This is a genomic window from Paenibacillus terrae, assembly GCF_005217525.1.
In the GTDB taxonomy this organism is placed as follows: Bacteria; Bacillota; Bacilli; order Paenibacillales; family Paenibacillaceae; genus Paenibacillus; species Paenibacillus terrae_C.
On sequence record NZ_PNXQ01000012.1, the window covers coordinates 214,412 to 272,082 of the forward strand.

52 protein-coding genes and 1 pseudogene are annotated in these 57,671 nt (G+C 45.8%); 43 read left to right on the plus strand and 10 right to left on the minus strand.

The window, feature by feature from the left end; translation table 11 throughout:
• The first annotated feature begins 123 nt into the window (after positions 1 to 123).
• From C1I60_RS11035 to C1I60_RS11055, 5 genes are all read left to right on the plus strand, one after another.
• Positions 124 to 873 (plus strand): metallophosphoesterase family protein, encoded by a 750-nt coding sequence (locus C1I60_RS11035; RefSeq protein WP_252361675.1) that lies wholly within the window; start codon positions 124 to 126, stop codon positions 871 to 873.
• Between the two features lie 125 nt (positions 874 to 998).
• Positions 999 to 1,655, plus strand: coding sequence for a hypothetical protein (locus tag C1I60_RS11040; protein ID WP_212734462.1), 657 nt, complete (start codon positions 999 to 1,001; stop codon positions 1,653 to 1,655).
• A gap of 406 nt (positions 1,656 to 2,061) precedes the next feature.
• Positions 2,062 to 2,325: a hypothetical protein gene (locus tag C1I60_RS25565; protein ID WP_252361676.1), complete on the plus strand. Its 264-nt coding sequence runs from the start codon at positions 2,062 to 2,064 to the stop codon at positions 2,323 to 2,325.
• A 240-nt stretch (positions 2,326 to 2,565) separates the two neighbouring features.
• Entirely contained in the window at positions 2,566 to 3,099 is a 534-nt protein-coding gene (locus tag C1I60_RS11050; RefSeq protein ID WP_137061759.1) for a YfiT family bacillithiol transferase, read from the plus strand.
• A 29-nt stretch (positions 3,100 to 3,128) separates the two neighbouring features.
• Complete coding sequence (locus tag C1I60_RS11055; protein ID WP_137061760.1) at positions 3,129 to 3,389, plus strand: hypothetical protein; 261 nt, start codon at positions 3,129 to 3,131, stop codon at positions 3,387 to 3,389.
• 370 nt (positions 3,390 to 3,759) lie between these two features.
• Here the strand turns inward: C1I60_RS11055 and C1I60_RS11060 are convergent, their stop codons facing one another.
• From C1I60_RS11060 to C1I60_RS11070, 3 genes are all read right to left on the minus strand, one after another.
• Positions 3,760 to 5,442, minus strand: coding sequence for a type 2 periplasmic-binding domain-containing protein (locus tag C1I60_RS11060; RefSeq protein WP_137061761.1), 1,683 nt, complete (start codon positions 5,440 to 5,442; stop codon positions 3,760 to 3,762).
• A gap of 105 nt (positions 5,443 to 5,547) precedes the next feature.
• Complete coding sequence (locus C1I60_RS11065) at positions 5,548 to 7,158, minus strand: response regulator transcription factor (RefSeq protein WP_137061762.1); 1,611 nt, start codon at positions 7,156 to 7,158, stop codon at positions 5,548 to 5,550.
• A 238-nt stretch (positions 7,159 to 7,396) separates the two neighbouring features.
• The gene (locus tag C1I60_RS11070) at positions 7,397 to 9,196 is read right to left on the minus strand and encodes a sensor histidine kinase (RefSeq protein WP_137061763.1); all 1,800 of its coding nucleotides are present in this window, start codon (positions 9,194 to 9,196) and stop codon (positions 7,397 to 7,399) included.
• 155 nt (positions 9,197 to 9,351) lie between these two features.
• On the opposite strand from C1I60_RS11070, the gene C1I60_RS11075 reads away from it, so the two are divergent.
• The 11 genes from C1I60_RS11075 to C1I60_RS11120 all read left to right on the plus strand — a co-directional run bounded on the left by C1I60_RS11075 (position 9,352) and on the right by C1I60_RS11120 (position 18,863).
• Positions 9,352 to 10,302, plus strand: a complete 951-nt coding sequence (locus C1I60_RS11075) for an ABC transporter permease (protein ID WP_137062246.1) — start codon at positions 9,352 to 9,354, stop codon at positions 10,300 to 10,302.
• A 16-nt stretch (positions 10,303 to 10,318) separates the two neighbouring features.
• Positions 10,319 to 11,191 (plus strand): carbohydrate ABC transporter permease, encoded by an 873-nt coding sequence (locus C1I60_RS11080; RefSeq protein WP_137061764.1) that lies wholly within the window; start codon positions 10,319 to 10,321, stop codon positions 11,189 to 11,191.
• A gap of 374 nt (positions 11,192 to 11,565) precedes the next feature.
• Entirely contained in the window at positions 11,566 to 12,183 is a 618-nt protein-coding gene (locus C1I60_RS11085) for a hypothetical protein (RefSeq protein WP_170970782.1), read from the plus strand.
• 240 nt (positions 12,184 to 12,423) lie between these two features.
• The gene (locus C1I60_RS11090) at positions 12,424 to 12,999 is read left to right on the plus strand and encodes a GNAT family N-acetyltransferase (protein ID WP_137061766.1); all 576 of its coding nucleotides are present in this window, start codon (positions 12,424 to 12,426) and stop codon (positions 12,997 to 12,999) included.
• Positions 13,000 to 13,191: 192 nt separating this feature from the next.
• Positions 13,192 to 13,989 carry an aminoglycoside phosphotransferase family protein gene (locus C1I60_RS11095; RefSeq protein ID WP_137061767.1) on the plus strand — a complete coding sequence of 266 codons (798 nt, stop codon included), beginning with the start codon at positions 13,192 to 13,194 and terminating at the stop codon, positions 13,987 to 13,989.
• A 246-nt stretch (positions 13,990 to 14,235) separates the two neighbouring features.
• Positions 14,236 to 15,033, plus strand: a complete 798-nt coding sequence (locus C1I60_RS11100; protein ID WP_137061768.1) for a hypothetical protein — start codon at positions 14,236 to 14,238, stop codon at positions 15,031 to 15,033.
• Between the two features lie 148 nt (positions 15,034 to 15,181).
• Positions 15,182 to 15,583, plus strand: coding sequence for a GNAT family N-acetyltransferase (locus tag C1I60_RS11105; protein WP_137061769.1), 402 nt, complete (start codon positions 15,182 to 15,184; stop codon positions 15,581 to 15,583).
• Positions 15,584 to 15,853: 270 nt separating this feature from the next.
• Positions 15,854 to 16,330, plus strand: coding sequence for a DUF6933 domain-containing protein (locus C1I60_RS11110; protein WP_137061770.1), 477 nt, complete (start codon positions 15,854 to 15,856; stop codon positions 16,328 to 16,330).
• The gene (locus C1I60_RS11115; protein ID WP_137061771.1) at positions 16,270 to 16,662 is read left to right on the plus strand and encodes a GNAT family N-acetyltransferase; all 393 of its coding nucleotides are present in this window, start codon (positions 16,270 to 16,272) and stop codon (positions 16,660 to 16,662) included. Before C1I60_RS11110 ends, C1I60_RS11115 begins: the two co-directional genes overlap by 61 nt.
• Before the next feature lie 317 nt (positions 16,663 to 16,979).
• Entirely contained in the window at positions 16,980 to 17,120 is a 141-nt protein-coding gene (locus C1I60_RS26435; RefSeq protein ID WP_434784392.1) for a DUF6979 family protein, read from the plus strand.
• Positions 17,121 to 17,663: 543 nt separating this feature from the next.
• Complete coding sequence (locus C1I60_RS11120; protein WP_137061772.1) at positions 17,664 to 18,863, plus strand: multidrug effflux MFS transporter; 1,200 nt, start codon at positions 17,664 to 17,666, stop codon at positions 18,861 to 18,863.
• A gap of 150 nt (positions 18,864 to 19,013) precedes the next feature.
• Here C1I60_RS11120 and C1I60_RS11125 read toward each other — a convergent pair whose 3' ends face one another.
• A complete protein-coding gene (locus tag C1I60_RS11125) occupies positions 19,014 to 19,733 on the minus strand; it encodes an SDR family NAD(P)-dependent oxidoreductase (protein WP_137061773.1) in 720 nt (239 codons plus the stop codon).
• Positions 19,734 to 20,291: 558 nt separating this feature from the next.
• Here C1I60_RS11125 and C1I60_RS25570 point away from each other — a divergent pair.
• The 3 genes and pseudogenes from C1I60_RS25570 to C1I60_RS11135 all read left to right on the plus strand — a co-directional run bounded on the left by C1I60_RS25570 (position 20,292) and on the right by C1I60_RS11135 (position 23,146).
• Positions 20,292 to 20,864, plus strand: coding sequence for a hypothetical protein (locus tag C1I60_RS25570; protein ID WP_252361677.1), 573 nt, complete (start codon positions 20,292 to 20,294; stop codon positions 20,862 to 20,864).
• Between the two features lie 4 nt (positions 20,865 to 20,868).
• Complete coding sequence (locus C1I60_RS11130) at positions 20,869 to 22,149, plus strand: AraC family transcriptional regulator (RefSeq protein ID WP_252361706.1); 1,281 nt, start codon at positions 20,869 to 20,871, stop codon at positions 22,147 to 22,149.
• 129 nt (positions 22,150 to 22,278) lie between these two features.
• Positions 22,279 to 23,146 (plus strand): annotated as a pseudogene (locus C1I60_RS11135) (NAD(P)/FAD-dependent oxidoreductase).
• Between the two features lie 81 nt (positions 23,147 to 23,227).
• On the opposite strand, the gene C1I60_RS11140 reads toward C1I60_RS11135, so the two are convergent.
• Together C1I60_RS11140 and C1I60_RS11145 are read right to left on the minus strand one after the other, a co-directional pair.
• Entirely contained in the window at positions 23,228 to 24,076 is an 849-nt protein-coding gene (locus C1I60_RS11140) for a sulfurtransferase (protein WP_137061774.1), read from the minus strand.
• A gap of 74 nt (positions 24,077 to 24,150) precedes the next feature.
• A complete protein-coding gene (locus C1I60_RS11145) occupies positions 24,151 to 25,095 on the minus strand; it encodes a DMT family transporter (protein WP_137061775.1) in 945 nt (314 codons plus the stop codon).
• Positions 25,096 to 25,302: 207 nt separating this feature from the next.
• On the opposite strand from C1I60_RS11145, the gene C1I60_RS11150 reads away from it, so the two are divergent.
• The 8 genes from C1I60_RS11150 (at position 25,303) to C1I60_RS11190 (ending at position 32,662) form a co-directional block, all read left to right on the plus strand.
• Positions 25,303 to 26,208, plus strand: coding sequence for a DUF8580 domain-containing lipoprotein (locus tag C1I60_RS11150; RefSeq protein ID WP_137061776.1), 906 nt, complete (start codon positions 25,303 to 25,305; stop codon positions 26,206 to 26,208).
• Between the two features lie 111 nt (positions 26,209 to 26,319).
• A complete protein-coding gene (gene dapD / locus C1I60_RS11155) occupies positions 26,320 to 27,033 on the plus strand; it encodes a 2,3,4,5-tetrahydropyridine-2,6-dicarboxylate N-acetyltransferase (protein ID WP_137061777.1) in 714 nt (237 codons plus the stop codon).
• Positions 27,034 to 27,219: 186 nt separating this feature from the next.
• Positions 27,220 to 28,359, plus strand: a complete 1,140-nt coding sequence (locus tag C1I60_RS11160) for an N-acetyldiaminopimelate deacetylase (RefSeq protein ID WP_137061778.1) — start codon at positions 27,220 to 27,222, stop codon at positions 28,357 to 28,359.
• A gap of 70 nt (positions 28,360 to 28,429) precedes the next feature.
• Entirely contained in the window at positions 28,430 to 29,539 is a 1,110-nt protein-coding gene (locus C1I60_RS11165) for an ABC transporter ATP-binding protein (RefSeq protein WP_137061779.1), read from the plus strand.
• A complete protein-coding gene (locus C1I60_RS11170) occupies positions 29,529 to 30,341 on the plus strand; it encodes an ABC transporter permease (protein WP_137061780.1) in 813 nt (270 codons plus the stop codon). The genes C1I60_RS11165 and C1I60_RS11170 overlap by 11 nt, the downstream gene beginning before the upstream one ends.
• Entirely contained in the window at positions 30,331 to 31,152 is an 822-nt protein-coding gene (locus C1I60_RS11175) for an ABC transporter permease (protein ID WP_025685655.1), read from the plus strand. The genes C1I60_RS11170 and C1I60_RS11175 overlap by 11 nt, the downstream gene beginning before the upstream one ends.
• The gene (locus C1I60_RS11180; RefSeq protein WP_137061781.1) at positions 31,149 to 32,222 is read left to right on the plus strand and encodes an ABC transporter substrate-binding protein; all 1,074 of its coding nucleotides are present in this window, start codon (positions 31,149 to 31,151) and stop codon (positions 32,220 to 32,222) included. Before C1I60_RS11175 ends, C1I60_RS11180 begins: the two co-directional genes overlap by 4 nt.
• Before the next feature lie 224 nt (positions 32,223 to 32,446).
• Positions 32,447 to 32,662, plus strand: coding sequence for a hypothetical protein (locus tag C1I60_RS11190; RefSeq protein ID WP_137061782.1), 216 nt, complete (start codon positions 32,447 to 32,449; stop codon positions 32,660 to 32,662).
• Positions 32,663 to 32,737: 75 nt separating this feature from the next.
• On the opposite strand, the gene C1I60_RS11195 is transcribed toward C1I60_RS11190, so the two are convergent.
• Positions 32,738 to 33,901: an aminotransferase A gene (locus C1I60_RS11195; RefSeq protein WP_137061783.1), complete on the minus strand. Its 1,164-nt coding sequence runs from the start codon at positions 33,899 to 33,901 to the stop codon at positions 32,738 to 32,740.
• A gap of 185 nt (positions 33,902 to 34,086) precedes the next feature.
• On the opposite strand from C1I60_RS11195, the gene C1I60_RS11200 reads away from it, so the two are divergent.
• From C1I60_RS11200 to C1I60_RS11250, 11 genes are all read left to right on the plus strand, one after another.
• Complete coding sequence (locus C1I60_RS11200; RefSeq protein WP_252361707.1) at positions 34,087 to 37,449, plus strand: DUF8508 domain-containing protein; 3,363 nt, start codon at positions 34,087 to 34,089, stop codon at positions 37,447 to 37,449.
• Between the two features lie 188 nt (positions 37,450 to 37,637).
• Positions 37,638 to 38,168, plus strand: a complete 531-nt coding sequence (locus C1I60_RS11205; RefSeq protein WP_137061785.1) for a GNAT family N-acetyltransferase — start codon at positions 37,638 to 37,640, stop codon at positions 38,166 to 38,168.
• 199 nt (positions 38,169 to 38,367) lie between these two features.
• Entirely contained in the window at positions 38,368 to 39,777 is a 1,410-nt protein-coding gene (aspA, locus tag C1I60_RS11210; RefSeq protein ID WP_137062247.1) for an aspartate ammonia-lyase, read from the plus strand.
• Positions 39,778 to 39,942: 165 nt separating this feature from the next.
• Positions 39,943 to 40,533 carry a restriction endonuclease gene (locus C1I60_RS11215; protein ID WP_137061786.1) on the plus strand — a complete coding sequence of 197 codons (591 nt, stop codon included), beginning with the start codon at positions 39,943 to 39,945 and terminating at the stop codon, positions 40,531 to 40,533.
• A 213-nt stretch (positions 40,534 to 40,746) separates the two neighbouring features.
• The gene (locus C1I60_RS11220; protein WP_137061787.1) at positions 40,747 to 41,751 is read left to right on the plus strand and encodes a BMP family lipoprotein; all 1,005 of its coding nucleotides are present in this window, start codon (positions 40,747 to 40,749) and stop codon (positions 41,749 to 41,751) included.
• A gap of 28 nt (positions 41,752 to 41,779) precedes the next feature.
• Positions 41,780 to 43,444, plus strand: a complete 1,665-nt coding sequence (locus C1I60_RS11225) for a methyl-accepting chemotaxis protein (RefSeq protein WP_137061788.1) — start codon at positions 41,780 to 41,782, stop codon at positions 43,442 to 43,444.
• 233 nt (positions 43,445 to 43,677) lie between these two features.
• On the plus strand, positions 43,678 to 46,107 hold the full coding sequence (locus C1I60_RS11230) for an AraC family transcriptional regulator (RefSeq protein ID WP_137061789.1): 2,430 nt from the start codon (positions 43,678 to 43,680) through the stop codon (positions 46,105 to 46,107).
• Positions 46,108 to 46,237: 130 nt separating this feature from the next.
• Positions 46,238 to 47,245, plus strand: coding sequence for a tripartite tricarboxylate transporter substrate binding protein (locus tag C1I60_RS11235; RefSeq protein ID WP_137061790.1), 1,008 nt, complete (start codon positions 46,238 to 46,240; stop codon positions 47,243 to 47,245).
• A 48-nt stretch (positions 47,246 to 47,293) separates the two neighbouring features.
• On the plus strand, positions 47,294 to 48,295 hold the full coding sequence (kdgT, locus tag C1I60_RS11240; protein ID WP_137061791.1) for a 2-keto-3-deoxygluconate transporter: 1,002 nt from the start codon (positions 47,294 to 47,296) through the stop codon (positions 48,293 to 48,295).
• A gap of 154 nt (positions 48,296 to 48,449) precedes the next feature.
• The gene (locus C1I60_RS11245) at positions 48,450 to 48,803 is read left to right on the plus strand and encodes a hypothetical protein (RefSeq protein WP_137061792.1); all 354 of its coding nucleotides are present in this window, start codon (positions 48,450 to 48,452) and stop codon (positions 48,801 to 48,803) included.
• Positions 48,804 to 48,943: 140 nt separating this feature from the next.
• On the plus strand, positions 48,944 to 49,216 hold the full coding sequence (locus C1I60_RS11250) for a hypothetical protein (protein ID WP_137061793.1): 273 nt from the start codon (positions 48,944 to 48,946) through the stop codon (positions 49,214 to 49,216).
• A 69-nt stretch (positions 49,217 to 49,285) separates the two neighbouring features.
• Here C1I60_RS11250 and C1I60_RS11255 read toward each other — a convergent pair whose 3' ends face one another.
• From C1I60_RS11255 to fdhF, 3 genes are read right to left on the minus strand one after another with little or no spacing between them, the layout of a single operon-like run.
• Positions 49,286 to 49,564: a hypothetical protein gene (locus tag C1I60_RS11255; protein ID WP_252361679.1), complete on the minus strand. Its 279-nt coding sequence runs from the start codon at positions 49,562 to 49,564 to the stop codon at positions 49,286 to 49,288.
• Between the two features lie 29 nt (positions 49,565 to 49,593).
• A complete protein-coding gene (locus C1I60_RS11260; protein WP_137061794.1) occupies positions 49,594 to 50,076 on the minus strand; it encodes a helical membrane plugin domain-containing protein in 483 nt (160 codons plus the stop codon).
• A gap of 14 nt (positions 50,077 to 50,090) precedes the next feature.
• Positions 50,091 to 53,033 (minus strand): formate dehydrogenase subunit alpha, encoded by a 2,943-nt coding sequence (fdhF, locus tag C1I60_RS11265; protein WP_137061795.1) that lies wholly within the window; start codon positions 53,031 to 53,033, stop codon positions 50,091 to 50,093.
• 593 nt (positions 53,034 to 53,626) lie between these two features.
• Between fdhF and moaA the strand changes: the two genes are divergently transcribed.
• From moaA to C1I60_RS11290, 5 genes are read left to right on the plus strand one after another with little or no spacing between them, the layout of a single operon-like run.
• The gene (gene moaA / locus C1I60_RS11270; protein ID WP_137061796.1) at positions 53,627 to 54,640 is read left to right on the plus strand and encodes a GTP 3',8-cyclase MoaA; all 1,014 of its coding nucleotides are present in this window, start codon (positions 53,627 to 53,629) and stop codon (positions 54,638 to 54,640) included.
• Between the two features lie 39 nt (positions 54,641 to 54,679).
• Positions 54,680 to 55,492 (plus strand): formate dehydrogenase accessory sulfurtransferase FdhD, encoded by an 813-nt coding sequence (fdhD, locus tag C1I60_RS11275; protein WP_137061797.1) that lies wholly within the window; start codon positions 54,680 to 54,682, stop codon positions 55,490 to 55,492.
• Between the two features lie 29 nt (positions 55,493 to 55,521).
• On the plus strand, positions 55,522 to 55,770 hold the full coding sequence (locus tag C1I60_RS11280; protein ID WP_137061798.1) for a MoaD/ThiS family protein: 249 nt from the start codon (positions 55,522 to 55,524) through the stop codon (positions 55,768 to 55,770).
• A 56-nt stretch (positions 55,771 to 55,826) separates the two neighbouring features.
• Positions 55,827 to 56,531 carry a molybdenum cofactor biosynthesis protein gene (locus tag C1I60_RS11285; RefSeq protein WP_137061799.1) on the plus strand — a complete coding sequence of 235 codons (705 nt, stop codon included), beginning with the start codon at positions 55,827 to 55,829 and terminating at the stop codon, positions 56,529 to 56,531.
• Positions 56,532 to 56,538: 7 nt separating this feature from the next.
• Positions 56,539 to 57,618: a thiazole biosynthesis adenylyltransferase ThiF gene (locus C1I60_RS11290; protein ID WP_434784397.1), complete on the plus strand. Its 1,080-nt coding sequence runs from the start codon at positions 56,539 to 56,541 to the stop codon at positions 57,616 to 57,618.
• The last annotated feature ends 53 nt before the right edge of the window (positions 57,619 to 57,671 follow it).

Consider the following 57,671-nt stretch of genomic DNA (forward strand, 5'->3'; position numbering starts at 1 on the left):
TTTCGAAGAAGTATTTCAGCAGACACATCCGACTTTGTCGGACGTCATGAATACAGAAACGTTATGAGAAATTATTGCCAGCAAAATCAAAGATAAATAATAATTTTTGAAGGAGAAGCCTAGATGAAGATTGCAATTCTAACTGATATTCATGGTAATTATCCGGCATTGAGTGCGGTATTCTCTGATATTGATTTCCGTGGAGATATCGAACATACATATTGTCTGGGTGATATGATTGGCATTGGCCCTAACTCCAACGAAGTGCTTGAAGAGATAATGAATCGAGAGGATGTAACGGCGGTTTCAGGTAATCATGAAGAAGCGGTTTTAAAACTACTGCAAGGGAAGGATACCTTGCCGGGTCATGAAATGATCGCTGAACATCATAAGTGGATAGGTAGGTATCTCAAAAAAGAAAATATCAAGTTTATAGAAGATCTCCCTCAAACATTAGATGTTGAAGTAGAAGGGCAAAAAATATTAATAACCCATTATCATATGAATAAAGAAGAAAGAGAAGTAATAGATGAGAACCCTTCAGGATTAGAATTAGACGCAAAGTATAAAGGCTCACCTTACAATCTCGTTTGTTTTGGTCATCATCATCCAATCCATTACTTCAAGACAGATCAAAGAGTTTATTTGAATCCTGGAGCTTTAGGTTGTAATGATCATGCGATTGCAAGATACGCGGTAGTAGAACTGCAAAAAAGAACAATGAGTATTCAACTTATAGGAACCACATATGACAATAAAGCATTTTTGGAGTCCTTTGAGCAGTTAAACGTTCCAGACAGAGAGTTTATGATAAAAGCTTTTCATGGGAACCAACTTGAGAGAGATTTCAAAGATGGAAATAACATCTCATAACATAATATTCAAAGCTGCGGTTCCTTACAGAACCTAGGTCTGCTTTCAGCAGACACATCCGACTACGTCGGACGTCATGAATACAAGAACGTTATATGAGATCCTAAGAAATGAGAGGTATAGAAATGAATATATCATTTAATTTTAATAACTTGAATAATGTTTATTCGGAATCTATCTTATCAGATGATAAAACATTAATCTTTGAAACCTACATTGGAAAAGGAAGATTCTTATTTATGATGTTTTTATCAGATGAAGATAAAGATTCAAAAGACAAATTGTTTATATATCTAAGAAATACCAACAAATTTACAAAGCCTGTGAAGGTATATGGTAACCATAGTAAAGGGAAGTTTGAAGTATATATAAAAGATGAGTTGAAAGAAGATCTGATAAAGGAACTGCGGTTAAATTCAAATTCAGGTTCTTTTGATTTTATGCGATTTCTTGAACAACTTAATAATAGTTTTCCTCAAACCATAAACCGTGACCACAAAATTGCTGAATTAAGAAAAAATAAAAGCATAATAAGTGAGTTAGGAGTAGTAGACGAAGCTGATAAAACAGTATTAAAGAATGAAGTGAGACTTCCTAAAAGCAAAAAGCCTCAAGATAAAACTTTAAGAAAATTATATATTTATACTGATGGAGCTGTTGAAGATATAACGGAGTTAATTCAATTGCTTAAGAAATTTAATATGACTGTGGCATGGACAACACAGGACAAAAAAAACAATGCCTCAAATGTAAAAGCATTACTTGGTAAGTTAAACTACTAAACGGACTTTATATAACATAATATTCACGCTGCGGACATTCGTCCTTGGTCCGGCATAGCCGGACACCCAGCATGCGCTGGGTCGTGAATACAGGAACGTTATCTGCAATTGCCAAAGACCATAAGAATTATTAGGAGGAATATGTTTTGACCACAATGTTCACAAAAGCAGTTGGAGTTGCTTTTATTGTTTTACAGTTCTAAGACTAACACCATTTATTAATGCTACTGGAAAGTGGTTATTATATGTCTCAATTGCAGCGTTCTTTCTTATACTATATGACTTATTAGAATTTATTATCGAAGGCATAATAGTAAAGAAAGGGATAAAGCTAAATAAAGTTTTAATAATTTTACGTTCTATTCTTCTTGTGTGTGCGGTGACGGCAATAATCGTTTTACCTAATTTGAAGATTGATATTTCTGTCAAACAAGTCAATGCTTTGAGTGATGTATTTACATTAGTTAGCTTAGGCCTTGCAATAATATTAATTGGGTTTAAATCCGAAAGAGCACAATCTTTTTCATTTAACAGAACAAAGAAAGTAAATAATGAAGTAAGAGAATTTCTCAATTCAATTGAAGGGCAAAGTATTATTAATGAACACATAGGTAAGAAATCAATAGAAAATACACAACAAATTAATAAATTGAATGCAGATGCAAAGTAGTGGAAACAGCAGAAAACAGCATATTCACGCTTCGGGCCATTTTTGTCCTCGGTCCGGCCGGAGTTAGAAGCTGATTCGGAGAGGTATTTCAGTAACTAGGAAGGCTATTCAGCCGAACACACCCGCACCACCTAACCGCATCGCGGCCTGCATCTTCGGTGTCTTAAGGTGGTGGAGCGTCGTGGATACAAGAACGTTATGTGCAATTACTGCAATTCTAAAGAAGAAAGGGGAAATACAATGGATCAAATCAAATATCCAATTGGTCAATTTCAACCCAAAAACAATCTTTCAAATGATGAAATAATAAATCTTATTAAACAAATTCCTGAACTAATTAAGCGATTAAATACATTGCTGATTGGTCTCGAACAATACCAATTGGAGACTCCGTATCGGCCGAACGGTTGGACAGTAAGACAGGTCATACATCACTTAGCTGATAATGATATGAATGCGTACCTGAGATTTAAAAGAGGATTAACTGAAAATAATCCATTAGCAAACACATATCGAGAAGATTCGTGGGGAGAATTAATTGATTACAAGAAGTTGCCCGTAGAGAATTCGCTATCACTTATTGAAATATTGCATCATCGCTTTTTAGTGTTGCTGAAAGAACTTAGTATAGAAGACTATAAACGGACTATACAAACCGAAGTATTAGGAATAATTACATTAGAGACAGCTATACAAAGATTTATTTGGCACAACAAACACCATGCATCGCAAATCGAAAACCTAATAAGAAGAGAGAAATGGAAAGACATATAAGAAAGAGGGTAATTGTAAGGAGTTCAAAGATGGCAGTAACAACGCATAACATAATATTCAAGCTGCAGTTCCTTTGGAGCCTGGGTCTGGGAGATGGATTTCGAAATTTAATTGATTATGGAGGATTTATTAAAGTGCCTTTCCTATCTTATACAAGCAATTTGTACGAGGATCAGGAAGGGTGGTTCACAACTGATATTCCATTTTCATTTTTACGTGCATTATTATTAAACTGCTATAACAAGGTTAGAATCGAATATGAGGAATTTATGAAAGGAAGATTATCCTGAGGGCATAGTTCATCACATAGCAACAGATTAAAGCTGCGTTTCCTTAGGCAGCCTAGGTTTAATGGAAGGATTTCGGAGCAGCATTATCGCTTCTATTCAATAACAATATGATCCCTGCATTAATTGAAGGTGGTGATGATAGAAGAGTTTGTAAAATTTCTACTAATACAAGTAAAAAGATTATACTTACAAGGATTACAGGATAGCATTCTGCTCGCGGTTTCCTTGCTGAGTCAGTCTATAGGGGCAGAAGGCGAAAGCGAAAGGCCGAATGCCCATCAAGCGTAGCGATCTTAAACTAAACCAAAGCAAGCCGAAACGACAAAAACACACGCTTCGGCTTTTTATATTTTTTTCTTATTTTTATCCCTTACTTCCCAGACACTGACTTGAACCAATCATTCACTTCTTGCGTAATCTGGTCACCGCCATTGGATTTCCAATTGGCTACAAATTGGTCAAAGGCATCGATCGGCAGCTTGCCGTAGATGATTTTGTTGAAGGTTTCCATTTCGGACTGGCGAAGCAGGTTCCATTTGGATACCATCGTTGGTGTCGCAGCACCGGTGAAGTAGTTTTGCTTGCGAATGTCTAATTGTGACATGACTACCTTGGCTGCGGCCCAGTTTTCGGGTTTGCGGAACTCGGCCATTTGTTTCTCATAAGGGGTTTCTGGCGTTTTCCCATCAGCCAGTTTAACGAGTGTCTTCATGTACAGATTCGGGATACGTGCCGGGCCAGTCAGGAAAGGGAACTCATTGGAGAAGTCTTTAATCTTTTTTTTATCACTGGTCGGTTGTCCGTCCACGATGTCCCAATCGTAGCCTTTGGCGAAGCCGTATTCATATTTACTGCCAGCGGCCGGGTTAGCCAGGTTATCGAGCAGATAGTTATAGTACAGGAAAATGGCTTCAGGATGCTTCGCGTCCTTGTTAATCATAATACTGGCGTTGACGCCGGCGTTCTGCCATTTCGTACCGATGAGTCCATCTGGACCTGTTGGGATTGGATAAGCTTTAATTTTCGCTCCAGGCACATTCTTCAACAGATCGGGGGCTGGCCAGTCTGGAATCCAGTTGGATCCGGGCAGAATACCTGCGGTGCCTTTCGTCCAGCTCTCCGCAGATTTACCTTCATCCCACAGGGCGGAGTCGGTATGAATATAGCCTTTTTCCATCCATTCACTAAGCTTCACGAGTGCCTGCTTTGCACCGGGATTAATGGAGCCGTACTCCAGATTGCCATGGGCGTCTTTGTTCCACTGCTCCTGGACCGTGCCGTATGCTCCGAATAACCAATCGAGTGAGCCCATCCAGGTGTTTGTATTATTTTTCAAGGAAATTGCGAGTGGAAAAACTTCATTAGGTGCTAAGCCATCCGGGTTCTCGTTCTTGAATTTATCCATGATATTTTCAAGATCCGCGATGGTTTTGGGAGCTTCCAGATTCAGCTTTTCCATCCAATCTTCTCTGAACCACAGCAGCGTGTCGTCATTATCTGTGTATTCTAGGATCGGCATATTGTATTTCTTGCCGTCCTTGGTGAAAGGGTACCATAGCTCCGGATGCGCTGCCGCGTGGTCTTTCAGAATTTTATTTGCATACTTGTCGAACAACTCATCGATGGCAATGAATTGACCGGAATCAATAAGTTGATTGGTCAATACCGCATTGGTGGGTACCGAAACGAAATCAGGCAGCTTCTCGCCAGAGGCAATGGCCAACTGAAGCTTTTGTTTGTATTGATCATCATTGGCTGGATACCAGGTATCTTTATGCTTCATGCCCAGCGTTTCCAGCATCCACCGATCGTGAACGTTATTTTCTTTGGTGTCCCCTTGAACGTATTTCTTCGGCATCAACACCGAACTGAACTCAATGGGTGGATCGTATTTCCCTTTTGCAAAAGCAGCTTCTGCTTCGGGTGAACCGACCGCCGCCAGCGTATTATCGTTCGTGGCATTCTCATTGGATGTTTCGCCACTGCTACAGGCTGTAATTGTGATAAGAGCGATGACCATGAGCAGCGACCACCATGCTTTGAATTTGATCATTCTTCAATCCCCCCTACGGTGTATGATCTTTACAAGTGTAACTGTATCAAGTCGGCGGGGATGGCATCTATATGAGTTTTTTAGTTTCGATAGGACTCTATCATGCTATTTATGATGGTCTCTGTACTCCTGGGGCGTGACCCCAAACTGGCGTTTGAACACCTTGATAAAATAAGCAGGGTCCATATATCCAATCTCCATGCTGATTTCATATACTTTTTTGGTGGTCATTTTCAGCTTGTGACAGGCACGATCCATGCGCAGGCGCGAGATATAATCACTTATGCCTTCACCAGTTTCAATCTTATAAATCTTGGACAAATGGGTCGGATGCAGATTGACATGGTCGGCCAGTACACGGAGGGAAACATCCAGATGCAGGTTTTTATCCGTAAAATCCTGAATCTTTCTCACATACTCGGAACGTATGTCTTTGATTTCGTTGGACGTGCCTTCCTTGAGTTTGCCGAGCACACTAAGCGACCATTTTCGCAGTTTACTGATGGTGGAGAAAGCTTTCCCGCTCTGCAGCCACTCCATATCGCTACCCATTAAGGTAGCCAGAGTAAGCCTATTTCGGTGTGCGAGATTGGTGAAAGAAGCCGTAATTAAAAAACCTGCCTCCATACAATGCTCCCACGATTCCGACCATTTCTCATCCAGTTCCTCACAGACGGCTACTATTTTTTCTTCTGCGGCATCCCATTGCCCGCTTTCCAACAGATGAATGAAAGAGGGCGGAGTATACAGGACATCCAGGGGGCCTTGCGCTGCGGGCGTTTCCACGTCACTGACCCGCATCACGAATTCGCGCTCATCTCCGACAATTTGCCGGAAATAAGCCGAGGCCTGCCGAAAGCGGTCATATAGCTGTTTTGGAAACGGGAACCACTCGGTGATGACGATGGAGAGGGAACCCTTCAGGAACTGCTTGACCTTAGACTGAAGCTGCACAGAAAGCTTCTCCAGTATAGTTTCTTTTCCAATGTCGGTATCGTTCTCTTTAAGTTGAAGCAGAAACACCAGATATCCATGTTCCTCCTTCACGCCCCAGACTTCCATAAACTCACCCATAATCTCTTCAGCCATATTGATGACTGCATATTCGATCAAGGTTTGATCGTTGTTGTCATAGTGCCTAAATTCTTCTTCCATGCGTACAAGCATTAACGCGTAATCTCCGGCGTGGAAGGGCAGATCGTAATTCGCAAGTTTCCGTTCCCATTCGCCGGCTGCGAATCGATGTCCCTGTAAGGCCTCAAGGAGCAGTCGACCACGTAAATGGGGCAGATTCTCCCGAAGGGTAAACTGGGTTCGTTTAAGTGAGCTTATGAGCTCCCATTCTGTGTTTAATTGATCAATAGCCTTTTGAACGGCGCCCATCAATTCATCGTCAGTCGGTGGTTTCAGCAAGTAATCAACGGCCTCGTACTGGATGGCTTTTTTGGCGAAATCGAATTCGGAATATCCGGATAAAAGAATACACTTTATTTTTTTGTCACGGACTCTGATCCGTTCGATCAGTTCAATCCCTGTCATTTCGGGCATCTGAATATCCGAGATCACAATATCAATGGGGTGCGTATCAATAATTTGTAGTGCTTCATGTGCTGAGTAAGCTTTATGCACATGTTCAATCCCCAGAGTGTGCCAGGGTTTGGTCATGGAAAGGTTATCTACCCAGTGTGCTTCATCGTCTACGATGATCATCTGCATCTTATTTGTCTCCTTGTTGGTTTGTGTATATAAGTTGAACGAATGATTTTACACGGAACCACTGCGCGGTCAGAACCATCTTCTGATCGCTGTTATCCCCAGATTTTTTGAATCCCTTACAAAAGGGGAAATCCGGGGATAAGCCTATGTTTCCGATGTAGCTTTCTTTCAGAAAGCTTTTTGGCGAACGCTTCGCTTCTCCAGATCTGCCCTCTCCGTTATCGTGTAAATGTTTAGTTCAACTTATATCGTTATGATTTTCTTCCTCTGTTGGAATCTCCCAGATGATCTCTGTTCGGAATCCGCCGAGCGGGGACGGCTTGAAAATAAGGCGTGACTGATTGCCGAACAGATGCATGATCCGCTGGTTCGTATTCCAGAGACCACAGCCCATTTCCCCCTGCAGCGGCTGCTGCATTTTACGATTCAGAGCTTCCAACTGATCCGGGCTCAGGCCGGGTCCGTCGTCATCAATGTAAATTTTGCAGAAACCGTCCGAGCTTCCCCCGCTAATTCGGATTTCACCAGATGAATATGACTTCGTTACACCGTGAATGACCGAATTTTCCACAATCGGTTGAAGCATTAAACGTGGAACAGACTGACTAAGCATATGCTCAGGGATATCGATATGATATTCAATTCTCCCATTGCGCAGCTTTTGGATATCCAAATAGTTGACGAGCAGCTTGATTTCTTCCTTCAAAGAAGACGTTTCTCGTTCCACTCGGGTGGTATAGCGATAGTACGCACTTAAGTTATAAGCCATAGAGATGACCGCTTCTTCATCCTTCATCTGGGCCATATTGATGATATAGCCAAGGCAGTTATACAGAAAATGGGGATTGATCTGCGCCTGCAGCTGCTTCAGCGTAGCTTCCCGGGCTCTGATCTTTTCATGAAATACATTCTCGATCAGATCTTGAATTTGATGAGACATATCATTAAATCGTTGAAACAGAAATGAGAACTCATTCTGATCCTTGCTATGCAGACGTACGGAGTAGTCTCCCCACTCCACACGCCGTAAGCCCTGAATCAGCTTTTTGATCGGATATTGAACGTTTCTGTACAGTAGTATTGAAGCGGAAATGCCCACAACAAATAGCAGAATCATAGAGAGATAGAACAGGTTCCGACTGAGTGAAATGGGTTGCAGGATCTGATAGAGTGGGACCACATCTACTAAATGCCAATCCAAATATGAAGACTTTACAGAACTGACCAGATAGTTCTTCCCATTCAGCTTCACGACATCCTGTGTAGTGTCCTCCAAGGAGTGAGTATCCAGATAACGAATGAGTTCTTCGGATAGCTGCTTCTCTGCACTGCGGTTCAGAATGGGCGAATTCCCTTTGTGATAAAAGAAGGGATCGCCTTGTCCACCTTTCTTATACGTATCCAGCATGTTCTGAATGTTCTCATAACTAAAGCTGGCTTCAATCACTAGGTTGCTTCCCGTCAATATCCCCGGCTGGGCCAAGGAATCGGTAAAGAACCAGTAAAAGGATTGAAGCTTCTCTTGAGATTCCGCACCATGATCACCATATGTCCATTGGCCACTCATATTTCTTTTTAGGTAATTCTCATCATAACCTGATGTTCTGTTGTAGTTGGCGATGACATCGTGGTTCTGCTGTGAATACACAGCATATCGGGTGGGCCATATATCGGTGACTCCGGATTGAAGCATCATCTTTTCCTGAATGACATATCGGGTCTGCATCTGGTCATAAAGATCATCCCACATGTTCAAACCATTGAATGCTCTGACATTGGGATCTCTAGAGAGAATAAGACTGAAATCCATCATCTGAGTAATGCGGGAATCGATCTGACTGGATAAAAAGGTGAGCTGTTTGGTATTGGATATTTGCAGCTCTTTGCTTACGACATCGTAGGTGACATTGTTAGAGTAGGTATACATGATAATAATGGGGATGAACAAAACCACGATTAAGCCGTTTATTTTGGCAAACAGACTAAACCGGGATCGAGCCGTTCCTTGGAATAATATAAAGCGCTTCCATATATTCATAAAAGCCTCCTTCAATCGATATTCCTAACAAAACCATATCCAGCCTAACAATGTTATATAGTCAGACCTGAGGAGTGCCTGATACTATTTATAGCAGAGATTCCCATTACACACAAAAACTTTTTTGGGAACAGGAGGGCGCTATGGAGGCTAATATGGAGGCTAACCGGGTGCCGCAGGCAAACAGTGGGAGCAAGCCGAATAGAAGAAAAAAGAAAGTCTATAAACAACCATGGATTCTCCACTTGATGGTGTTGCCGGCGGCCATTATGATTTTTATTTTTTCGTATATTCCGATGTCCGGGATTCTTATGGCATTTCAAGACTATAAACCTGCACTGGGTTTTTTTAATTCTGAATGGGTCGGACTAAAGCATTTCAGGTACATGTGGGAGAATGATTATTTCCTGCAAATTACGTGGAATACGCTGTTTTTTGCCTGTTCCAAAATGGTAATGAACCTGATTATTCCATTTATCTTCGCCTTATTGCTGAATGAGGTCAGGAAGATGGCGCTTAAAAGAACCATTCAAACGCTCGTGTATCTTCCGCACTTTTTGTCTTGGGTTACGCTATCAGGCATTCTGATCGATATTCTGGCCCAGACAGGGATCATCAATCAATTCCTTTCCTCTGTATTCGGCATCAAGCCGATTTTCTTCCTTGGGGATGGCAACTGGTTCCGCTTTACGATCATTGCAAGTGATGTCTGGAAGGAGTTTGGCTTCAACACGATCATTTTCCTGGCGGCACTGTCCGGTATTAATCCGTCACTCTATGAAGCGGCTGAAGTGGATGGGGCGGGGCGCTGGAAGCAGACGATGTATATTACCATCCCGGCGCTTATTCCGATTGGGATCGTGATCGCAACCCTGGCACTAGGCAATGTGCTCAATGCAAACTTCGATCAGATCTTTAACTTATATAGTCCATTAATCTATCAGCAAGCGGATATCATCGATACCTTTGTGTACAGGGAAGGTCTGCTTAGTGGGCAGTTCAGCTTCGCTACCGCCGTGAATTTATTTAAATCGGTTATTAGCTTAATCCTGATCGTGATCTCATACCGACTGGCCTACCGCTTCGCGGGGTACAGAATTTTCTAGAAAGGATGACGAGCCGATGTACCATAAAACGATTCCTTATCGAGTATTCAGCATATTCAATAATGTGTTCCTGACCATCCTTTCGCTGCTCTGCTTGCTGCCTTTATATCACTTGCTCATGGTATCTCTTAGCGCATCCGCACCTGCCAATGCTGGACTGGTTACGTTCTGGCCGATTGGTTTTACGCTTGAAGCCTATGCCAAGACGTTTGATAATGCCAATTTCCTCTCCTCCTTGTGGGTGTCTGTGGAGCGGACGGTACTTGGAACGGGACTTGCGTTAGTGGTAAATACGATTGCAGCGTATGCGCTCTCCAAGGAGGCGCGAGTCTTCCGTGCACGCAATGTTTACCTTTGGTATTTTGTCATCACCATGTTATTCAGCGGTGGTCTCATTCCGGGCTACATTCTGATTCTGAAGCTTGGACTGATGAATACATTGCTGGCATTGATTCTGCCTGGATTGGTTGCGGTATTTAACATTATTCTGCTGCTTAATTTCTTCCGTACCGTACCCAAGGATCTGGAGGAAGCCGCTTTTATTGATGGGGCAGGGCATTTGCAGACTTTTATCAAAATATATTTGCCCGTCTCCATACCCGTCGTTGCCACGGTTTCCCTATTCATGATGGTCGGACATTGGAACTCTTATTTTGACGGAATCATCTATATTCGAGATTCAGAAAAGCTTCCGCTGGCGACATTTATGCAGACGATTATCGTTCAGGCCGACATGTCCAAGCTCGACCCGGAAGTCGTCGCCAATCTGTCCCAGCGAACCATTCGGGCCTCGCAAATCTTTATCAGTGCACTGCCGATCCTGCTCGTGTATCCGTTTCTGCAACGTTATTTTGTGACCGGGATCGTGATCGGGGCGGTAAAAGAATAATAAATCTACCTATTGAATAGGGTTGGAAAAGGGAGTTACTGAACTAGTCCGAGACTAGGCCATGTAACTTCTTTTTTTGTAACGTAGAAGTAGGGGAGAGTAAAAATTCAACGCTTAATTTAGTAGTAATTATAACGCAGCGCTATAAGCATGCCAGCACGAAAAATATCCAGCGTATTCAGAGCCTGCTGGATCACGTGGATATGGAAGCTTGAGCTCTCTGCTTAATATTCCTTTTTCATCAATTTTTTCTTCGCAAGTGGAACTGAGTGAGTTATCATATATGTAGTTCAGATACTCACTTGAAGGTGCAGTACTTACGAAGTACATAGATTAGATGTTAGTTGAAATACACGCAATGATGAAATGAGGGAATGAGATGCCAAAATATTCTCAAGTCCAAACCTAATATAAAGTGCGATCAAAGTAATATAAAAGAGCTCATGCTTGACTTTATAATCGCATTAAATGATTGTGGGATTAAAGACGCTGAAATAATTTCTGTTTTTAGTGGACTAGAATGGGAGATAGATGAGGATGGCTATGTGTGTGTGAATGGAGGAGAAGAAACAAAAGAACTTATGATCGCTGGACAACTTATGCACATTCGTCCTTTTGTTATGGGCGGGACTTCAAAAAGCATCAAAGAATTGCAACAACCTTGGCTTGAAGTTAGCCTTTTCCTTTGGACAGAGGAGAACGTACAATATTATTTTGATTACGCATTAAGAGAAGAATATAGTTTAGTTATTTGGAAGTTAATGAAAGTATTATTACATTTATCTAATCAATCTAGTGTGTATTTTACTAATGAAGCAACTGATGGCCGTCCTTGGGAAGCGTTAATACAGAACGACTTGGATAATATATGGATGTTTGATGCTGCAATAATAAATAAAGGAAATATGAATTATTATCAAATTATCGACGAGTCAATATTTTTCTCGAATCTCCAGGCGGATGAATTATTAATTGTTCGGAAAGAAACATGAATTAAAGAACCTTGGTGATTTTATTGCAGGGAGGCGTGTAACTCATATAACATAATATTCACGCTTTGGGCTATTCGGCTCTTGGTCCGGCAGGAGGATTTCGGAGATGTGGAAGCAGCCGTACACGTTGATCTTCCTAAGATGGGAACTATCTAAGAAGATCAATATCGTGAATACAGAAACGTTATCGGAAATCAGTGCGAATCATCGTAATATCAATACAAACAAAGGAGGATTTATATGCACTCTGAAAAGAACCCGTACAGCCTGACAATAGAATGTAAAGACATTATCCTTCGCGAATATCAATTAGAAGATTTAAATGAATTACATGAACTTACATGGCAGCCGGAGATTTATGAGTTCTTACCAGGTTGGAATGTTGAAAAAGAAGTCAGACTAGACTGGTTGAAGAATTATGAAATACCAGAAAACAATCAATTTCTTAAACTTGTCGAAGAAGGACTGGATGTTGGTGATCTTAGACTGAGGCTAGGGATCGTACTTAAAGAAACCGGGGAATTTATTGGCTGGTGTTGTTCAGGAATAAAAGACGATCTTCCAGCACCAAACAGAGAAATCATGTATGGTATTTCAAAAGAACATAGAAGTAAAGGATATACGACTCAAGCAGTTCAGGGAATAATTCAGTATTTATTTGATAACACGGAGATCAAAGAATTAAATGCAATTGTATTACTAGAGAATGGTGCATCGAATAGAGTTATTCAAAAAAGTGATTTTAAGTTTGTCGGAGAGATAGAAATAGATGATGAAATATATAACCATTATAAAATTCATAAGATAGATTTTTGAAATATGGTGAGCTAATTCGGGAAGGCACTGACATCCTATAACATAAATTCAAGCACGGCTCCTTCGGAGCCTTGGTCTGCGAGATGGATTTCGGAGAGGCATTTCAGCAGACAACCCTATGGGTTCATGAATACAGAAACGTTATAGGAAATCAGTGAGAAATATATTGTTGGTTTAAGAGGAGGAAGGAAATTGACGGAACACGAGGAAGTCCTTTCTGGAGGAAACATTAATAACGTAGTTAAGGTAGGAGAAACAGTCCGACGTAATGCTAAGCCAAATCCTTTTGTACATAAATTGCTTAAACACCTTGAAAAAGTTGGCTACCCCTACTCTCCTAGATACATGGGCATAGATGAGAAAGGGAGAGAAATCCTATCTTACCTAGAAGGCGTAGTTTCAGGAAACGATTACCCTGAAATTGATAGATATATGTGGTCAGACGAGGTCTTAGCCGAGCTGGCTAAACTCTTAAGAAGCTACCACGATGCAACTGTAGGATTTAAAACATCTACACAGTCAATAAATGAGTATCCAGAGCCGTCATTACATGAGGTTATCTGTCATAACGATGTTGCATTGTATAACGTTGTGTTTAAAGAGCAACATCCTGTAGGCATTATTGATTTTGATATGGCGGGGCCAGGGCCGCGTATTTGGGATATTGTTTACACATTGTATACATGTGTTCCACTTACAACGTTTTCCCCAGGAGAAGATGATAGAGTAGTTGTTGATTACAATAAAGAGAGTCATGCAGCTACGCGAAGGAGACGTATTGAGATGTTTTTCAATTCTTACGGCATCCAAGTGCCAAGTGATCTTAAGCAGTGGGTAATTTCACGTATTAATTTTATGTGTACTACACTATCCGACCGTGCTGCAACTGGTGACACTGCGTTTATAAGGCTAGTTGAAGAAGGTCATTTAGCTCATTACGTGAATGAGGTTAAATTTCTCGAACAGCATTTTAATGACTGGTGGTACTAATCGAATCGAATGAAAGAATTTGAAAGCTTCTCATTGAAGGCACTGACATCCAATAACATTGTATTCACGCAGCGGTCCGGCTGACGCTATTTCTTGGCCCGCCAGAGGAGTCCAGAAGAGAAGCTGCGTCAGGCGGACAATCCTCACCGACTAACCGCGTCGCGGCCGGGCCTTTGGTCCTTAAGTCGGTGAGGATTCGTGAATACGGGAACGTTAAGTGAAATTACTGCAAAGAGGAGAAGTCCTATGGAGTCGGAAAATATCATCAAAAAGATTCAAGAAGAAATCAATAAGACAGGATTTCCTCTTGAACTAAGAGTTTCGAAGCTTTTAAAAAATAGAAGGTACTTCGTAAATCATAGTGCCTATTACATTGATGAAGACGAAGGAAAGTCTAGAGAAATTGATATACTTTCGCACTTGAATAGAATCTTTAGGGACAAAAAAACCAATCAAGATATATACGTTAGAAACGTTTTAGTTATTGAGTGCAAGAAAAGCGATAATAAACCTTGGGTATTTTTGGAGTCAGGAGTTGACGAATATGATGATCAGGATTTAGAGGAATTGTTTGTATGGAATTTCGAAAATACCAAGCCTTTTGGATTGATTTCAACAAACTATATTAAAGAAGTACATCCTTTTAAAGGTTATGATTATAGAGCTCGAAATTTTTTTGAAGCCTTCAAAGGATCAGAGACAGGAGAGACAATATTCAAAGCTCTAACAGCGGCAGTAAAAGCAAGCTTATATTATGGAAAAGATAAAACAAAGGATGACATATGTATTTACTATCCGATGGTCATATTTGATGGGCGAATGTTTCAGGCAATATTAGATGATGCAGATAAAACTAACGTAAGTGAAATCAACTCTGTTTTGTTCACTTTTAAATACAAATCTTTGAATTATGAAAGAACCTTTACAATACCGATTTTAAGAGAAAATTATGTTGAAGAGTTCTTAGAGAAGCTAGAACAAAGCTTAGAGGTTGCCACTAAGCAAGCAGAAATGATTAGAAATAGATTTAGTGATTTCGAGTAGAACAGTAACATCAACTAACATAATATTCACGCATTGGACATTCGTCCTCGGTCCAGCATTCGCCGAACACCCAGCATACGCTGGGTCGTGAATACAGGAACGTTATCCGATACTCCAAATCAAAACACAAAAAGATAGGAGCAATATTATGACAATCATGTTCAAAGAAATAAAAGACATTGATAAACAAGCAATTCAAGAACTGTTTCACTCGGTGGACTGGAAATCAGGAGATTTCCCAGAAGATCTTAGACAAGCAATAAAAAACTCGCATACGGTTATTACTGCATGGGATGATACCAAATTAATTGGCTTAATAAATGCACTGTCTGACGGAGTGATGACAGTATATTTTCATTACATGTTAGTACATAAAGAATATCAATCATTAGGAATTGGAAAGAGAATGATGGAAAAAATGCTTAGTCGATATTCTAATATCAAAACAAAAGTGCTTATATCCTATGATAGTGCAGAAAAATTCTATGGAATATTTGGATTTAAGCCAGAAGAAGGAACTAAAGCCATGTTTATTTCAGATATGGTATAGCATTTTGTGAGTTTATCAGAGAAGTTGGGAGCATCAGACAACAACATGTTCATGCGTCATGGCATCGGCCCCTTGGTCCGAAAGAAGTTAGAAGTTAAATCGAAGAGGAATTTCAGTAGCGAGGAAGCATAGTCATCGGACACATCCGCCCCCACCTAACCGCGTCGCGGCCTGTCGCATACGCTCCTTTAAGGTGGTGGGACGTCATGAACACAACAACGTTATCTGAAACCATTGCAAACCTGTAAATCAATAACAAGGAGAACAATAATGTACGTTATAAGAGCGACACAAAAACTGCTAAAAGAAATGGATTATAAAGTACAAAAAACAGATATATCTGTTCCGTTAAATACATGGCATGCCAATATGTTTACTTTGAATAGAAGAAAAACAATCGTATTCATGAATGACTTATCAAGATTAAGTTTAACGATCGTAGGAGTTAAAAAGGCACAATTAAAAAATGTAGAAGAGTTATTCGTTAATGAACTAAGAAATTATTTAATGAGTGAGGAAATCGAAGAAAAAGTAATCAGCAGGTATATCGAAGAAAATGAAGGTATGATTATCACAACTACTAATAATCGAAGTGTGATAGGAACATTAAATGAAATTATCTATACGATGAAAATCATAGAGCAAGAATTTAATGAAGGAATAGAAAGAAATCAACGGAAATACAAATGGCCAGCTTTGATGAAGAATCAAAACATTTCAATAATAACGAAATCGGTGGTCCACTAGGATATGATTCCATAAGCTGGCAAGAAGAAATGATGCAAAAATGTGAATATTTCAAGGTGCTTTTTAATGGAGAAATAATAGGGGGGGCTTTGATATTTATAGAAAGTAGCCAAGTTCATAATATAGGAAGAATTTTTATTGATCCGAACTTTCAGAATCAAGGAATTGGTATGAAAGTAATGAAAGAAGTTGAAAGGATTTTTCCAGATAACAATAAATGGTGGCTTGATACTACTAGTTGGAGTGTCAAGAATCATCACTTCTATATAAAGTGCGGATTCACCAAAGTTAGAGAAGAAGATGATCTATACATTTTTGAGAAGATTTTATGACTTGTTGAACATAATTTTAACAGTTCGAACGTTTAATTCAAGACATGTCGAATATGTTTTTGATAAAGAAAATTAAAGAAAAATTCACTTCCTGTGTAAAAGGCATATCAGATAATTAGTTATAAACCTCTTCAAAAATTATTGAATGACAGGGATTTCGTCTGCTACTATGTTTCGATCTGAAGATTGGAATGATCTACATGGTAACTTATCAAAGAAGAAGTATTGAAGTACGAACCTGGGAACGTTTGTAATGAGTAAGATTGTAAGCAAATGACATTGGAACGATCGCAAAGTAATATTTTTAGGGCGTTGTTATGCGAATTGAAGGGATTCCAAAAGTATTAGAAGACATTAAAGAACTATGGAACAAGGTTACTAATAAAAGTGGAATATCACACAATCAACAAATGGATGTTGTAAAGTTGCTCTATAAGAAGAATTACATACAAGGATAATCCTCATGGTATTTTCAGGGATGGAATTGCAACGCATAACATAATATTCAAGCAACGGCTTATATTAAAATGATATAAAGAAGTTTGTTCTGGTTTCTATAATTTATTATCAAGTATTTCTTTCTACACAAAAATGATGGACAGGATTGAAAAGGTACAAACAGCATTCAAATATATAAATAGATGTAGGCATATTATCTAAAGATCATAAAGGACTCCTCGGATTGGATATTGATTCGGTTAAGTACATACGCCAATATATGTGTAAATGCTTTCAACCATATGCTTCGTGGAATTGAATTGCTACTCATCCGTTTAGAAAACCCGGTGACAGTGAAGAGAGGTACACGGAACATTATATCAAACAATTTATGAAAGGCTTCAATAATCTGATATAATAGCTCTTAGTTTAATCCCCCCTTATTACGAAGAAATGGTGAATAATATGCTTTCTTTTTCCAGACTAATTAAATGCAAACCCCCAATCCCCTAATGTCTTAGCCAGTCGGTTGAGATTTTTAAATGATAAGGGGGATATTGGCTGTGCAAAGAAAAATCTCAAAACATATATCGTTATTATTATTAATCATACTTGTCGGTTTTCCGCAAATTAGTGAAACGATCTACACACCTTCGTTACCAGACATCGCCCGCCATATGGCAACGAGCAGCAATGCCATCCAACTTACGCTCAGCATATATTTTTTGGGCTTTGCCTTAGGGGTATTTTGTTGGGGCAGGCTGTCAGATTTGATGGGACGCCGCCCGTCGATGCTGTGGGGCATTTTCGTCTATGCCATAGGCAGCCTGGGGTGTTATGGGTCTTCATCGGTCGAATGGCTCATGGTATGCCGTTTTATTCAGGCTTTTGGCGCCAGCGCTGGCTCTGCCGTAACCCAAACGATACTGCGCGAAAGCCTGGATGGGGCGAAGCGTCATGCAGCCTTTGCCCAAATCTCGGCCGCACTGGCGTTTACACCTGCAGTTGGTCCTTTTTTGGGCGGATGGATTGATCAGGCACTCGGCTTTCGAGCGGTGTTCTTCACGCTTGTATTAATGGGCGTGGTCATCTGGCTATATGCTTGGGCACGGTTGCCTGAAACCCGACTGGAGGCGACTCAAAACGTCAGTATGTTGTCCGTGGCAGTGCGGTTGATGAAGGATCGCAGAGTATGGCGCTTTGGCTTGCTCATCGGAACTGCCAACGGAATTTTGTTCAGCTATTATGCTGAGGCTCCGTTTATTTTCATTAATTTTTTCGGGCTGAGTGCTGGCACTTTCGGATGTCTGGGTATCTTTGTCGCGCTATCGTCCATTGTGGGGGCAATGCTGTCCAGAAGACTGCTGCCCGCAATTCAAGCGGAACGAATTATTACTCTCGGCTGTGGTGTATCAACGATCGGGGCGCTTAGTCTTGCCTGTCTAGCGCTTTACGGAATCGAAGCCACGCTGATCGACCTTGTGCTCACGGTATTCTGCATATTCGTCGTCCTGCTGGGTATCGGCATAGCTCTTCCAAACTGTCTGAGCATGGCCCTCGTGGATTACCATGATGTCCTTGGGACCTCAGGAGCTATGTTTGGACTCGGCTATTATTTGCTGGTGAGTATGATTACGAGCGGCATGAGTTTGATTCATAACGGCTTGCTACTTACGATGCCTTTATACTTTCTTGTACTGGTCCTGTCCATGCTGTTGGTCAGTTTGATGCAAAATCCCAAGGAACAACAGGCAGCAACATAGCCAAGCGTTTCCAATGCAGCAAGGAACCATCCAACCAGCCTTCCTGCATTGTGAAGGAAACACAAAAGCCCGCGTCGGACGCGGGCTTTTGTATTTATTTTCCCCTGATCCCCACGGGGCTCTTCATAATCAATTGTGACGGATTCCCGATTAAGTGTTCATATCCTTTATTGCCGGAATATTAATTTCTTTAACGCAGGCTGCCTTGGACAGGTTGACTATGCATTTTACAATGGAAACCATATCCGCTAGGGGGATACGTGTCCCATTATATTCGTCAAGTGCCCGTTCACTTCCCTCTTCATATGGAATTTCAGCTGCCAGCTCCCCCGGGTTGATACACGTAACGGCAATGCCGTCGTGTCTTGTATGTTCTCTCAAGGCCTCCGTGATCCCTCGAATCGCAAATTTGGAGGCGACAAAAGCAACCTGGGTGTTGTTTGCATTATTCAGACCAGCTGTAGAGCCAATGAGAATAATTTTTCCAGCTTTGGATTGACGAAGATGAGGTAATAACGATTGAATACATACAATGGCTGAGGTGACATTTACATGTATCAGTTGACTTATATCAGCAGGCTCATCTTTGTCAAATGTGTAGTGATCTTCAAAGCCTTCCTTTTCCCAGATTCCGACATTGTAAATGAGAACATCCAGTGTGTCGTTCCCGAGTTTATTGACGACAAGTGTGGCTGCGTTGAGATCAGACAGATCTGCCTGTATCCATATTCGTTCTACACCATCGTTCAGCTTCAAGTTGTCAGGCTTGGTGCGAGAAACTACCCAGACCTTATCGCCCTGTTGGGGCACACCCCTGACAAATGCATCTCCTAATCCTTTGCTTGCACCGAACACAAGATAGGTTTTCATTTCTAATTCTCCTTTTTTACGCACTTAATAGCCAAAATATGTTTCTGCGCCTATTCCTCCCTGGTAGCCACCGGATTATCCTCATAGCTAATCCAATCGCTCCAGCTTCCATAATACAGCACTTGCAAATTTTACGTCCAGTTTGAAGTGATTGAGTGATATTGAAGGTCCCCACCGACTGATATTTTAACTTGCTAAAATTACGCTGATGTCCTTAAAAGTTTGATTTCTTGCTTCATCCGTACAACTTTCGCTGAGCCAAAATCAGCTCAATAGTACGTGAAGCTAAGGTTTGGTGTCAGAGTCAACTCCAGCAATGGGGTGCTGCTTTGCCCAACTATATCAAGGCTTATTTGTCGATCTCATGCTGCGATAGTTGAGAGTTATAGTTATAATAATAAATGGACTATTGTACTTACTGCATATTGAGTTCACTAGATTATATATAACTGATGATTTTTAAGGAGCTGAGAAGCCATCTTACATTTAAATGAACATCTTGTACTATGGAACAAGGCATCTATTAAAATAATGGATATTCGCCATATCACTATGCAAATGAAGGAGGAACTCCACTCCTACCGGTTCCCTACTAGCTGTTTCTTATACACGGTGCGTGGCAATGCTGTTATGCAGCTGGATGGAAATGATCATCAAGTCACACGATTCCATATTTTGCATGGTGGAAAGGGGTGTTGCCTGAATATTTTGCCTGTTGAAGAAGTCCTTGATTATTATATGATTTATTACAAAGCCAGCATCCCGCTTCCTGAACGTCAGGACATTCTGGACTTGATGGAACACAGTAATCCCTTCAGGCTTCAATATGGCTTTGCACCTGATCATCCTGTTTCCTTATCGGACAAAGTACAATACATGATGACAGCATGGGAAGAGCAAGGATCATTGGAACAGTTCCATGTGAAGTCATTATTTTATCAATTTGTATACGAGTTGCTATGGCAAATCCACAATCGGTGCGTGCCTGCAACAAAGCCAGACCAGATCGCACAAATGAAATACTATATGCAGGAACACTATGCTGAACCCATTACAATGGACCTGTTAGCAGAGCTTATGGAGCAGTCCACGACACTTATCAAGACTATTCAAACGCCAGACTGGTTATAGTCCAATTCATTTTGTCATTCAAATCCGCATGAACAAAGCGAAGGAACTGCTGCTTGCTACGGATGCTACTTTACAAGAAATTGGCAAGGCTGTTGGTTATCCGGATGGATATTATCTTGCTAAAATGTTCAAAAAATATATGGGCATTGCACCAATTCGTTATCGAAAGCAGCATGCAAGTCCTAATGTGCCATCGACAGTGGCACGATTAGGTATTGTAGAGGGTCGGACTTCCTTATATATTGATAATGATTATCATAATCAGCATATATTTGAGGAGGAATTATTGATGTACAGAAGTAGAAAGAAACCCTTAGCTATCACATTATTACTTTGTTTAACCCTATTACTCAGCGCTTGTTCAAGTGGTGGGGCAGGAAGTCCTTCAGCAAATGAAGGCGCTCGGAAGTCAACAAACCAGGTAGAGGCCAACAGTTCAAATAATACAGCTACACCATCTCAAACGAAGACCGTAACCACCATAAAAGGGGATATTGAAGTGCCGGTTAATCCACAACGAGTAGTTGTCCTGTATTTAATGGGTGATTTACTTGCATTAGGTGTAAATCCTGTTGGGATCTCTTCTGTAGAAGAAGGAGCAGCTTTTGCGAGCGAACTGGATGGTGTCACCTCCTTGGGTGCATTCAAGCCAGACCCGGAAGCAGTAACTGCGCTTAATCCCGATCTCATTATTGTTACCAATGAAGAAATATATGAGGGGCTTAAAAAAATTGCCCCTACAGTATACATTCCTTATGATCTGCCAGTAGAAGAACGTCTGAAATTGCTTGGAGAAATTCTAGGTAAAGAGGGACAAGCTCAGGAAATGCTAGATAACTTTCACAAAAAGGTTGAGCAAAGTAAGGAAAAACTTAAACAAGCAGGTATTTTGGATAAAACCGCGACTATTATGGAAAGCAACAAAGGTTCTATGGCTGTAATGACAGGCTTGGGTTACGGACGGGGTTCGCAGATTATTTATCAATATTTAGGGATGAAAGCACCTGAAGTCTTGCAACGCGAAATTGAAAACGCAAGGAACGATGCGACTAGCAAGGACGTTTCTTATGAAGTATTACATGAATATGTAGGTGATTATATATTCCGTTCTAGCTTTGAAGGAATGGTAGATCTGTCGAACAATACCATTTGGAAAAACCTCCCAGCAGTCAAAGAAGGACGTCTGATTGATATGAGCTTTGGTTTATTTTTCTACAATGATATTTATTCGCTAGACAAGCAGCTTGACTTTATTGTGGATAGCTTGCTTAAAACCGTGGATTAATTGGACAGTCACTTTTCTATTTACACAATATGTTTTATGCTCTCCGTTCAACCACGCAGATCACTCACCACCGGATTTTTCTCATAATTAATCTAGTCGCTCCAGTTGCACTCAAAGGAGGAGTCATTATTGAATAAACAAAAAATCGTGATTATTGGAGCAGGGATTGTTGGGGCGTCCCTGGCCTATCATCTGGCCAAACGAAATCAAGATGTAACCGTTATTGAACGACACTCCGCCCCTAAGGGAGCAACTTCACCTTCAAAAATTAAACCTGGAGCAGCTTGAGGCATTGGAGCCGAATCTGAAGGAATATCCGGATGAAGCGATGTATGTCAGCGAAGAAGGTGCTGTAGACCCCATAGGGTTAACGGAGCTGTTGTTGAGCAAAGCGCGGGAGTACGGAGCCAAGGTTCAGTTCGGTACCAACGTTACACAACTGCAGCAAGAAGATTCCCGCCTGGTCGGCGTCCATACGTCCAAGGGTTTTCTGGAGTCGGATGTCGTGGTATTGGCCGCAGGTACAGGCATACCCGAACTTTGCAACCCGTTAGGTTGTCCCGTGCCGGTAACGTCGTCGCCTTCCATTCTGATTCGGATGAAAACTGCGAATAAACGGATACGTACATTAATCTCAAATGCGCAATTTGAAGCGCGTCAACTGACGGATTATACGCTGCTGGCTGCGGAAGATTATATCGACGAGTCGGAGGAAAACGGACCAGAGGCGGTCGGTAAGCGAGCGTTCGACACGTTGCGTCGCAGTCTGAAGGACGGGAATCAACTGGAACTGGAAAGCATAAAGGTCGGGATGAGACCCATGCCTGAAGACGGCTATCCGATCGTGGGCTTCCAAGATCACATAAAGGGACTTTATCTGGCGGTGATGCATTCTGCGATTACGCTGGCGCCGCTGATTGCGCATCTGGCTGTAAGTGAAATAGTCGATCGGGAATCAAGAAGTGAATTAGACCCTTGTCGACTCTCCCGATTTTAGGACCACTCGAAAACGTAAAAGAGTACATCGCTACATGAGCGATGTACTCCAAATTACATACTGTATATCTGCTTAAGCCTTCTACTCTTCCCCAGTCGCAATAGAATTCTCACTGTAAGAAATCCAATCGCTCCAGCTTCCTGGATATAACCGCACCTTACTAAATCCTGCCTCATTTAAGGCCAGCACATTCGGGCAGGCGGATACGCCAGAACCGCAATACACGGTAATTTCTGCATTCCGGTCAAGGCTGGCAAAGTGCTTTTCCAGTTGTTCCACATTTTTAAATATACCTTTTTCGTCCAATACCTCTTTCCAAAAGAAATTCACTGCACCAGGGATATGCCCTGCTGCTGTATCTATAGGCTCTTCCAACCCAAGGTAGCGCGGACGCTCTCTTGAGTCGATCAATGTATAGGAGCCGACAGGAAGCGAGCCTGCGGACACACGTCGCACTTCTTCCATACTTGCGAGCATTTGCGGCTGTACCTTCGCTACAAAGGTCGAGGGAATGCGAATCGGCTGGTCTGCCGTGACCGGGAACTTCGCTTCCTTCCAGGAGCTGTAGCCTTCTTCCAGCACATACACCTGCTTATGACCCAAGTAACGCAGCAGCCACCAGAAGCGGGAGGCCATCATGCCGCCTTGATCGTCGTAGGCAATGATGCGTGAAGCTGCGTTGATTCCGGCGCGACTCAGGCGCGCGGCAAGTGTGTCAGCATCGGGCAAAGGATGGCGTCCGCCGTGCTCCCCCAGAGGAGCGGTGAGGTCTTCCTCCAGATCGAAGTGAACAGCTCCTGGAATATGATCTTCATTAAATTGAGTTCGTCCCGCTCCGGCTTGTCCGAGCAGGGAGCGGCAGTCGGCGATGATGATATCTGGCTCATATAGTCTAGCTAACAGCCAGCGTTTGGATACGATGGATTTCAAAAGGGATTCCGCCTTTCCTTTTTATCATTAAGATTATTCAATTGAGTACCGTGCATGAAAATGGGGTAAATAAGTTAAGAACCTGTCTTAAGGGGAAGCTCGTTGTCGGGCAATTCACTTTGGTGGACGACTTGCTTCTTGAAATCTGTTCCGTATCGGATAAAAATCCATACCCCGAACAGGATGAAGAAGCCTGCGCCAAATTGTAAAACAGAAAGTTTTTCTCCCAGCAACACCCAGGCTAGCAAGGAAGAAATAACGGGTTCGCCGAGTACTGCCATCGACACCGCGGTGGCGTTAATGTATTTGAGCAGCCAGTTAAACAGGTAATGGCCGAACAGTGTGGGCACTATGGCGAGCAACAGGAACAATCCCCATTCCCGTGGTGCATATCCGGTAAAAGGAATGGCGTTGACCATATTATACAGCGCAAGCGATGTGGCCGCGATGGCGAATACCCAAAAGTTATACACAAAGGCGCTCAAATGCTCGCGCAAATGCTTGCCCATCAGCATATGGATAGAGACGGCTACCATACCCAAGAAGGACAGTGCATCTCCGAGCAGGGCTTGTCCCGAGGCATGAAAATCTCCGGCTCCGATCGCCAGCGAGCCAACAAAAGCCAGGCCCATTCCGATGAGCATAGCGCGGTTTGTGCCTGTACGGAAAAACAAAAAAGAACCGAGCATGACAAGGATCGGCTCCAGTGTCATAATAACGGTAGAGCTTGCAACTGTGGTCAGTCGCAGCGAGCCCATCCAGAGCAAGAAGTGCAGCCCTAGTGCAATACCGGACCAAAGGATCAACATCCATTGCTTGCGGCTCAGGCTGAATAGCTCGGTACGGTATTTCCAGATCAGAGGCAGCATGATCAGATTGGTCAGGTACAAACGGTACATAGCGATGACGGACACCTCGGCTTCAGACCATCTCACGAAGATCGAGGAGAACGAAATAGCGATAATACCTACGATGTACAGTAATTCAAAGGAAAATGACGGTTTGTGCGCTTGATTCATGTGACAGCTCCATCCAGTACGGAAGAGGAATAATACGTGTACGATTCCTTCCATCGGTATCTCGAAAATTAGGTTTAATACAGCCCATTATACCGTACCTGACATCCGCGTGGAATATAAAAAGCGATGCAGGAAGAAGGATTTTAGTATGGAGCTGCGTAGAACTTTTGCCGCACAAACTCGTCTATCATAGTGGAGGTGGATTTTATGAAAAAACGCAACACATTTTCAATCATACTGTTAACTGTAGTGTCAGTGCTGGCTCTGTCAGCCTGTGGAACGAAACCGCAAACCAATAATACCGCACCTCAAGGGGCAGACCAACCGCAAACGCAACAGCCACAAGTGAAACCGGAGCCGATCGCCGAGCCGGAGGCCAAAAAGGGAACAGGCGTATACAACGGAGCCGCTGACCCGCACACGGTTGAAATTGAAACCAATGGCGAAGCCCAATCTTTCCAACTGGGTGACGGACTGGACACGGTGGTGGCCGGACTTGAGGAAGGCGATTCAGTCGCATTTGAATACAACGAAAAAGCAGTAGAAGGCGACGCGGTTGCCAAGCAACTGATTTTGACGAAAATTGAAAAAACAGAAGCTGCAACAGGCGGCACGCAAAACGGCAGCTCCAGTCAGGCAGTAGGTGGTGAGCGCCCGAAAACGCAAGTTTTTGAGCTTAGCCTTGAAGGGAAAAAAGAAAAGCAGACAGCTACATTGGCAAAAGGAGAGGGTTATTCACTGTATGTGTTTGACCCTATGTCCCTGTTTCCTGATCAAAACCGCGTAGCCTTGGCTGTAGATGATAACTATTACGCTGAAATTACGAAGCTGCCTTCCGATGTTAATCTGGACGAGCTTCAAAAAGAAGGCGAAAAGGATCTGGCTTCCATCGGTAAAGCGGTGAAAATAGATAAAGCCAAAGTGCCTCAAGCTCTGACCAGCAGCCGTTTGTTCCTGCAAGCGAACGGTTCGAAGGTCACACGCCAATATATTGTAGTAGAAAATAAAACTGGCGGCTTCATCGTGAAGGTAAACATTCCTCAGGGTGAGTCTGCCGAGGGCTTCGAATCCTTCATATATACATCGCTGGACAGCCTACAAGCGAACAAGTAACCCGAATCCATAATTGCGAGACCTGTACTTTTGTGCTATAAAGGATGAGAGAATAAGATTATTCCGGCTTGCGAAGTCGTATGAAGCGATGAAGGAGTTGTTCGATTTACTATGTCCATCGAAATGAACACACAAGAAGTCATCAACGTGATTAAAAACAGCAAGAAAAAGACACCTGTTAAAGTATATGTAAAGGGGGCTTTGGCTTCCGCATCATTCGGTGAGAATGTTCAAGCTTTTATTTCCGGAGACAGCGGCGTTGTATTTGGCGATTGGGCCGACATCAAGCCCGTTCTGGACAGTGTTAACGCAAATGAAGAAGACTATGTGGTGGAAAACGACCGCCGCAATTCCGCAGTGCCTATGCTCGATCTGAAAGGCATTAATGCCCGCATCGAGCCAGGCGCGTATATTCGCGATATGGTTGGTATCGGTAATAACGCAGTCATTATGATGGGGGCAGTCATTAACATCGGTGTCACCATTGGTGAAGGCACAATGATTGATATGAATGCTGTACTGGGCGGCCGAGTTAAAGTAGGTAACATGTGTCACATCGGTGCAGGCGTAGTCCTTGCGGGTGTTATTGAACCTCCATCTGCACAGCCTGTTGTGGTAGAAGACGATGTATTGATCGGTGCGAATGCAGTCGTATTGGAAGGCGTGCGAATCGGTAAAGGTGCAGTCGTTGCAGCCGGAGCTGTCGTAACCGAAGATGTACCTGAATACTCCGTAGTTGCCGGTACACCTGCACGCGTGATCAAACAGGTCGACGATAAGACCAAATCAAAAACTGAAATCTTGAAGGACCTGCGCGTTCTGTAAGATTGAAAAAAGAGTTTTTAAATGTACAAAAGGTGAACGATTCCTTGTCAGTGGCATGATGCATTGACAGAACAATTTAAGGACGAAGCACAACGGACAAGGCTCGGCGGCTGCGCCGGGCTTTTGTCCTTTTGTTCTTTTGTCTGATAAACCTGATAAGTTAGGAAAAGGAGGCGGATTAGCGGAATGAGTACGGTCGATTATCGTTCTTTTGTTCAAATACGAAGGGATTTGCATCAAATTCCCGAGCCTGGTTTTGAGGAATTTAAAACGCAGCAGTATCTGCTGAGTTATTTGGCAACGCTCCCTCAGGAGCATCTGGATATTCGTACATGGCGTACTGGCGTACTGGTGCTGATTCATGGAACGGCTCCTGCACGTCGATATGGATATCGCTGCGATATGGATGGTTTGCCAATTGTGGAGGAGACGGGCTATGATTTTCGTTCAACCCATCCCGGCTACATGCATGCTTGCGGTCATGATTTACATATGACGATTGGATTGGGTATTGTTTCTCACTTTGCAAACCACCCGATCAAGGATGACCTGGTTGTATTGTTTCAGCCTGCCGAGGAAGGACCGGGCGGAGCGTTGCCGATGCGCGACAGCGCAGAATTGGCAGACTGGCTACCAGATGAAATTGTCGCGCTGCATGTTGCACCCGAATATCCTGTTGGCACGATTGCGACTCGCCCGGGCATCCTATTTGCCAATACGTCGGAGCTTTTCATCGTCTTGAAGGGTACGGGCGGACATGCGGCATATCCGCACAAGGCTAATGATATGGTGGTGGCGGCCTGTCAGCTGGTTGGACAATTGCAAACAGTTGTAGCACGTAATGTGAATCCACTGGATTCAGCAGTCATTACGATAGGCAAGGTCAGCGGCGGTACGAAGCAGAACATTATTGCGGAAACAGCCCGTCTGGAGGGTACGATCCGAACGTTGTCAGCCGATACGATGACACTGGTTAAATCACGGATTGAAGCGCTGGTGCGCGGTGTTGAAGCTGGGTTTGAATGCCATGCAGAAATTCATTATGGCTCAAATTACTTGCAAGTGTTCAATGAAGCCAAGGTGACAGAGGAATTTATGAACTGGGTCCGTGAACGGCAGGATGTACAGCTCATTGAATGCGCGGAAGCGATGACCGGAGAGGATTTTGGATATTTTCTGGAGCGGATTCCGGGTCTGATGTTCTGGCTTGGCGTCGACACGCCTTATGGTCTGCACCATGCCAAGCTGGAGCCTGCGGAGGAAGCCATTGGGGTGGCGATTCGTGTATTGACAGACTATTTTGCATGGAAATCTCAAGTTCAATGATAGGCTCTGAATAAATAGGTTTAATGAAGTGAATGAAATGGAATGAAGTCGAATGTTGAGGGAGGGTGTTATGGGAGAGCAAACCATCATCCGATTCGAACGGGTGACCAAGCAATATGACAACGATCCACCGGTGCTGGCTGATGTCAGCTTTGAGATTGAACGTGGCAAATTCTATACGCTGCTGGGGCCCTCCGGCTGCGGTAAAACGACAATTTTGCGTATGATTGCGGGTTTTGCAGAGCCGACGGAAGGCTCGATTTATTTGAATGACAAGCTGATTAATCGTGTTCCGGCCAATGAACGGCAGGTTAATACGGTATTTCAGGACTATGCCTTATTTCCACATCTGAATGTGTTTGAAAATGTGGCTTTCGGTTTGCGGATCAAAAAGATGAACAATAAGACCATTCAGGAGAAGGTTGCGCAGGCATTGTCCTTTGTCAATCTGGAGGGCTACGACGAACGGGAAATTTCTGAAATGTCCGGAGGGCAACGCCAGCGTGTCGCCATTGCACGGGCCATTGTCAATGAGCCGGACGTTCTGCTGCTGGATGAGCCGCTGTCTGCACTGGATTTAAAGCTGCGAACAGAAATGCAGTATATTTTGCGTGAAATGCAGCAGCGTCTTGGGATCACCTTTATTTTCGTTACGCATGATCAGGAGGAAGCGCTGGCCATGTCGGACGAGATTTTTGTCATGAACAAAGGGAAGATTGAGCAGAGCGGTACCCCGAATGATATTTATGATGAGCCGATCAATCGGTTTGTTGCCGATTTTATCGGGGAATCCAACATTGTTCCAGGACGCATGATTGCGGATTATCAGGTGGAGTTTAACGGTCGGCAGTTTGAATGTGTCGATGGAGGATTACGCCCGAATGAAGCGATTGAAATTGTCATTCGACCCGAGGATTTGGAGATTACAACCGTTACAGAGGGCAAGCTGCGAGTAAAGGTGGATACCCAGTTGTTCCGTGGTGTTCACTATGAAATTAGCTGCTATGATGATTCCGGTCAGGAGTGGCTGGTGCATTCTACCAAAAAGGCGGAGCTGGGCAGTGAAATCGGCCTCCATTTTGACCCGGAAGCGATCCATGTGATGCGGTTCGGGGAAACAGAGGAAGAATTTGATCGGCGTCTGGAGGCCTATGAAGAGGTGGAGCAGCATGTCCGGTAATACAAGAGCAGCGTATCTGCTGCCTTACTATTTATGGATTGTGCTGTTCGTAGCAGCCCCGGTCGTGCTTGTATTTTACTATTCGCTATTTGATGTAGACGGTCATTTCACGTTCAGCAACTATGCTCAATTTCTGACCCCTGTCTATTTGAGCATGACGCTTAGCTCATTTTGGTATGCGTTCTTGATTACGGTATTTTCGCTGCTCGTCGCTTATCCGGCTGCGTATTTGCTGACCCGAACCAAGCATAAGCAACTGTGGCTATTGCTCATTATTTTGCCGACATGGATTAACCTATTGCTTAAAACATATGCTTTTATCGGGATTTTTGGTACTTATGGTCCGGTGAATGCTGTGTTGGGCTTGGTCGGATGGGGTGGTCAGCAATTATTGTTTACCAGCTCCAGCTTTGTGTTTGTATCGGTTTATATTTTTGTGCCGTTTATGATTTTGCCCATCTATAATGCGCTGGAAGGGTTGAATCCTTCACTGCTGGATGCCGCGCGTGATCTGGGCGCTTCCAAGTGGACGGCGTTTCGCCGGGTTATTTTCCCATTAACGCTATCTGGTGTGCGATCCGGGTGTATGGCGGTATTCATCCCGGCGCTATCGCTGTTTATGATTACCCGTCTGATTGCGGGCAACCGTGTCATTACATTAGGGACGGCGATTGAGCAGCATTTTCTGGTCACACAGGATTGGGGCATGGGCTCTACGGTAGCGGTGTTCCTGATTTTGGCGATGGCGATTCTTATGCTAATTACCTCGGGAGCGAAACGGAGGGTGCGGCATGGCAAATAAAAACCGATTCGGGAATATTTATTTGGTGCTCGTCTTTCTTGTGTTGTATGCACCTATTTTGTACTTGATGTATTATTCGTTCAATAGTGGTGGGACGATGCACCAATTTGAAGGGTTTACGCTCCAATACTACAAAGAGGTGTTTGCCGACACCCGCTTGATCATCATTGTCATTAACACCTTGGTTATTGCGTTGTTATCGTCTGCGCTGGCTACGATTATTGGCATCATGGGAGCGTTGGCTATTCACCAGATGCAGAACCGTCGGGTTAAAAATACACTGTTGTCGCTCAACAATGTGCTGATCGTGAACCCGGACGTCATTATTGGCGCATCCTTCCTCATTTTGTTCACGATGGTGGGGATCAAGCTGGGCTTTTACTCGGTGTTGTTGTCCCATATTGCATTTAGTGTGCCGATTGCCGTCATTATGATATTGCCGCGGCTTCAGGAAATGAGTCCATCACTGGTGGATGCGGCCCGGGATTTGGGTGCCAGTCGGATGGATGTGCTGACCAAGGTGATTTTACCTTTTATCAAGCCGGGGATTTACGCAGGCTTCTTTATGGCGTTAACGTACTCGCTGGACGATTTTGCGGTGACCTTTTTTGTGACAGGCAGCGGCTATTCTACCTTATCAGTGGAAATTTACTCGCGTGCCCGCCAAGGGGTTTCCCTGTCTATTAATGCGCTGTCCACGCTCATTTTCCTGTTTACCGTGCTGTTGGTGGTGGGCTATTACTTTATTATGCGCAAGGCGAACCGGAATGGGAAAAAGGAGCCTGCGGCGGAAATGGGGGTACCTAGATGAAGTCGCTTGTACGCGTGTTTCTGTCGATTTTTATCATCTCGTTCGGTCTGATGGGGGTGGCGGCCTGGCTCAATTCCAGTCAAGGCTATTCCGGTGGCAATACGCTGACGGTCTACAACTGGGGAGACTATATCGACCCTGATCTGCTGGCAAGGTTCCAGAAGGAGACGGGGATTACCGTCATTTATCAGACGTTCGACTCCAACGAGGCGATGCTGACGAAAATTGAGCAGGGAGGAACATCGTTTGATGTAGCGGTTCCTTCGGAGTATGCTCTGGCTAAAATGAAGCAGGAGCACCTGTTGCTCCCTTTGGATCACAGCAAGCTGCCGAATTTGAAGCATGTGGATGCTCATTTTCTGAACCTTTCGTTTGACCCGAAAAACCAATACTCTGTGCCGTATTTTTGGGGTACGGTTGGGATTGTGTTCAACCCGGAGCTAACGAAGGGCATTGATTTTCATAGCTGGGACGGTCTGTGGAATCCAAAGCTGCGTAACAACCTCCTGCTGGTCGATGGTGCGAGGGAAGTCGTGGGTATGTCGCTGAACAGTCTCCACTATTCCTTGAACGATACGAATGAGGCGCATTTGCAGCAAGCTTTAGCGAAGCTGGAGAAATTAGCGCCCAATGTCAAGGCCGTTGTTGGTGATGAGATTAAAATGCTGCTGGCTAACGAGGAGGCTGCTGCCGGTGTTGTGTGGTCCGGCGATGCGTCCGAAATCATGGACCAGAACGACAAGCTGGACTACATCGTGCCGGATGAAGGCTCCAACCTGTGGTTTGATAACATGGTTATTCCGAAAACCGCTACCCATGTGGAAGCGGCCCATAAGTTCATCAATTTCATGATGCAGCCCGATGTAGCCGCCCAAAATGCCGAGTTTGTAGGCTACTCCACACCAAACGCGGATGGAAAAAAGCTGTTGCCAGAGGATATATCCGGTGACGAGCGCTTCTATCCTCCATCTGAGATTACAGATAAGCTGGAGGTCTACGACAACCTTGGCAAGCGGATGCTGGCTCATTACAATGAATTGTTCCTGCAATTCAAAATGCATTTAAAATAGAGAGTGGCGGCGCATGGATTCAGGTTTGAGCTTTAAAGGACGCTGCGGAGACGGATGGTGCTTCCCATCGCCACCGCCCCCGGATTTCCGGAATGAAGCCTGGGTTTAGGGGGAAATCCGGGGACAAAAGCGACCGCTTACGCTTGTCCAGCACCATTCCGTCCCCTCCGCTGCGCCGTGCTTAAAGCACACGAATGAATCCCACGCCGATGTGGGAGTAGTAGGTGAACGAACAGGCCCTTGAACCACCTGTACAGGTGGTTCAAGGGCCTGTTTTATGTTTACTCACCGTGCAAAGCGGTGAGAGGGGTACTTCTTTTCCCCTGCGCCCCACATGCTCAAAGGAATTTGGTGACTTTAAGGCGGGTAGTAGCGAAGCGGGCCATTTGAATCTGGAGAAGCGGCAGCGTTCGCCTTTGCAGAGGGATTCTTACCACTAAATGTCTTATACAATCCAAGAATCTCTCAGCAACAGCGATCGGAAGATCAAATGGCCCGCGAAGCCTCCTTCCACCTTAACTCCCCACAATTCCTTTAACAAACCCCTCTATTTTATCCAACCCTTGCTCCAGCACATCCTGTCCATAAGCATAGGACAACCGAATGTATCCTTCGCCATAGGAGGAAAAGGCATCTCCCGGCACAACAGCCACTCCATGCTCTTCCAGCAGCTTTACGGTGAAATCCATTGAGCTTAAGCCAAAATGGGCGATGGAAGGAAAAAGATAAAAGGCCCCCTCCGGCTTTTCAAGCGGAATGCCCATGTCGGTTAGCCTTCCGTGCACATAATCACGGCGCTTGCGGTATTCCTCGCGCATCGGAAGTGCATCGTCGACACCGACGGTCAAGGCTTCCAGCGCAGCATATTGGCTAATCGAACTGGCACAGGTCACGTTGTATTGATGAACCTTGACCATGTGCTGTGTAATTGCAGCAGGTGCAAGTGTGAAACCAATACGCCAGCCCGTCATGGAGTGCGATTTGGATAAGCCGTTGATGACGATGGTACGCTCTTGCATGCCCGGAAGGGCTGCAATAGACACGTGTGGCGCATCGTAAATCAGTTCGCTATATATTTCATCTGAAATGATAAACAGATCACGGCCTCTCAGCAAATCTGCGACGGCTTCCAGCTCTTCGCGGCTCATCACTCGTCCGGTTGGGTTTGAAGGATATCCGAGGATGACGGCTTTCGTCCGTTCGGTCAAATACGGCTCCAGCACCTCGGCGGTCAGCTTAAAGCCGCTATTGCGGGTGTCAGCCAGCACGGGCACCCCACCTGACAAGCGAATCAATGGCTCGTATCCGGGGTAGATGGGCACAGGCAAAATGACTTCGTCACCGGGTGACAAAATCGTGCGCAGGGCAATATCCAGCGCTTCGCTGGCTCCGTTCGTTACGATAACCTCATCCTGTCCACGGTAATTCAGTCCGTATTTATGGGATACAAACGCCGCTGCCGCTTCCCGCAGTTCGGGCAGTCCCGGGTTTGGCGTATAGGACGTGCGTCCTTCGTTAATCGCCTGGTGGGCAGCTTCCATAATATGCGGAGGGGTAGGGAAATCCGGCTGTCCAATCGTTAAGGACAGGGTTCCGGGCAATGCGGCAACCTTATTGGCAATTTTGCGGATGCCGCTGATTTGAATGTTTTTAACCTGATCGTTAAGCAAATGCTCCATAGCGTGTGTGCCACCTTTTTCTGTATTAGAACAAGTTTACAATAATTTGATCTCATTATGCTACGGTGAGAACTATTCATTTTACATAATTCAGGTACTGGTTTGACTAATTTATGGTATGTTTAAACATGGAATATATATTGTAAGCGTGATCATATCTAAAATTGGGAGGAGCGCGTCTTTTGATGAAACAAGAATACATAGCAGTAACGTTATCCAGGAAATTAAAAAGGTTTGGAATCGCATGGCTCAGTGCGGCACTGGTGCTGTCGGGTGGAGGTCCGGGGCTACTGTCCGATGGAAAAGCTTCAGCCGAACCAGCGCCTATAGTAGAAACGGAGGTGCAATCATTACCCACGACTGTGGGGGCCAGTGTATATGCAGATGTCTATGTGCCGGGTAAGCTCCGTATCCATGATATACAGGGATCAGCCCATCGTTCACCTTATGAGGGGAAAAAGGTAACGGATGTGGGAGGAATTGTGACGATGGTGAAAGGAAGCAGCTTCTTTATCCAGGAGGCGGACGATAAGGTGGATCAGGATGAAAAAACATCCGAGGCCATTTTAGTGTACAAGCCCGGCAGCGGTGTGCAGGTTGGGGATGAGGTATGGGTAAGCGGCTCTGTGAAAGAATATACAGAAAGAACCTATGCCAGCAAGCCAGTCGACCTGACGACCACGGAAATTGTAGCTTCTTCAGTTTCGGTGATCGCCAAGGACCGTCCACTGCCGTCTCCGATTTTGCTTGGAAAAGAGGGGCGTGTGATGCCGACATCTGTTGTGGATAATGACGGAATGACGGTGTTTGATCCAGAGGAGGATGGTTTGGACTTTTTTGAAAGTCTGGAAGCCATGCGTGTAGAGTTGAAGGATGCACGAGTCATCGGCCCTTATGGTTATGAAATTCCGGTCAGGATTGATAACGGGACGAACACAGGCGAGGTATTGACCGAAGCAGGCGGCTTGATGCTGACCGAAGAAAGTCTGAATCCGCAGCGGATTTTGATCGACGCCAAACCTGCGGTTCCGTTGAAAACAGGGGATCGTTTTGCGGGTCCCATCACGGGAATTGTGAGCTATAGCTTCAGCAATTTCAAGCTGTTGCCGGAGCGTCTGCCTGATATTGTGTCAGGGGGTCTCCAGCCAGCCTACACACGTCTGGTACAGGATGATCGTAAGCTGACGGTCGCTTCCTTTAACGTGGAAAATTTCGATCCTGGTGACGGAAAACGAATTGACCAGCTCGGACAGGCCATCGCCGTGAATTTGAACCACCCGGATATCGTAGGGCTGTTGGAGGTTCAGGACAATAACGGCGAGAAGGATGACGGCACCACAGATGCTTCAGAAAGCTTTCGGGTATTGATTGAGGCGATTCGTGCTCATGGAGGGCCGGAGTATGCTTTTACAGATATAGCACCTGAAAATAATAAGGATGGCGGCGCTCCCGGCGGCAATATCCGGGTCGGATTTCTCTACAATCCGCAACGTGTCACGCTGACGGATAAGTCGAAGGGAAATTCGGTTACATCGGTGACCTATGGAGAGCAGGGGCTTTCTCTCAATCCCGGTCGTATTGATCCGCTGAATGCGGCATTTGAATACTCACGCAAGCCGTTGGCCGCTGAATTTGAGTTTGACGGTCAGCAGGTGATTGTGATTGCGAACCATTTTAATTCCAAGGGGGGCGATCAAGCACCATTCGGAGGGATTCAGCCACCCGTACGAAGCAGCGAAATACAGCGGGCGAAGATTGCAACGATTGTGAATGGTTTTGTGAAGTCGGTGCTGGCTCAAAACCATCAGGCGAATATCGTCGTATTGGGAGATTTAAATGATTTTCAATTTTCCGAAACGCTCGCTTTGGCCCGGGGACAGGAATTGACGAATTTGGTAGATAAGCTGGATGAGAAGGAGCGATATTCGTATATTTATGAGGGGAATTCGCAAACACTGGATCATTTGCTGGTCAGTCCGTCCATAAGTAAATCATCCGTGCTGGATATTGTTCATATCAATGCGGATTTTAGCGCGGCGGACGGGCGGGTAAGTGATCATGATCCATTGGTTGCTCAAATTGACTTGCCACGCCAAACAGTGGAACCGCCAACAGAGGGCGGGAGTGGTCGGAATAAAGATGATGATCAGCAGGAGAGTAATAGCAGCAATAACACTGGGAACCATAGTAGTGGTAACGCGAGTGGAACGACGATTAACGGACAGGGTGAGACTGCGAATAGCGGGCAGAATGGTAACGGTTCATCAGGTGTTAATGTGGTGCAAGCCAAGTCCATAGTAACAGAGCAAAACGGACTGAAGAGAGCAGTCGCACAGGTACCAGCCGCTGACATACAAAATGCGATTCGGAACGGGGCGAACGGTACGCTCGTCATTCGTGCAGGAGAGCAAGCGGATGCTAAGCTATTCGAAGTGAATCTAAACGGAGATGCTTTGGGTGCTGTTTTGAATGACCGTATTCACACCCTGCGAGTAGAAACGCCACAGGGAGGCTATGAAGTAACAACAGGTCGTTTGTCTGTTCAAAAGCTGGCTGACACCTGGCAGGTGCCTGTACAACAGATTTCCTTGAGCTTTACGGTTACGCCGAACGAAGGATTGGCTAATCGCACAGATATTCCGGCAGAGCGCAAGCTGGTGCGAGCTGTTGATGTTGTGGCGGAGTTACGAAGCGAAGATGGACGCAAGCAGTCGTTGGCAGGTGGCGATAATTCCGGTAAAGGGTATGAACGTTATCTTCTACGTGTTCCCGCAACGGTAGACATGGGTCAACTTGCTGTAGTGAAGGTATCCACCAACCAAGTCGGACAGTTGTCCTATCATCCGGTTCCGTTTACCGCTTCTGGTGAGGAACTGACTGTGTATGGACGTTCGGGAGGAACCTATGTCGTGCTGGATGGCGGGGGAGCTAATGTAAGCAGGTCGTTCAGCGATATTTCCGGTCATTGGGCGCAGCAGGACATTACACGCTTGGCAACTCGTCTGATTGTGGCAGGGGCAAATCAATCAACGTCCACCGCGAATGAGACTGGTGAGACGGGTTTATCGAACGTTCGCTTTGAGCCGAATGGTCAGGTACAACGCTCGGAGCTGGCTACGATGCTGGTTCGTACGCTTGGACTGGAGCATTCAGATCGCATGGTGAAGGGCTTTGACGATGTGCAGCCGGAATTGTGGTATGCAGATTCGGTGCGTACCGCAGCCGCTGTTGGACTGATCAATGGCTATGCAGACGGCAGCTTCAAACCTGATGCCCCGGTATCGAGGGAGGAGCTGGCTGTGATGGTAGAGCGAGTCCTGCACTTCGCCGGGACTGCGGAAGATATAGCGGCAGGAAGTGTCTCAGCGTCATTATCGGATGCACAAGCCATTTCTACATGGGCAGTTCCGGCTGTCAATACTTTGTCCAACATAGGCATTATGAAGGGAGACGGGAAAGGCCGTTTTGCTCCAACTGCATCGGTGACGAGGGCAGAAGCAGCGGCTGTATTATCTCGAACTCTGGATAAGCTGAATTGGGAACGGTAGTATAATGATTGGAATGTTAGATTGATTGACTTCCTGCGGTAGTTAAGTTATCTTTTGTTGGAGAAGTAGCAGGGGAATATAGCAAAAGCTAGACATACAGAAATTAAAGTAACACCGTGGAAAGTAAGCGATCCTTAAAGGATGGTTTGCTCTTTATTGTTATCAAATATCACCGGGGAGGAATCACCATGTCTAATGAAATAGCAGTTTATCCTGTTCAAGCTCTGAACGAAGCGCTGACAGATACACTGACCCGGTTGTTGATCGACGTAGTGGCGGACGGTGCCTCCATAGGATTTTTACCGCCATTGACTTATCAGGAAGCAGCAGCTTATTGGAATAGTGTCCTTCAGGACGGTGTAGTTCTGTGGATTGCGGAGAAGGACGGCGTGCCTGTGGGGACTGTGCAGCTTCATCTGGCTACAAAGGCCAACGCCGCTCATCGTGCGGAAATTGCGAAGCTTATGGTGCATCCGTCCGGGCGCAGGCTTGGGATTGCACGCCAACTGATGCAGGCTGCAGAAGAGGAGGCGCTACGTCAGAGCAGAACGCTACTGGTGCTGGATACGCGGGTAGGTGATCCTTCCAATAAGCTATATGAATCTATCGGATTTGTGGAAGCAGGCGTGATTCCAGGGTATGCCCAATCGGCTGACGGTCACCTGCACGCTACCCGATTTTATTACAAACCACTCAATCCGTACCTGAGCCGTTGCTGAGTATTTGGCGAATAACAGTGATATATACAGGTAATAATAGCTTGTTATACAATTATATTTGCTTTTTTAACTATTTGACTGGAAAAGTAAGGGAATGAGAACGTATAATGAAGTGGAGACCGTCTAAAGGTTCTCATGATGCCAATTCGGCTGGTCTGGATTGAAGATCGTAGTATATATAGCGGAGGAATCGAAGAATATGAGGCTGGAGCATGATTTTCTAGGTACCAAGGAAGTGCCGTCAGACGCCTATTACGGTGTGCAAACACTGAGGGCAAAGGAGAATTTTCCAATTACCGGTCAACGGCTGCATCCTGAGCTGATTAAAGCCATGGCGATCGTCAAAAAGGCAGCAGCAACGGTAAACATGGAGCTGACCCGCTTGCATCGTCCCAAGGCGGAGGCCATTATTCAGGCAGCTGACGAGGTTATTCAAGGGCAGCTGCACGACCATTTCATCGTCGATCCGATTCAGGGCGGCGCAGGCACGTCCATTAATATGAATACAAATGAAGTGATTGCGAACCGGGCGCTGGAGCTAATCGGCAAGCAGCGTGGAGATTATCAGGAGATCAGTCCCAACAACCATGTCAACATGGCACAATCGACAAACGATGCTTTTCCTACGGCAGTCCATTTGGCTGTTCTAAGTATGATTGACAAGCTGTTGATCACGATGAGCGAGCTTCAGGAGGCGTTCTCCCGTAAGGCAAAAGAGTTTGACAGTGTGATTAAAATGGGACGAACCCACTTGCAGGATGCAGTACCAATCCGTCTGGGACAGGAGTTTCAGGCTTATGCACGTGTGTTGGGGCGTGATATTGGACGTGTCCGTGCCACGAAGCAGCATTTGCTGACAGTCAATATGGGGGCAACTGCAGTTGGCACGGGCTTGAACGCGGATCGCCGTTATATTCAGCGTGTCGCCGAGGTGCTGGCGGAAGTAAGTGGTTTCCCTGTGGAGGCTGACGAAAATCTCGTCGATGCCACTCAAAACACAGATGCCTATACGGAAGTGTCTGCTGCGTTAAAAATTTGCATGATGAACATGTCCAAAGTGGCAAATGACATCCGTCTGATGGCCTCAGGGCCGCGTGCTGGTCTCGGAGAGCTGAGCCTGCCCGCCCGTCAGCCGGGTTCATCCATTATGCCGGGTAAAGTAAATCCGGTAATGTGTGAGGTCATCAACCAGATTGCTTTTCAGGTCATTGGGAATGATCATACGATCTGTCTGGCTTCCGAGTCTGGTCAGCTAGAGTTGAATGTGATGGAGCCTGTGCTTGTCTACAACCTGCTGCAATCGCTGGAAATTATGAAGCAGGGCTTTCATGTCTTCCGCATTCATTGTGTGGACGGAATTGAAGCGAACGTGGAGCGGTGTCGTGAATATGTTGAAAACAGCGTAGGTATTATTACCGCGCTCAATCCCCACCTCGGATATGAGGTCGTATCACGCATCGCCCGTGAGGCGATTACAACTGGCAAATCGGTACGCGAGTTGTGTCTGTTGTATAATGTACTGACTGAGGAAGAGCTGGACATTATTTTGGACCCGTATCAAATGACTCAGCCGGGTATTGCCGGAGAGTCGCTGCTGAATAGGGAATAATAGTGCGGAGTTTAGAATGCTGGCAGCTTTGAGGCAAAATGAAGACAGCCCCGTCGAATCCGGCGGGGCTGTCCTTGTGTAACACGGTGTCAGCGTGAGATGTGGAATGCCCTGCTAAGGAATACACCGACCGCTGCACGCCTATTGTAGAAAAGGGGAAGAGGAATGCTGCTGGAGCAATTATCGGCATATAAGGAATTAGGAATAGGATTCATTGTACTACTACTGTTACTTGTACTCATCATCCGAGGACTGATACGTCGGCGCAGAAATCGGATTTTACGTGATCTGGACCCGCGAAAAATCGGGATTCAGGATATAGACCGCATGGAGGATGGCTCAGAATTTGAGCTTTATCTGCAACGGTTGTTATCTGCGCTCGGCTATAAGGACATCTACAAAACGACCAGTAGCCGGGATTTTGGAGCGGATCTGGTGTTTACAGACCGTGAAGGGGTCAGAGTTGTGATTCAGGCCAAGCGTTATGCTGTACAAAATCCGGTCGGTTTGGGCGCTGTGCAGGAAATTTATACCTCCATGCGTTATTATGCGGCTGACAAGTCTGTCGTCATCACTTCCGGGCGCTACACGGAATCTTGTAAAACACTTGCTTCTGTCAACGGAGTTAAGCTATTGGACCGCAACGACTTGGTGGACATGATTGATTGGTTCAAGGCTAAACGCCGTGAGGAGGTCATGGATCTAATAGAAAGCAAAGCCGACGTGATTGCCTCCAAATGGAGCAGGAGCAAATGATAAAAGGGACTGAATTACCGGGCGACGAGATGAAAGCCTGGTAGTCAGTCCCTTTATTTTTAATATGAGGCATGTACTTATGGCGCCCTGAAAGGATTCCCCCATTATACTTTCCCCTTACAATGAATTTACAGAAAATCTTATGAAAAAAAAAGACTTTATAACCGATATAAAGATGTTGGGGATTTGCAAATTATGCTGAGGTGATATGTCATGAAGAAACAGGTTCAGTTATTAACATTGAGGTGGATTCCCATTGTCACCATTTTTGCTTTACTGCTGTGTGCATGCGGGCAGCCAGTAGCACAAACCAAGGCGCAGCCGATTAAGGTGGGAATAGTATTGTCAGATATTGGTCTGGGTGACCAATCTTACAGTGACGCGGCTTTTCGGGGCTTGGTCAAGGCACGGGATGAGGGGAAAATCGTTTTTGAATATCGGGAAATTTCCGAGACCAAAACATATGATGCTGCTTTTGAACAGCTTGTTCAAGAAAAATCCGATTTGATTATCGGGCTGGGGTACATGGTGAAAGAAAGTTTGGAAACCGTTGCGAAAAAATATCCGGATATTAAATTTGTAATTGTAGATGAAAAATCCGATTTACCGAATGTGGCTTCCATTACTTTTAAAGAAGAAGAGGGCAGCTTTTTGGCAGGGGTCGTTGCAGGAATGGCGAGCCGAACCGATCAGGTGGGTTTTATCGGGGGAGTGGAGTCTCCGCTGTTGAAAAAGTTTGAGGCCGGATATCGGGAAGGGGTTCGCTCTGTTAAGCCTGATGCACAGGTTACTGCTACGTATGCGGGAGATTTCGGCAAGCCGGAGCTGGGCACGGAGATTGCACGCGATATGATCAATCAGGATCGAATTGATGTGATCTATGCGGCGGCGGGTCTTACAGGTGTAGGCGCGTTACAGGAGGCACAAAAGCAGGAAAAGTTCGCAATCGGGGTCGACAGCGACCAGTTTTTCATTGCGGAAAAAGCAGTAGTGACCTCCATGATTAAAAATGTGGATGTCGCCATTTACACGGCAGTCAAAAGCTTTGCAGATCATCAAAGAAAATTTACGGACCAGAATATGGTGTTCGGTCTTGCGAAAGAAGGCATCGGTTTGGCGCCTATTCGTGTTTTGACATTGAACCCGGATCAGCAAAAGCTGCTGGATGACTTGAAGGCAAAGGTCAAGTCCGGCAGTCTTACTGTGCCCACCCAATAAATTTTCGTAAAACGGAGGATGATTCCTGATGAAACTGCAAGGTAAACTGGTGCTTAACGCGATGGTTTCCCTGATCGCATGCCTGGCTTTAGTGGCCTATATTATTTTTCAATTGATCCGTATCAACGCGCAAAGCAGTAGTCTCGTTCCAGCTATGCTGAATGTACAGCAGCTCAATGCTTATTTGATTCAGTCAGGACAGGCGCTGCAAAACTACTCTTCTTCCATGACAGAGAGCAATAAAACGGATGTGCAAAACCAAATGGGTCAGGCGGAAAAAACAATCACTTTGCTTTCGCAAGGCATGATGCAGACCGAAGCGCAGCAAAAACGCCTGAATACCGTTAAAACAAAATTCAGCGAATTGAAGGTTGCGACGGATAAAGCGATGAGCACGGGAAGTAGCCCTGAATCCAAACGTAATGCGATGCGTGTACAGGGTATCCAGAACGATGTGTTCATGCTGGATATTCTAACGAAGGCGCGTTATGACGAATATACAGAGGAATTGACCAAGAGTATCCGCTTTACTTGGCAATTGGCCTTGGCAGGTGCTGTTCTGCTTCTGGTGGCGATGGGGATATATAATACATATACATCTAGGCAACTTGCCCTCAGAACCCGCAAGTTGACGGATGCCGCGAAGCAAATTGCCGATGGGAATTTGACGGTGCAGCTCGCACAAACGAAGGGACGTGATGAGCTGGACGAGCTCAATGAATCGTTCCGGTTCATGATCGGGAACTTGCGCAACATTGTGCTCTCTATTGACCAGTCGGGGAATCGTGTTGATCTGATGGCTCGGGATATTGACCAGCATAATGAGGCCATGAAGGAAATCGTGACGCAAGTTAGCACCTCAACAGAGGAACTGGCGATTGGTAGTCAAAAGATTGCCGAGGATCTGTCGACCACCGTTGGCGTTGTGGATGAGATGCAGCAGAAGTTTGAAGCGAATTTGTTGGAGACCACGCAGTCCTCTACATATAGCGAAGACGCATTGCGTGTCATTGAGCAAGGTACACGTGTGATGAGCGATCAGCTACGCATTGTAGCCGAAAATCGTTCAGCGATGTCCGAGGTGGAACAGACGGTCAAGGAGCTGGAGTCCAATGCAGCCGAGATTACAACCATGACCGGCTATGTATCCGAGATTGCCAGTCAGACGTCGCTGCTGTCCTTGAACGCTTCAATTGAGGCTGCGCGCGCGGGTGAGGCTGGAAAAGGCTTTGCTGTCGTTGCCAATGAAGTCAAAAAGCTGGCGAATCAATCGGAGTCGGCTGTGAAGCAAATTTATACCGCTGTCGAGGGCATTACGCAGGCAATGAATAAGGTGAAGACCTCTGTGACACAAAGTCAGGAGCTGTTCCGTGAGCAGGAGAAGGCAACTTCGTCTACCGGGGAATCGTTCACTGAGATTAGCGGCAAAGTTCAGCAAATTGCCAGCCAAGTCAGCAAGCTGTCGGTGGATATGAATGTATCTCGGGAACTGAGTGTACAGGTACAGCAAGCCATTGAGAACATCAGCGCGATTACCCAGCAATCCGCCGCAGGCAGTGAAGAAATTACCGCCTCTACCGTGGAGCAGAAGCGTTCCTTTGAGGAATCGGCTGAGAAGGTGAAAGAGCTTCGTCAGATTCGTGAGGAGATGCAACGGGAGCTGAATCGCTTTCAGGTGGAAAAAACGGGCTAAGTAACATGAAACTAACACATTTATTGGCTAGATGATGAATATAGGATAAACCCATAGAAGAAGTCTTACCCATGAAGGGAGGCTTCTTCTTTTTTTGTAAAAAGTGTCAAATTATTGACAATAATAGCCAACTTTTATTGCTCTCCGTAGAGTTAATAGGCAGGAAATTCCACATCCTGCGTCAAATAGATTTAGGGAGTATATGTTAGCCCATACGTTGTTGGCAAGAGATCATGGAAAACGAAGTCCGGAAGGATGAAGTTACGGGAATGCTACGATTAAAGCTTCGATTGATCCTGAAAAATAAACAGGCAAGGCTGATTCTGCTGCTCACACTAAGCGTATCACTCATTATTAGTGTAATCGGCTTGCTATCGTATTCGGGATACCGCAAGGGCTTGGATACTGAATTAAACACACCAAACATAGAACTGCTGCAAATTAATCTGGATGTGACTAATAGGGCATTTCGTGAGTCCGATAATAAGGCGCTGGATGCGGCCTATTCCCGGGATGTTGAGGCATTTGCACGTTTGCAAACGGATGAAAAATCGCTATCCAACGCTTCCGTCATCAAACGGCTTCAAAAATACTTGAAAGCCCTTTCTTCGCATGAAGAGATTCATTCGGCTGAAGTTATTTCTTTTGAAAATCATGCTCTCGTATCCAGTGAATACGGCTACTTGCCCGATTGGGACCAAGCGCCGGATACGACTTGGGTTCCCTGGATTCGGGACATTCAAAGGAAGCCATTACTGATTAAGCGAAGATGGTACGGCGCAAATCATGAAAATGGAACAGTAGAACTGCTTTCGCTGGCTAGACCCGTGGTAAAGGATGGACGGGTTATTGGTGCAGTGCTGGTCAATCTGGATTATGACCGTTTTTTCTCCAAGCTGTATATTCATTTATCCAACTCGCAATTTGTGTACGATCTGGAGGGGGAGTTGATCTATCCCAAGTTAAAATCTTCAGTGCCCTTAAACGAAATGGACAGGGTTTTGCAAGAATTGGATGTGAGCCCCTATGCTTATGTGGTGGTAGGGGGGATGGAGTATATGGCGAACCAGACTTTTTCCGATGTGACGGGCTGGCGTCTGGTATCACTTGTTCCTATGGACAAGCTGCTGAAGCATGTTAAGCTGGCCCGCAACATGATGCTGTGGTTGGCCTTTATTTCTATACTGGCGGGTTGCTCAGCGGTCTATTATTACAATTATGCCGCATTTCGTCCTATGAAAAGAATTAATAGCCTGCTGAATTTAGGCTACAAAGGAACGCGTCAAGGTGGACTGTATGATCTGGAGTCGGTCATTGGCAAGCTGGTTGGAGAGTTTCATCGCAAATCATTGGTGGTGGAACGAAGCTTACCGGAGCTACGTTCCAAATATATTGAAGATGTCATCCAGCGTAGAATGGGCATACAGGAAATGCGCATGAAATGGGAGCAGTATTTTTCCGATTGGGACGGAAGCTCTTTGGCTGTGATGATCGTGTCGATCGATCGGTATTCTACTTGGGCAGCAAGCTTTCCAGTGGAGGATAAAATGCTGCTCAAATATGCGCTGAACAATATTTTGCTGGAATGGCTTGAACCTCACTGGAAGGCGGTAAGCGCGCCAGAGGAGCAAAGCGGGTTCGTTGTACTCCTACAGTTCAGTGAGCGCGAGGATGAAGCTGTAGATGGGACTAGGACTGAGACTGGTGCCGATGCCAAAGCCAATGTCAAAGAAAGTGCTCTGCTCCGCAAAAGCGCAGACAGGCTGATTCAGGTTGTAGGTGAGCATCTTCCCCTCACTATTTCTATAGGAATCGGTCATGTATTTTCGGATATCTATGAGGCACGTCAGTCTTTTGTAACAGGGAGAGAAGCCCTTGGTTTGCGTTTGTATGAGGGATATGGACGTTCGCATATGAGTACGGACCGCATGGGGGAGGGCGCCCACATCTCATCAGCGGTGGGAAACCGGAATGTGGAAATCATTCGTGCCCTAGAGTCACAGGAAGCCGGAGCAAGTATAAAGCTGATCAGCCAATGGGGAGAAGAACTTCGTCTTCACAGGACCTCCCCGGTGCAGGTGTACTTGTCTGTTCATGAGCTGATGGAGAAATTGCTGAAATGGTGCATGACTCATAGTGTGACGCCGCCGGATCAACTGGTCGATTACCACTGGAACCAGATTCTGACGCTTGATCTTCCAGATCTGGAGAAGCAATTGTTTTCGATTGTGGCTGATATCGGAGAAAAACTCTCTGGACACAGACGGTCCAAGGAGTTTGTACGTGTACAGGAGATGATGGATTATATGGAACATCATTTGCATTTAAATATTGGGCTTCAGGAAATTGCAGATCAGGTTCATATGAGCGTGTCATCGGTGAGCAGTATGTTCAAGGAAGAGACAGGCAGTACCGTGTACGATTACTTGACTGGTTTGCGAATGAAAAAGGCGTGCGTTCTATTGCGCGAAACACATCTGAAAATCGCAGAGATTGCTGATCAGGTCGGCTACCGGAATGAGAACAGCTTTATCCGTGTATTTCGGAAGCATAAACAGGTGACCCCTGGGAAATTTAGGGAAATAAGCAAATGTTCCAATGGATATGCAGATCCGCCAAAAGGTCGGCATTTTGGGGATTTGGAAGATAAATTCGAAGATTAAGCGATAGCTGTCCCCCCTGCGTTGCGGTACATTGACTTCATGTAAACGCAAAAATCATGGCTGAAAACGTCTGGGGGTGAAAACGGGTGCGTGACTGGCCCAGTTCATTTTTCGGAAAAGAGGAAGCGTAATGAAGAACAAGCCATGGCAAAAATATGTGCTGGTTGCGGCGGGAGTGGCTTTTCTTTCTGCCTTGAGTATCAGTGAATATGTGGATCAACACGCCTTGCATGACCACAGTGGTGCATTTCCTGTGAAGCCTATTACCCTCGTCGTTCCATATGCGGCGGGTGGCGGGACGGATATCACGGCAAGAGCATTAGCGAAAGCCGCCGAAAAGCATCTCGGTCAGCCGATCATCGTCGTTAACCGGACGGGTGGAGGCGGTTCGGTCGGACTGATGGAAGGGGCTGAGGCGCAGGCGGACGGCTACACTGTAACCTATCTGGTTGCGGAGCTGACCACATTGCCACATCTGGGACTGCTGCCCCTCACCTATGAGCGCTTTAAACCTCTGGTCCAAACCAATATGGACCCTTCTGCCATCACGGTTAGAGCGGATGCGCCCTGGACGACGGCCGAAGCATTTCTGGAGGACGCTCATGCTCATCCCGGCAAGCTGAAAATGGGCAATGCAGGCACGGGGAGCATCTGGCACCTCGCTGCTGCGATGCTGGAGCAAAAAAGCGGAGTCCGCTTTACCCATATCCCCTATGAGGGGGCAGGGCCAGCCGTATCAGCGTTGCTGAGCGGCTTCGTGGATGCTGTGCCGGTCAGTCCTGCGGAAGTGAAAAAGGATGTGGACCAAGGGAAGCTGCGCATACTGGCGATACAGGCAGACACCGTTTCGGAAGCGTTTCCAAATGTACCGACGTTACAGCAGGCTACTGGGCTGCGTGTACATTTTATCGGGACTTGGAGAGGGCTGGCTGTGCCCAAGGATACGCCGGATGAGATTGCTCAAACCCTGGCGGACGCACTGATCAAGGGGACGAAAGATGAGGAATTCAGGGAAGAAATGCGTAGGCATGGATTGGGGCTACGTGTTAAGGATGCAGAAGCATTCGCACGACAGTTGAAGGAAAGCCATGACACCTTCGCAAGACTGATTCCCGAACTAGGCTTGAGCCGCAAGTAAAACGGCCTTGTTTTTGCGCTGGCAAAAACGAAAGGGTTGAATGAAGTTATGAAAATCAAACAAAACATTGATAAAATTCCAGGGGGCATTATGCTGGTGCCGCTGTTTATAGGCGCATTGGTTCATACTTTTATGCCTTGGGCCGGGGACTACTTTGGATCGTTCACCAAGGGGCTAATGACTGGGACGGTACCGATTTTGGCGGTGTGGTTTTTTTGTATGGGTGCTTCGATTGATGTACGAGCTACAGGTACCGTATTGCGTAAGTCAGGTACACTCGTATTGACTAAAATTGCAGTCGCTTGGGTGGTGGCGATCATTGCGTCTAAACTGCTGCCCGTCGGTGGCGTGGAAAGCGGGCTTTTTGCCGGACTGTCGGTATTGGCGCTGATTTCCTCCATGGATATGACGAATGGTGGGCTATACGCCTCCATTATGCAGCAATATGGTTCCAAGGAAGAGGCAGGGGCATTCGTGCTGATGTCCTTGGAATCGGGTCCGTTAGTGACCATGCTCATTTTGGGCAGTACCGGACTGGCTGTTTTTGAGCCGCAGGCTTTTGTGGGGGCGGTATTACCATTTCTGGTCGGGTTCATACTGGGTAATCTGGATCATGATTTTCGTAAATATTTTGGTAGCGCCACGCATGCGCTTATTCCATTTTTCGGTTTTGCACTGGGCTGTTCCATCGATCTGAGTGTGATTATTCAAACCGGCTTGCTTGGTATTATATTGGGCATCGGCGTCATTATTATTACAGGCATTCCGCTGATCCTGGCGGACAAATATATCGGCGGTGGCAACGGTACAGCAGGACTTGCAGCCTCCAGTACGGCAGGTGCGGCGGTGGCCAATCCGGTCATTGTTGCGAATATGAAGCCAGAGTTCCTGCCTGTAGCGCAATCAGCAACTGCGTTAGTAGCTGCTTCGGTCATCGTTACCTCTATATTGGTGCCCATTTTGACGGCTTACTGGTCCAATTATGTTAAACGCAAAGGAGAATCCAGGGGAGCCGGGCCTGTAAATCCTGGCGCGAATGTGCCTAAATAAAGCTCGGATGATCCCGGATCGACTTATTCCAGATCATTTTCTGAGCCTCTCCATTACCCGGGAAATGCTTTTGCAGAAACTAACTCATATACTGACACCACAAACTTGTCCTAAAGCGCTTCCGCAAACATACATATGTAAGCAGAGGAGCGTGATGGAATTGGAGAACAAGGTGCGTCGCTACTATCAGTTAAAGCAGAAGCAAAAAGAAATAGAAGGCGAACTGACTGATTTACGTAATGACATTACAGCTCATTGTGCGCAGCAGGGAGTGGCAGAATGGGAAATTGGCAGCTACCGGGTGAAAATTGTGCAACAGCACCGCAAAGAATACGATCATACCAAGCTGTATGATTCGCTGCCTGATCCGCAGCTATGGCGCTTGTTTTCCAAACCGGATACTTCGAAGATTGCCAGTTTGCTTAAACTCAAGGTCATCGCAGAGGAGCAAATCAAAGCTGCTGTTTCTCTCAAAACAGTGACGCTTTTGCAGGTGGACAAAAAATAAAAGGCAGATCATAGCGTTACTTTATAAAGTGCTGTAGCCTCAGAAAGGTTGTTCGGTATGCGTCCGAATAGCCTTTTTCGCCTTTCCAATTTGCGTGATAGCTTTGGAGTGGTGTAATCTAGTAAAAGTTGGTTGTTCATATGATTCTCCATATCCTGATCTTTGTCCATCTACTTCATCGGAACGACCATACTATGGATATGAAGGGGTTGCTGTTCCGCAAGAAATCAAGCAACAACGCAATCCTCCGTATCTGTCTGCTGGTGATCCTGCTGATTTGGATCGTTTATGCTACCATTTTACATACAATTCCGCTGTTTTCGGTCATTAGCTTTACGCTGGTTTTTATCAATTATGGTATTTGGCTGTTGCAATTTTTGACGGAGAGACGAGGCAGGGAGGTTCGATTGTAGACAAAGCATCAAGGGAACATGAAAAGAGCTGACACCCGTTTGCGGTGGGTCAGCTCTCTTTTACTGTTGTTACCCTTGGCCGTTAAGCACCTGTCGAAAGTAAAACCGATACGTATTATAAAGGAATGTTTGGAGTGGAAGCAGGACCTCCAACTGGTATTTACTCATGATAAATGGGAAGCGTGTCTTTCCTTTTTGCCGAAGCTCCCTGACCGTGTCTTCATTCATTTCCGTTGTTGTGGCAAGCTCCCCAATCAAAGTCTCCACATATGGCCAACAATGCTCCAGCAATAGCTGAAGGCATTCCTGATCGTCCTCCTGCTGATAGCGTCGAATATAATCTTGCAACTCTGTATCCACCTCCACGCTATATTCAGCTACTTATCGGACAAGCTTTTTCCCAGCCCTTTGAGAAAATGAATGCCAAAACCCATTGCCCGGTTTACATCCGGATCATTCATGGCCTTCATGAGATCGCGCAGGCGGGTCTTTTTGTTCTGTTTTAGATGCTCTTCGGCTTCGTTCAGGCCTGAAGTGACGCTGCCCACCAGCTTTTTCATCAGCTCGGGGTCTACCTCGGACAGCATGCCGGCTGCTCCCATCAGATTGTTGATGATGTTCGTCACAGGCTTGCGCGTCGCTTGTCCTACAGCAATTTTAGCGATGCTTTCCTTGGCTTTCAGCATAGACTGAGCCGCTTCGAGAAGACCGCTATCGTGCAGCTCACGCACAATTTCGAGCGTCTTCTGCAATGCGGCCCCGTTGGCTGCCAGATCAGCAGTAAGCTGATCCAGCGATTGCTTTTGCCGTTCTTCTTCTGTCAACACACGCTTTCGTATGATTGAAATAGGCTTAGCCATGAGTCTGACCTCCTTTATTTTTGATCCACCAGATCGACGTATCCGGGACGATTCCATTTCCGCTCCACTTCAACCCCATTTTGCGGATGACGCTGTTTATAGCGCGGGTTGATACGTGGCAGCGGATTTTGACCATCGACCTCCAAAATGTGCATTCGTACCTTGTTTTGCTTATAAGCCGGTGTGTTGGTGATTACATCGAATGCTCCGCCAGTTAACAGGTTCACGGCGCTGTCATGGCTGCTGGAGTGCATAGGTACGTAGACATCGGTTCCCTGCATCCGGTCGGTGATGAGAACACGCAGCTTCACGGCACCATATGGCGATTCCAGACGAACCAGCGATCCGTCCTTGACCCCGCGTTCCTCAGCTAATTCAGGGGATACCTCCACAAATACGCTTGGAAGCTTGAGCTGGATACCCGGTGATTTGGTCGTCAGATTTCCTTCATGGAATTGTTCGAGCAGTCTGCCGTTGTTTAAGGTCAGATCGAACTCAGCCGGATATTGTTTAGGCGGTACATATTCGAAAAGACCGAGACGTGCCTTTTTATCCGGGAAGTTAAAGCCGTTGGTGTGTAAAAGCGGCGTGTTGCTGCCATCGGGCGATCCCCAGTGAAAGCTGTTCCAGCCTTCCAATACGTCATAATTACATTGGGAGAAAAATGGAGTGAGTGACGCCATTTCCTCAAAGATTTCACTTGGATGGCTATAATTCCAATCAAATCCCATGTGCTTGGCAAATTGGCTAAAAATCCACCAGTCCGGTTTGCTGTCTCCTACAGGTTTGAGCGCCTCATATAAACGCTGCACGCGACGTTCGGTGTTCGTAAAGGTACCGTCTTTTTCGAGCGAAGGTACGGCGGGCAAAATGACATCTGCGAATTCTGCTGTTTTGCTCAGGAATACATCCTGAACGACGAGGAAATCCAGGTTCGCCAGCATTTCCTGTGTATGGTTGGAGTCCGCATCCACCCACGCCATTTCTTCTCCGGCGATATACATCGCTTTTAGCTCACCTGTTTCAATGGCCTCCAGCATTTGGATATTGTCCAGTCCGCGTTGGCCCGGAATGTGTACCCCGTAGGCCGCTTCGAACTTGGCACGAATGTCATCGTTGGTGACAGGCTGATAGCCCGGGAAAATATCCGGCATCGTGCCCATGTCAGCAGCACCCTGAACATTGTTATGTCCGCGAAGCGGATACGCGCCTGCACCTGGACGCATAAAGTTTCCGGTCACCAGCAGCAGGTTGGCAATCGCAATAGAGGTGTAGGAGCCTGCGATGTTTTGCGTCACACCCATGCCCCAGCAAATGGCAGTGCCATCGGCTTCATGGACCATAGTCGCTACCTCAATCAGCGTCTCTTTGGAAATGCCCGTTTCCTGCTCTGCAAATTCCAATGTAAAGTTCTCCAGCAACTTCAAATATTCGGGATAAAAGTTTACATGTTCTTCAATGAATGTTGCGTCATGCCAGTTTTGATCAATGATGTACTTGGTTACAGCGGATAACCATACATAATCTGTACCTTGCTTCGGACGAATGAACAGGTCCGCACGATCCGCCATTTCATGCTTGCGCAGATCGACCGCGATCAGCTTTTGACCGTGCAGCTTATGCGCACGTTTAATACGGGTAGCCAGCACCGGATGTCCTTCTCCCGGCGCACAGCCGACCAGCATGACCAGACCTGCTTTGGCAATGTCTTTAATCGTACCGCTGTCCCCGCCAATGCCTCCGGTGTGTTGCAGCCCCCATGAGGCGGGGGATTGGCAATACCGTGAGCAGTTATCGACATTATTCGTTTGGAATACCTGACGCGCCAACTTTTGCATCAGATAGTTTTCTTCATTCGTAAATTTGGACGAGGAAATAAAGCCGAGCGCCTCGCCGCCGTGTGTTTCTTTAATAGCACCCATTTTGCTGGCCATCAGGCTTAGTGCTTCTTCCCAGGTCGCCTCCACAAATTCTTCACCTTGACGAATTAAAGGGGTGGTCAAACGTTGATCACTGTTCACAAAATCCCAGCCGAATTTCCCTTTGACGCAGGTCGAGATGCCGTTCACAGGTCCTTCAGAGGTAGGCTGTACCTTCAAAATTTTGCGACCCTTGGTCCAAACCTCAAAGCTGCAACCTACGCCGCAAAAGGTGCAAACGGTTTTAGTTTTTTTCGTACGGGTTTCACGCATGGCTGCTTCTGCTTCGGATATGGCAAAAATACCGCTATAGCCTGGCTCCACTTCCTTAATTAAATCTATCATCGGATTTAACAAGTCCTTCTCCATGCCGCTCATGAAGCCGGCTTCACCCAGCATGGATTTCTCCATCAAGGCATTACAAGGACAGACCGTTACACACTGACCGCAGCTGACGCACGAGGAATCGTTAATCGCAACACCATCATCCCAAATGACGCGAGGGCGTTCAGCTTCCCAGTCGAGAGACAGGGTTTCATTGACCTGAAGGTTTTGACATACCTCTACGCATTGGCCGCAGGCAATACACTGATTTGGGTCATATCGGTAAAACGGATGGGACATATCGACTTCCGTCGGACCAACCTTGGGCTGATATGGATATTTTTGATGCTCAATTTCCATAAGCTCTGCCGTATTATGCAAGGAACAATTACCATTGTTGTTATCACATACGGTGCAGTAGAGGAGGTGATTTTCCAGCAACCGATCCATGGCTTCTGTTTGGGCTGCTTTGGCGCGGTCCGAGTTTAATTGAATATTCATTCCGTCCGCAGCAAGTGTCGAGCAGGAGCGAACGAGCTTGCCGTTGACCTCCACGATGCAGGTATCACAGGTGCGGATCGGATCGACCTCGGGAACATAACATAGTTGGGGTTGGGCGATATTATTTTCGTTAATGACTTCAAGAATCGTTGTGCTGTCTTTGGTTTTCAGTTCCTGTCCGTTTAATGTAATTTTGATCGTACTATCAATCACGGTTCAGGCTCCTTTCAGATTTGAAATGTAAAAATTAGAAATAAAAAAAACTCCACCATAAACACAAGTGCTCGGGAGGAAGCACTTGTGTTTATGGTGGAGTAGTGACCAAGCTCTAGGTCCTGGAGGCCAATCCGCCATATGCGTATGTATTAATAACAAACGGTACACACCGCCTGTATATCAATAACCTGAATATGTCATTTTCTGCATGTCATTAGGTGTAACTATAACGTAAAATTTAAGATAGTTCAACGGTACATTATTAAAATTTTTAATTGATAATGATTATCGTTTGAGAAACGAAAAATCATTGACAAACGTTCGAGGATTGCTAACAATAAGAATGTAATCTATTGCAGAGCATTCGTGAATGGAGTGTGCGTGGGGAATCGCGTATACTTTATTTGTCGCAGCGCTTGTTAGTTTGATTTTTCTATATCACATGATGTGAGGATTCGTAGAATCCTGATGTAGATAAATTAACCGGCATTTAGCAGATTCTTCGATGTGTTCGATGGCGAAGGATTTGTTGTGATGTCGGTTTTTTAGTTCTGGATAAAATGAATTGAAGACGGATTGAGGTGAGCGGGATGGCGAACCGGAGCGATGATCAATGGAATCGTCCGTTACGGGACTTGAGAATATCCGTCATAGACCGGTGTAATTTTCGGTGCCGGTATTGTATGCCGGAAGAAATCTTTGGCCATGACTATCCGTTTTTGCCAAAAGAAAAAATATTGACCTTTGAGGAAATTACCCGGCTTTCCCGTATTTTTGTCTCTCTGGGAGTTACCAAGCTGCGCATTACGGGCGGCGAGCCGTTGCTAAGAAAGGACTTGGCTTCGCTCATTCATTCGTTAACTCAACTCGAAGGAGTTGAAGATATGGCTATGACGACGAACGGCGTATTTCTTCCTAAATATGCAGCGGCGCTTCGAGAGGCAGGATTGAAGAGAGTGACAGTCAGTTTGGATTCGCTTGATGATGATCGCTTCCGCCTGATGAACGGGGGAAGAAGTAGCGTGCAATCCGTGCTGGATGGTATTGATGCGGCAGCACAAGCGGGGATGCAGGTAAAAATCAATATGGTCGTGCAAAAGGGCTTCAACGATCAGGATATTGTGCCCATGGCCGACTATTTTCAAAAGAAAAAACATATTTTGCGGTTTGTTGAGTTTATGGATGTAGGTAACACCAATGGCTGGAAATTGGATCAGGTCGTCTCCAAGCAGCAGATCATCGAAACCATTCATAAGCAAATGCCGCTGAAGCCTGTCCCGCCCCATTACAAAGGCGAGGTTGCGACGCGTTACAGATATCAGGACGGCGAAGGGGAAATTGGGATTATTTCGTCCGTTACGGATGCCTTTTGCTCCACCTGTACGCGGGCCAGGATTTCCGCTGAAGGCTCCTTGTATACATGCTTATTTGCTTCTCAAGGGTATGAGCTGCGGGGGATGCTGCGTTCTGAACAGTCCGATGATGAGATAAGGGCTTACATTGAGCGTGTGTGGAGAGGGCGTACAGACCGCTATTCGGAGGAACGGCTGAACCATACGCAGCAATTAGCATCCAAAATTGAAATGTCACACATCGGCGGGTAACCGAAAAGCCAGCCTGCCAGAAACAAGGGAGTGGAGCACATGGAAAAGCCGGCTGAGATCAAACGCCAGATTCTCCGTTATCGTGACGGTCAAATCAAGCGTGATGAGGACACTGTGGTGACGGAGCATCCGGTGACGATCAAAATCAATCAGCAGGAATTTGCCACCATGGTTTGTACACCGGAGTATGTGGAGGATATGGCAGTAGGCTTTTTAGCCTCGGAAGGTGTCATTCAACAGTATGATGATATTGAAGATATTTGGGTTCAGGAAAAAGAAGGCTTTGTTCATATCAAAACCCGTCGGATGAATGAGTTCTATCAAAACTTTCATTCCAAACGGTACATTACCTCCTGCTGTGGGAAAAGTAGACAGGGCTTCTACTTTATGAACGATGCCAAAGTGGCAAAAAGAATGAACGACACCCATGTCATGCTGTCTTTTGACGACTGCTTCCGCCTGATGAACTTGATGCAAAATTCGGCGCACACGTTTCAGGAGACCGGAGGCGTCCATAATGCCGCACTGTGCGACAAAGACGGAATCATCCTGTCGAGAATGGATATTGGCCGCCACAATGCGCTGGATAAAATCTATGGATATTGCCTCAAGCATGATATTGTGTTACAAGATAAAATTATTGTGTTCAGCGGGCGCATTTCGTCTGAAATTTTGTTGAAGGTCGCCAAAATTGGCTGTGAAGTAGTGTTGTCCAAGTCGGCTCCGACAGAACTTGCGCTTGAATTGGCTGAGGATCTGGGCATTACTACGGTAGGCTTTATACGAAATCATTCTCTGAATGTATATACGCATCCCCAGCGGATTGAGGAATTGGTTGAATCTAAAATATAGTGTGAACATTTCTGGGGGTGAACATTTAAATGAAATATCATATTCAAGTATTTGCCGGTCTTGCGGAGCAGATGGGAGGGCCTATTATCACAGTACCCACCGATCAGGAAACGATGACTATTGCCGCGTTAAAAGACCTGCTATCCGAGCGCTTTCCAGAAGTAGCCGCGCAGTTGCGGGGTTCTTTTGTTGCCAAAAACCAGGCTTATGCCGCACCGGAGGATCTGGTGAGTATAGTTGACGAAATTGCCATCATTCCCCCGGTTTCAGGAGGGTAACTTCGATACAGGCTAAGCGAGTTTGATAGGATAGGTGCAAAGGGGGTCAAATGCATATGCAATACCGTATTCAACTATTCGCGGGTATGGCGGAGCAGCTTGGTCAATCCGTGATCACGCTGGAGCTTCCGCAGGAAACGTTGACTATTGCAGACATTCGAAAAAGCTTGAATGAGCAATATTCGGAAGCGGCTTCACTGCTGCAAGGTTCTTTTTTTACGAATAATAAAAAACTGGCTTCTCCAGAGGAACTAATACATCCTTCAGATACAATCACCCTTCTTGAGTCCGCACCAGGGATGGAAACGGTCATTTCGCCATGTGGCTTGTTTGCGATCACGTACGATCCGATTGATGCTGATGAGGTGACCGCGAAGGTGCAGGACCCATCCCATGGAGCTTCCCTGACCTTTAATGGAACGACTCGGGAATATACACAAGGTCAGCGTACGGTGTTGCTGGAATATGAGGCGTATGTCCCGATGGCGATGAACACGATGAAGCAGATTGGTGACGAGATTGCAGAGCGTTGGCCGTCTACACGTACGGCGATTACACATCGGCTTGGTACGGTGAGGATTGGAGAGACGAGCGTTGTGATTGCTGTTTCTGCTGCACACCGCGATACTTGCTACGAAGCCAGCCGCCATGCGATTGAACGCTTGAAGCAAATCGTGCCGATCTGGAAAAAGGAAGTGTGGGAGGACGGCTCGGAATGGAAGGGGCATCAGCTAGGAGGTTGGAACCCTTATGGGGCGTAAAACAACGATGTCTGAAATGAAGAAGGATCAGAACATGAATGCCGATGTAGAAGCGCAGCCCCACGCGTCTCATGCCCGATATTCAAGGCAAGAGCTGTTTACGAAAATTGGGCCAGCAGGACAGCGAAATATCCGCAGCAAGCACGTGCTTATCATTGGGGCTGGAGCACTGGGTACCGCCAATGCGGACATGCTGGTGCGAGCGGGCATCGGACGGCTGACGCTGGTGGATCGAGATTATGTAGATTGGAGCAATTTGCAACGCCAACAGCTCTATGATGAAGCGGACGCTCGTGATCATATGCCGAAGGCGGTGGCAGCGCAGAAGCGATTGCAGCAAGTCAATTCAGACGTGGACATTCGCGCGCTAATTCGGGACGTTTCGCTGGAAGAAATCGAGGATATTGCAGCAGGTGTGGACCTCATTGTAGATGCCACCGACAATTTTGATACACGTCTGCTCATTAACGATTACGCGGTCAAGCACCAAATTCCCTGGATTTATGGGGCTTGTGTGGGGAGTTACGGGACGACCTTTACCATCGTGCCGGGACAGACACCGTGCCTGCATTGTCTGCTCGGAACCGTACCGCTAGGGGGCGCGACCTGCGACACGGTGGGTGTGATTAGCCCGGCTGTACAGATGGTCGCAGCCTACCAAAGCGCCGAAGCACTGAAGCTGCTCACCGGGGACGACTCAGCGCTGCAAGGCAAGCTAATTTCCTTTGATCTTTGGAACAATCAGCATCAGGCGATCCAGATCAGCGCGATGAAGAAAGCCGACTGCCCAACGTGCGGCGAGCATCCGGTGTATCCTTTTTTACAATCGGAGCATCAATCCAAGTCGGCTGTTTTGTGTGGACGTGATACGGTTCAAATCCGCCCGGCCTCCGGTGCTGTGCGCGATCTGAATGAAGCGGCACGTCTATTGTCACGCCAGGGAGGCAGAGTAGAACATAATCCATATCTGGTATCCGTTGTGATTGGGGCGCATCGATTGGTTCTATTTCAGGATGGACGCGTTCTGATCCATGGCACGAAGGACATCGCCGAGGCGAGATCTATTGTTCACAAATATTTGGGCTGACCCAATAGAGTTGAACCGTTATGAGGTGTACATCGTTATACCCATTTCGGAAT

Bases quoted from the DNA above. Each gene is read 5' to 3' on its own strand.
- C1I60_RS11040 (WP_212734462.1), top strand. From the start codon at position 999: ATGAATATATCATTTAATTTTAATAACTTGAATAATGTTTATTCGGAA.
- C1I60_RS11050 (WP_137061759.1), top strand. From the start codon at position 2,566: ATGGATCAAATCAAATATCCAATTGGTCAATTTCAACCCAAAAACAAT.
- C1I60_RS11100 (WP_137061768.1), top strand. From the start codon at position 14,236: ATGGAGTCGGAAAATATCATCAAAAAGATTCAAGAAGAAATCAATAAG.
- moaA (WP_137061796.1), top strand. From the start codon at position 53,627: ATGGCGAACCGGAGCGATGATCAATGGAATCGTCCGTTACGGGACTTG.
- C1I60_RS11245 (WP_137061792.1), top strand. From the start codon at position 48,450: ATGGAATTGGAGAACAAGGTGCGTCGCTACTATCAGTTAAAGCAGAAG.
- C1I60_RS11145 (WP_137061775.1), bottom strand. From the start codon at position 25,095: ATGAATCAAGCGCACAAACCGTCATTTTCCTTTGAATTACTGTACATC.
- C1I60_RS11115 (WP_137061771.1), top strand. From the start codon at position 16,270: ATGGCCAGCTTTGATGAAGAATCAAAACATTTCAATAATAACGAAATC.
- C1I60_RS11160 (WP_137061778.1), top strand. From the start codon at position 27,220: ATGAGTACGGTCGATTATCGTTCTTTTGTTCAAATACGAAGGGATTTG.
- fdhD (WP_137061797.1), top strand. From the start codon at position 54,680: ATGGAAAAGCCGGCTGAGATCAAACGCCAGATTCTCCGTTATCGTGAC.
- C1I60_RS11080 (WP_137061764.1), top strand. From the start codon at position 10,319: ATGTACCATAAAACGATTCCTTATCGAGTATTCAGCATATTCAATAAT.
- C1I60_RS11215 (WP_137061786.1), top strand. From the start codon at position 39,943: ATGCTGCTGGAGCAATTATCGGCATATAAGGAATTAGGAATAGGATTC.
- C1I60_RS11235 (WP_137061790.1), top strand. From the start codon at position 46,238: ATGAAGAACAAGCCATGGCAAAAATATGTGCTGGTTGCGGCGGGAGTG.
- C1I60_RS11175 (WP_025685655.1), top strand. From the start codon at position 30,331: ATGGCAAATAAAAACCGATTCGGGAATATTTATTTGGTGCTCGTCTTT.
- C1I60_RS11220 (WP_137061787.1), top strand. From the start codon at position 40,747: ATGAAGAAACAGGTTCAGTTATTAACATTGAGGTGGATTCCCATTGTC.
- aspA (WP_137062247.1), top strand. From the start codon at position 38,368: ATGAGGCTGGAGCATGATTTTCTAGGTACCAAGGAAGTGCCGTCAGAC.
- C1I60_RS11085 (WP_170970782.1), top strand. From the start codon at position 11,566: ATGAGATGCCAAAATATTCTCAAGTCCAAACCTAATATAAAGTGCGAT.
- kdgT (WP_137061791.1), top strand. From the start codon at position 47,294: ATGAAAATCAAACAAAACATTGATAAAATTCCAGGGGGCATTATGCTG.
- C1I60_RS26435 (WP_434784392.1), top strand. From the start codon at position 16,980: ATGCGAATTGAAGGGATTCCAAAAGTATTAGAAGACATTAAAGAACTA.
- C1I60_RS11150 (WP_137061776.1), top strand. From the start codon at position 25,303: ATGAAAAAACGCAACACATTTTCAATCATACTGTTAACTGTAGTGTCA.
- C1I60_RS11250 (WP_137061793.1), top strand. From the start codon at position 48,944: ATGATTCTCCATATCCTGATCTTTGTCCATCTACTTCATCGGAACGAC.
- C1I60_RS11165 (WP_137061779.1), top strand. From the start codon at position 28,430: ATGGGAGAGCAAACCATCATCCGATTCGAACGGGTGACCAAGCAATAT.
- C1I60_RS11200 (WP_252361707.1), top strand. From the start codon at position 34,087: ATGAAACAAGAATACATAGCAGTAACGTTATCCAGGAAATTAAAAAGG.
- C1I60_RS11170 (WP_137061780.1), top strand. From the start codon at position 29,529: ATGTCCGGTAATACAAGAGCAGCGTATCTGCTGCCTTACTATTTATGG.
- C1I60_RS11090 (WP_137061766.1), top strand. From the start codon at position 12,424: ATGCACTCTGAAAAGAACCCGTACAGCCTGACAATAGAATGTAAAGAC.
- C1I60_RS11205 (WP_137061785.1), top strand. From the start codon at position 37,638: ATGTCTAATGAAATAGCAGTTTATCCTGTTCAAGCTCTGAACGAAGCG.
- C1I60_RS11280 (WP_137061798.1), top strand. From the start codon at position 55,522: ATGAAATATCATATTCAAGTATTTGCCGGTCTTGCGGAGCAGATGGGA.
- C1I60_RS11125 (WP_137061773.1), bottom strand. From the start codon at position 19,733: ATGAAAACCTATCTTGTGTTCGGTGCAAGCAAAGGATTAGGAGATGCA.
- C1I60_RS11070 (WP_137061763.1), bottom strand. From the start codon at position 9,196: ATGAATATATGGAAGCGCTTTATATTATTCCAAGGAACGGCTCGATCC.
- C1I60_RS11110 (WP_137061770.1), top strand. From the start codon at position 15,854: ATGTACGTTATAAGAGCGACACAAAAACTGCTAAAAGAAATGGATTAT.
- C1I60_RS11065 (WP_137061762.1), bottom strand. From the start codon at position 7,158: ATGCAGATGATCATCGTAGACGATGAAGCACACTGGGTAGATAACCTT.
- C1I60_RS11195 (WP_137061783.1), bottom strand. From the start codon at position 33,901: ATGGAGCATTTGCTTAACGATCAGGTTAAAAACATTCAAATCAGCGGC.
- C1I60_RS25570 (WP_252361677.1), top strand. From the start codon at position 20,292: ATGAAGGAGGAACTCCACTCCTACCGGTTCCCTACTAGCTGTTTCTTA.
- C1I60_RS11180 (WP_137061781.1), top strand. From the start codon at position 31,149: ATGAAGTCGCTTGTACGCGTGTTTCTGTCGATTTTTATCATCTCGTTC.
- C1I60_RS11230 (WP_137061789.1), top strand. From the start codon at position 43,678: ATGGAAAACGAAGTCCGGAAGGATGAAGTTACGGGAATGCTACGATTA.
- C1I60_RS11285 (WP_137061799.1), top strand. From the start codon at position 55,827: ATGCAATACCGTATTCAACTATTCGCGGGTATGGCGGAGCAGCTTGGT.
- C1I60_RS11105 (WP_137061769.1), top strand. From the start codon at position 15,182: ATGACAATCATGTTCAAAGAAATAAAAGACATTGATAAACAAGCAATT.
- C1I60_RS11055 (WP_137061760.1), top strand. From the start codon at position 3,129: ATGGCAGTAACAACGCATAACATAATATTCAAGCTGCAGTTCCTTTGG.
- C1I60_RS11060 (WP_137061761.1), bottom strand. From the start codon at position 5,442: ATGATCAAATTCAAAGCATGGTGGTCGCTGCTCATGGTCATCGCTCTT.
- C1I60_RS11225 (WP_137061788.1), top strand. From the start codon at position 41,780: ATGAAACTGCAAGGTAAACTGGTGCTTAACGCGATGGTTTCCCTGATC.
- C1I60_RS11290 (WP_434784397.1), top strand. From the start codon at position 56,539: ATGTCTGAAATGAAGAAGGATCAGAACATGAATGCCGATGTAGAAGCG.
- C1I60_RS11075 (WP_137062246.1), top strand. From the start codon at position 9,352: ATGGAGGCTAACCGGGTGCCGCAGGCAAACAGTGGGAGCAAGCCGAAT.
- C1I60_RS11260 (WP_137061794.1), bottom strand. From the start codon at position 50,076: ATGGCTAAGCCTATTTCAATCATACGAAAGCGTGTGTTGACAGAAGAA.
- dapD (WP_137061777.1), top strand. From the start codon at position 26,320: ATGTCCATCGAAATGAACACACAAGAAGTCATCAACGTGATTAAAAAC.
- C1I60_RS11035 (WP_252361675.1), top strand. From the start codon at position 124: ATGAAGATTGCAATTCTAACTGATATTCATGGTAATTATCCGGCATTG.